Raw genomic sequence first — 41,132 nt, 5'->3', positions numbered from 1 at the left:
GAGTATCAGCAGGCGATCACCGAGAAGACGGCACAACGATGACCAACTGCCTGCGGCCGGGTTGCGGCGGCACCATTCTGGACGGTTTCTGCGACGAATGCGGGCTCGCGCCCGTGGCCGAGGCGCAGGTGCTACCGGGCACCCCGGCCCATACCGCCACCGTTCCGGGACCCAACGGACAGTCCGTATCCGCGACGTACGCTCCCACCTGGACGGGCTCGACCCGCTCCGGCCGCCAGAGCCGACGCGGCACCAGCCGCTCGTCCTCCCGGTCCACCCGGACCGCACGCTCCAGCCGCGGCCGCCTCGGCGCGGGCCTTGTGTCGATTCCCCAAGTGCCGTACCGGGATCCGTCCACGGCGGTCATGGCCGACCCGCAGGTACCGGAGAACGAACGCTTCTGCAGCAGCTGCGAGCAGCGGGTGGGCCGCGGCCGCGACGGCGTACCCGGCCGCACCGAGGGCTTCTGCCGCAATTGCGGCACCGCCTACTCCTTCACCCCCAAGCTGACCGCCGGTGATCTGGTGGCCGGGCAGTACGAGGTGCTGGGCTGCCTGGCCCACGGCGGCCTGGGCTGGATATACCTGGCCCGCGACCGCAATGTCAGTGACCGCTGGGTGGTGCTGAAAGGCCTGCTGGACACCGGTGATGCCGACGCCATGGCCGCTGCAGTGGCCGAGCGGCAGTTCCTGGCGTCGGTGGAACACCCCAATATCGTCAAGATCTTCAACTTCGTGAAGCACCCCGACCCGCGCACGCATGAGCCGGTCGGCTACATCGTCATGGAGTACGTGGGCGGCGCGTCGCTGAAAGAGCTGCGCTCCCAGCGCGATTCGTCCGGTCGGATGCAGCCGCTGCCGCTGGCGCAGGGGCTGGCCTACATTCTGGAGATCCTGCCCGCGCTCGGCTATCTGCACGGCATGAGCCTGCTGTACTGCGATTTCAAGCCCGACAATATGATCCAGACCGAGGAGCAGCTCAAGCTCATCGACCTGGGTGCGGTCCGCTATATGGACGACGAGGAGAGCGCCGGGTTCAAGACCGACGGCTACTGCGCGCCGGAGCTGGAAACCGAAGGCGCCTCGGTGGAATCGGACCTGTTCACGGTCGCGCGCACACTGGCGGTGCTGACCTTCAACTTCGACTACCGCGGCGCCTACAAGTACGCCCTGCCGCCTGCCGTGGAGGTGCCGCTGCTGGCGCAGTTCCCGTCGTTCCGGCGGCTGCTGGAACGCGCGACCGCCGCCGATCCGAACGAGCGGTTCGGGTCCGCCTCGGAGATGGCCGAGCAGGTGACCGGGGTGCTGCGCGAGGTGGTGGCCACCACCGACGGGCAGCCGCGCCCGGCGCTCTCGACCGTATTCAGCGGCGAGCGCACGACTTTCGGGGCCGACCCGGAGCAGTGGCCCGCGACCCCGGACCCCCGGGCCATCGCGGCGGCGCTGCCGGTTCCCGTGGTCGACCCGACCGATGCTGCGGCGGGGTTCCTCGCCACCACCTCCATAGGCGATCCCCGGCAGCTGGTGACCGCGCTGGAGACCGCGCCGGTGTCCTCGCCGGAGGTGACGCTGGCGCTGGCCCGCGCCCGCATCGAAAGCGGTGACGCCGATACCGCGCTCACCGAGCTGGACGCGCTCGAGGAGTCCGAGGACGCCGACTGGCGCATAACCTGGTACCGCGGGCTGGCCGCGCTGACCCGCCGCGATTTCGCCGGCGCGCAAGATCATTTCGACACCGTCTACGGCATGCTGCCCGGCGAGGCCGCCGCCAAGCTCGCGCTCGCGGCCGCCCGGGAATGCACCGGCGACCACGACGGGGCGTCGCGGCTCTACCTGCAGGTGTGGCGAACCGACAACGGATACCCCAGTGCCGCATTCGGTTTGGCGCGGACGCGGCTGCAGGAGCGGGATATCGACGGCGCCATCGCGGCCGCGGAATCGGTGCCCGTCAGCTCCAGCCATCACACCGCCGCCCAGCTCGCCGCCCTCGATGCGCAGCTCGCGGGCGGGGCAAGCCGGCACGGCTATCTGGTGGCCGCGGGCAACCGGCTCACCGGGCTGGCGCTGGATCCGGAACACAAGGCGTGGAAGAGCATTGCCGTCCTCGATGCCGCGCGGACGCTGGCGGCCGCACAGCCGATCGAACCGGGGGCGCTGGTGCTGGGCTGCCGGTTCGCCGATCGGGATCTGCGCACTGCGCTCGAATCCCAGTTCCGAGAGCTGGCGCGGCTGGCCCCGGACAGACGGGCGCGTCGCGATCTGGTGAACCGCGCCAATGCCGTTCGACCGGTGAGCTGGGTGTGAGGGGCGTGATGATGACGGCCACGACAGAGGGAACCGGCCTGTGCCCGATGTGCGGCGCGCAGTTCGCCGACGGCGACCGCTTCTGTGAGGACTGCGGCGCCGCACTGGTGCGCGTCGAACCGCCCGCGGTGCACTGTTCTTCATGTCCGGCCGGAACACTCGACGCGGACGGTTTCTGCCGGGTGTGCGGCATGCAACCGGTGGTGTCGGACCGGCGCGAGCTCGACATGGATGCGGTCGCCGCGGTCACCGATCGTGGAAAACGCCACGCGCACAACGAGGACGCCATGGCATTGCGAGTGCTCCCCGGGACAGGAACCCGGATCCTGGTGGTGTGCGACGGAGTGTCCAGCTCCGACCACGCCGACGACGCCGCCCAGCGCGCCGCCGCCACCGCGGCCGATCGGCTCGCGAACGAGCTGACCGCGGGCACCGGATCGGAGGCGGCAACCATCCTGGCCATCGGCGCGGCGGCGGATGCCGTGGCGGCGCTGGGCGACAGCGGCGATCGCACACCGTCGTGCACCATCGTCTCCGCGGTCGTCACCGCGAGCGCGGTCACCGTCGGATCGATCGGCGACAGCCGCGCCTACTGGCTGACCACCGATCCGGCCGCGACCCCGCCGCGCCGCTTGAGCACCGACGATTCGGTCGCGGCCGGGCTCGTCGAACTCGGCGTGGACGAGTCGACCGCCATGTCCATGCCCGATGCCCACACCCTCACCGCCTGGCTGGGCGCCGATGCCGACGCCATCGAACCCCACCTCCGCACCTTCGTGCCGGACGGGCCGGGTGCGGTGCTGCTGTGCAGCGACGGGCTGTGGAACTACTATCCCGCCGCCGACCGGCTCGCCGAGCTCGCTCTGCCCGCGGCCCGGACCGATCCGCGCGCCGCGGCGCATCACCTGGCCGATCTGGCGCTGGCCGCGGGCGGCGGCGACAACATCACCGTCGCCGTCGCTCCGTTTCCCGCTACCTCGAGGAATCTCCGACCATGAACCAGCCCTTGGGTTTCCAGATCGAAACCTTCCAGAACGAATACCTGCCCGCCGGAGCCACCCGCGTCAATGCGGTGGTCACTGTGACCGCCACAGGCGGCGGGATGCCAGCCGGCAACATGGCGGCCGAGGTGATCATCGTCGACTGCTCGGGCAGCATGGACCATGCCTACGGCAAGCTGGCCGCCGCCAAGAACGCCACCGCCGCGGCGATTTCCGCGGTGCGCGACGGCGTGGACTTCGCGGTGGTGGCGGGCACCGACGTGGCGCGGATGGTGTACCCGGTGACGCCGTCGCTGATCATGGCCACCCCGGCCAACAAGGCCAATGCCATTGCGGCCGTACAGCAATTGCGGGCGGGCGGCGGCACCGCCATCGGCACCTGGCTGCGGCTGGCGCGGCAGCTGTTCGGGAACCGGGACGGGCTGCGGCACGCAATCCTGCTCACCGACGGCCGCGACGAGCACGAGACACCGCAGCAGCTGGATGCCGAAATCATGGCCAGCACCGGGGTTTACGTGTGCGACTGCCGGGGCGTGGGCACCGACTGGGAGATCGCCGAGCTGCGCAAGGTCTCGAGTGCGCTGCTCGGCACCTGCGATATCGTCGCCGACCCCAAGGATCTAGCGGGCGACTTCCAGGCCATGACCACGGCCGCGATGGGCAAGTCCGTCGCCGATGTAGCGCTGCGGCTGTGGACGCCGCGCGGGGCCGCCGTGAAATTCGTCAAGCAGGTCGCTCCAGAGCTGCTCGATCTGACCGGGCGGCGCACCGAGAACGGCGCGCAGACCGGCGAATACCCGACCGGATCGTGGGGCGGGGCGGAGAGCCGCGACTACCACATCTGCATCGAGGTCGCGCCCGGCGGCCTGGGCGACGTCATGCTCGCGGGGCGGGTCAGCCTGGTGCGCGGCAGCGGCGATCAGGCCGAGGTGCTGGGGCAGGGTCTGGTCAAGGCCGTCTGGACCGATGATGTCGTCCAGTCCAGCAAGATCAGCCCGGAGGTGGCCCATTACACCGGGCAGGCCGAGCTCGCCGATGTCATCCAGGAGGGCCTGGCCGCGCGCCGCGACGGCGACTTCGACACCGCCACCAAGAAGCTCGGGCGCGCGGTGCAGATCGCGACCGCCTCCGGCAACGAGGACACCGCCAAGCTGCTCGAAGGCGTTGTCGATGTGCTCGACGCGCGCACAGGGACGGTGCGTTTGAAGTCCGCCGTGACCAAGGCCGACGAGATGACCTTGGATACAAGGTCGACCAAGACTTCACGCGTGCACAAGCGGTGAGCGAGACGACATGCTGACCTGTCCGGCCGGACACGATTCGGTCTCCACCGACTACTGCGATGTGTGCGGGCTGCTCATGGAGGCGGGCGAGAAGCCCGCGCCCGCACCGGAACCCACGGGGATGCCGTGCCCGGCGTGTGGAGAGCCGCAGACGGGGCGGTTCTGCGAGGGGTGCAGCTACGACTTCGTAGCGGGCGGGCCCGCGGCGACCATGGCGGCACCGGCGGCCACCGTGGCCGCGCCCGCACCGACCGTTGTCGCACCGGTACCGACGGTGGTCGCGCCGCTACCGACTCCTGAACCATCCAGAACCGCCTGGACGGCAACGGTTTTCGCTGACCGCGAGTACTTCGACACCATGCGCAGCGAGGACGACGACGTCGAATTCCCCGCGTACTGCCCCGAACGCGTCTTCGCGCTGCAGGGCGCGCAGGTCCGGGTGGGCCGCTACAGCGCCTCCAAGGGCATCGATCCAGAGATCGATCTCACCGGTCCCCCGCAGGATCCGGGCGTCTCGCACCTGCACGTGCTGTTCGTCGCCCAGCCCGGAAACGGCTGGGCCGTCATCGATCTCGGCTCCACCAACGGCACCCGCGTGAATGCGGCCGCCGATCCCATTCCGCGTGGGCAGGCGGTGCCGGTGCGATCCGGTGACCGTATCCACCTGGGCGCGTGGACCACTCTCACCCTGAAGCAGGACACCCCGTCATGACGACGATGCTCACCCGTCCCCAGACTCCACGCGCCGAGGCCGATCCGGCCACGGGCGCGCTCGCGCAGCTGCGCGGACTGCTGCCCGGGCGGTCGGACACCCCGGGCTGGATCCGGCTGCTGGCCATCGCCGCGGTCGTGCTCACCGCGATGACCGCGGTGGTGATGGCCGCCGACGCACGAACGACCCGGCACGGTATCGACGTCATCGGCAACCACACGGCACCGACGGTGACCGCCACCGAGGACCTGTACTTCGCGCTGGCGGACATGGATGCGCAGCTGGCGAATGTGCTGCTCGCCGGAAACGATTCGACGCTGGCGAGCGTGCGCAAGAACGCGTTGACCGGCTACGAGCAACGCCGGGTGCAGGCCGACGCCGACCTGCAGCAGGCCATGACCATCGCCACCAATGATGATGCGTCCCGCCAGATCCGGGAGCTGCTCGACAAGTTCGGGCAGTACGAGGCACTGGCCGCGGACACCTTCCAGCTCGGCGATCTCGACCGTGGCGCCGCGGGACAGCCCTCGGCGCGCACCCTGGAGGCCTACCGGGCGGCGACGGGGATGGTGCCGGATCTGCTGTCGCGCGCCCAGAAGCTGGCCGACACCAACAGCGGTGTGCTGAGCCAGGCGTACCAGGACAGCGAGCACACCACGGTCGCGGCCCGCGTACGCATCGCTGTGCTGGGCCTGCTGCTGCTCGGCGTGCTGGCGGGACTGCAGGTCGTGCTGCGGGTGATGCTGCACCGGCGGGTCAACCCGGCGCTGGCCGCGACCACCGTGCTGATGCTGGGGGTGCTGACCGGCGGCTACCTCGCGAATGCCTCGGCGGCACACCAGCTCACCGTCGCCAAGCAGGACGCCTTCGACTCGCTGCTGGCGCTGCGGCAGGCGCGGGCGCTGAGCTACGACGCCAATGCCGACGAGAGCCGGTACCTGCTCGACCCCGCACACGCGGCGACATACCAGCAGAGCTACTTCGAGAAAGCGCAGCGACTGGCCGGGGTCCAGGCGCGCGGCGTCGACGACTACGCGGGCGCGCTCGACCAGGCGATCGGCGCACACAGCGGCGATCTCGCGCAGGCCATCAGCGCCGACTCCTTCCTCGGCGAAGAACTGCGCAACATCACCTTCTCCGGCGAGCGCCAGGCCGCCGAGCAGAGCCTGCTCACCTATCAGGCCTACCAGCACGACGATCACGCGCTGCGCGGACTGGCGGGCTCGGACCTGCGGGCGGCCATCGCCCTCGACACCGGCGCCTCCAACGACCACTTCGCCGCCTACGACAAGGCCCTGGTGTCGACCATCGACATCAACCAGCACGCCTTCGACACCGCGATCACCCACGGCGAGAACGATTTGTCGGGCTGGAGCACCTGGCTCCCGTACGGCGCGGCCGTGGTCGTCGCGGCGCTGGTGCTGCTCGGTGTCCGCCCGCGCCTGGCCGAGTACCGCTGACCGGAGGTGACCGGGCACGAGACCTCGGCCAAGATGGTCTCGTGCCCGATTTCACCGCCATCAGCCCCGACGCCCTGTACGCACTCATCGCCGAGCGGGCCATGACGCTGGCGGGGTATGCGGTGATCGCGGTCGACGGCGCGGATGCCGCAGATCCGCTCACCGTCGCGAATGGGGTCGCCGAACTCCTGCGCACCCGGGGCCGTCCCGCCGCGGTGGTGTCGCTGCACGATTTCGTCCGGCCCGCCTCCGTGCGCCTGGAATACGATCGCGACAGCGAATTCACCTACCGCACCGGGTGGTTCGACTACGCCGCGCTGAATCGCGAAGTCCTCAAACCGCTTCGGGACACCGGACGCTACCTGCCGGCGCTCTGGGACGAACGCGCCGATCGCTCCGCCCGCGCTCGCATCCGCACCGCCGACGACACCACGGTGCTGTTCATCGCCGGACCCATGCTGCTCGGGCGCGGACTGGACTTCGATCTGACTGTCGGCCTGCGCATGTCGGCGGGGGCGCTGCGCCGCCGGACGGACGCCGCGAGCCTGTTCACCGTGGACGGACTGCTCGAGTTCCAGCGCGAGCACGCCGAAGAACCCGATATCCAGGTCGCCTGGGACCATCCGGACCGGCCGGCGATCCGGGTCGGCTGAACCCGCTCGACAATCCTGCTCGGCCGAGCCGCGGCACGGAACTCAGCGCGATTCCGTCTGCTTCGCCAGGGCCCCGAACGCCGCCTTGGGCTCCCAGGTCAGCGAACCGCTTTCGGGCTGAAGGACTTTCACCAGTCCCGGGCTCGCCAGGTCCAGGTCGAGCGCGGGGTCGTCGTGGCGTGGCAGATCGTAGCGGGCGAAACAGTAATAGAAGGCGGCGTCCACGCCCGCGGTATCGAGGATGCCGAGCAGGTCGGTGAGGTGGTCGGCCTGGGCGGGCTCGTCGCGCTCGTAGCGGCCATCGAGGCGCAGCGGCCTCGCGGTGTCCGGATCCCATTCGATGATGTCGAAGCCGTGCGGACCCACATCGGGCGCGCCGCGGAAGGACGGGCAGCCGAATTCGGTGATGGCCACCGGCTTTCCGAGCTGCTCACCCTGAGCGACATAGGCGCGCATGGTGTCCCGATAGCCGGGCGCCAGCTCCGCGCCGCGGTATCCGGCGTCGGTGGCGAGGATGTCGAAGAGCTCCCAGTCGACCTGCTCGAACGGCAGGCTGCAATAGGTCAGCCTGCCGCGGAACCGATCCCGGGCGATCGCGGCGGCGCGGGCCAGGAGATCGTTGACGCGAGCGGGGATTCCGGCCAGCGCGGCCTGGCCCGCCGGGGTGCGCAGGGCGGCGGCCCGCTCGGCCAGGGTTTCGCCGGGCAGATAACCGAGCACGAACATGGCGAGCTCGGACCCGACCGCCAGCACGATCTCCGCGCCGCTCGCACGCAGGCGTTCCGCGTGTTCGGCGCAGTCGGCGACGACGGCGAGAACCTCGTCCTCGGTGACGTCGTTCAGGAACGGGCACACCCAGACTTCCAATCCGGCGGCCGCGGCCTCGGAGGCCGCCAGATTCAGCCGTTCCGGGTACCCGCCGGTGATGCGGACCGCGTCGCAGTGCAGGTCCGCGCGGATGACCCGCATGTCCTCGCGGACCCGTGCGATGTCGAACGGCTCGTGGGTGCTGCTGCCCAGGTTCACGAAGCCGGTGTCGTAGCAAACGCCGATCGCTCTCATCGGCTACCTCCTCCATTTACGGTACGGTTAGTACCCTAGTTGCGACCATAGCCCGCTTCGGACCGGTCTCGCAAGGTACGCTCAGTACCGTTATGAGCGAATCGACAGAGCGCCCGACCCGCCGCCGCGGCCCGGCACTGGAACAGGCGATCCTGCGTGCGGCCGTGGACGAACTGCTCGAATCCGGATACCCCGGGATGACCATGGATGCCGTCGCCGCCCGGGCGGGCACCAACAAGAACGCCATCTACCGGCGCTGGCCCAACCGCGCCGCACTGGGCGTCGCGGCGTATCGGCAACTGACCTCGGCCGCGCTCGAACTGCCGGACACCGGCGCCCTGCGCACGGACGCGCTGGAGTTGTTGCGCCGCGCCAACTCCCATCTGTCCTCGCCGCTCGGCGAGATCCTGCGCAGCCTGCTCTCCCAGCTCGCGAACGAGCCCGAACTGCTCGCGCAATTGCGGGAGCAGTCCGGGGACGCGGGGACCCGGCCGTGGCTCACCATCCTCGAGCGGGCGGTCGACCGCGGCGAGGCCCCGCCCGCGGCGTGCGTGGCCCGGGTCGCCACCACGCCGATCGACCTACTGCGCAACGAGTTCGTGACGCGCGGCGTGCCGACGGTGCCCGACGACGTGCTGGTGGACATCGTCGACACCGTGTACCTGCCACTGATCCGCGGCTATTCGGCTGCGAGCCACCACCGGGGCGGGATCAGGCCGCCCAGGGCGAATCGAGAATGACCTCGACAAAGTCGCCGCGCCGGAATCCTGGCGAGAAGCGCTCGAGGACATCGGCTTTCACATTCCCGAAGGTGGTGTCCGGGCGATGGGCGATCCCGTCGGCGAAGGCGGCCAGGATGCGGCGCTTGAAATCCGGGCGCGGGTGGGCACGGATCACGGCGGCGCGCTGCTCCTCGGTGACATCGTCGTAGCCGATGCCGAGCACATCGAGCTCGACGCCGGCGGTGACCAGGGCGATCTCGGGTGCCATGTGGGCCGGGATCTCCGGGGTGGTGTGCAGAGCGATTGCGGTCCAGGCGATCTCGGCACGCTCGGCGGGGATGCCGTGCGCGCGCAGGAAGGCCCGGGCGTCGTCCGCGCCGTCGATCTCGAACCGCTGCCGGGAATCCTGGTGCCGGGGTGTCAGACCCAGGTCGTGGAACATGGCCGCCACGTAGAGCAGTTCGGGATCGTAGCCGAGCCCGCGGCGCGCACCCTGTAGCGCACCGAACAGGTAGACCCGGCGGGAGTGATCGAAGAGCAGTTCGCCCGCGGTGTCGCGGACCAGTTCGGTGGCCTCGCGGGCCAGAGCGCTGTCGGGGATGGCGATATCGGCAATGTGTTCCATGGCAACCACACTCGCCGAACCGGCAGGTCCGGCACCGTGTCTTTCCGGACAGGAACCCCACAGATCCGGACATGCCGGAGTGCTAGGTTCGGGTGGGTGGGCAGGAAGCGAATCGCGGTGCTGGCCTTCGACGGCGTCCGGCTGCTCGATGTCACCGCCGTACTCGAGGTGCTGAGCACCGCCGCCGGGTCGGGCGCGCGCTATGAAGTGACGCTGTGCTCGCCGGACGGCGCACCGGTCACCACCGCGGCGGGTACGCGCCTGCTCGTCGACGCGGCCGCGGCCGAGGTGGGCCGCGTGCACACGCTGATCGTGCCGGGCGACGACCGGTTTCCGCACTCCCCCGTCGACAGCGGGATTCTGGACGCTGTTCGCACCCTGTCGCCGTCCACGCGCCGCACGGCTTCGGTGTGCACGGGCGCTTTCGTCCTGGCGCAGGCCGGCTTTCTCGACGGCCGCCGCGCGACCACGCATTGGCGGCATGCCGCCCGGCTGGCCCGCGCCTACCCGTCGATCACGGTCGAACCGGATGCCATCTACATCCGCGACGGCAAATACCTCACCTCGGCCGGAGTCAGCGCGGGCCTCGACCTGACCCTGGCCCTGGTCGAGGAGGACGAGGGCGCCGACCTCGCCCGCGAGGTGGCGCGGGAACTGGTCGTCTTCCTGCGACGGCCGGGCGGGCAATCGCAGTTCTCGGTGGCGTCCCGCACCGCGGTGCCGCGCCGGGACGATGTGCGCGCCGTCGTCGACGAGGTGTTCGCCGACCCGGCCGCCGACCATTCGCTCACCGCCATGGCGGCCCGCGCCGCCGTGAGCACCCGGCAGCTCACGCGCCTGTTCCGCGACGAACTCGACACCACCCCGGCGGTATTCGTGGAATCGGCGCGCGTCGAGGCCGCACAGGCGATGCTGGAGGCCGGGGCCTCCGTCACCGCCGCCGCCCACCGATCCGGTCTGGGCAGCGAGGAATCCTTGCGCCGCATCTTCTTCCGGCGCTTCGGCATCACCCCGTCCGCCTATCGGGCCCAGTTCCGGACCGCGCGCCGGGCGTGACCGGACGGTCCCGGCGCGGTCAGGCCGTGCCGGACTCGAGCAGGGCCTTGGCGCGATCCAGGCCGGAAACCTCTGCGGTCATGGTCTTCTGGACGGGGCCGTTCATGAGCAGCTTCTTGAGGCCCGACAGTTCCGCGGCCAGCGAGAAGGTCACCGCGGTGCCCTCCGCCACCGGCGCGAAGGCGTAGGTGACCGTGGGACGCAGCGGTCCCGCGATGCCGTTCAGGACGACCTTCTCGTTCGGGATGTACTCGGTGATCTGGACATCGGCGGGGATGCCCCGGCCGCCGGGACCCGAGACCGTCTGACGGTAGATGGTGCCCACGGCTGGCGGGCCTTCGGCGGTGATCTGCTTGACGCCGGTGCGCCAGCGGGCGCTGTTGGCCGAGTCGGCGAAGAAGGCGAACACTTCGTCGATGGGGCGGGCGATGGTCACCGTACGGGACGCGGCGGGCATGGCGGTCCTTTCGCCTCGAGGGTGTTCGGCAGCGATGCTGGTTCATGACACCAGCAAGCGGGCGGCCGGGCCACCACCCGGGCGGCGTGTCCGCGCCCGGTTTCGCCGAGCCCGGTCAGCTCACCACCGGCGATGGCGAGCGTCGAAGGTTTCGGTGGGGTATTCGTCCTCGACCGGTGTTCTGATTGCGCGCCCGCACCATGCATCGCAGCGCCAGCAACGACCCGGTGACGGACATGACATAGGCCAGGACAGGGGTGAGCCACCCATAGGTGAAATGGTCGATTACCAGCATGCGGGCTCCTTGCCGGAATGGCTGTTCATGACGGTTCACCGGTGACTGAGCCGAAGACTAGCGAGGAAGTACCAGGTCGTAAATTTGCCGCAGTACAGTCCGAAATAATTAGCTGGGGTTTGCTGGGCGGTATGCACGCAGGTAGCCGCCGGTATGGGCAGGCCCGGAGCACCGCCCGCCCCACGTAAGCGGTCCTTGACACCTAGCACCCTTTCGGCAACCCAACAAGGGCCGGAGGTCACTCGTGCACAATGCAATTGCGGAACAGTGCACAATGCCACCGCGAAATCACCCGAGATGCTCGGTCTGCCGACTTCGTCAAGAATCTCCAATTCCGCCCGATACCAACGGATTCCCCGACCGATTCGACGACCTATCCCTCCCTGCCACCTGCACCACGGATCTGAGCAATATCACCGGAAGCAAGTGAACGACGATCGCCGGGTGGTTCGAAGACCACCCGGCGATGTCGAATCAGATTGTCGCGGAGCCGTTTACCGGCCGGAGCCGATTACCAGCCGCGCTCGGCGAGGCGGTGGGGCTGCGGGATCTCCTCGACATTGATGCCGACCATGGCCTCACCCAGGCCGCGCGAGACCTTGGCCAGGACGTCGGGGTCGTCGTGGAAGGTGGTGGCCTTGACGATGGCGGCGGCACGCTCGGCCGGGTTACCGGACTTGAAGATGCCCGAGCCGACGAACACGCCCTCGGCGCCGAGCTGCATCATCATGGCGGCGTCGGCGGGGGTGGCGATGCCGCCGGCGGTGAACAGCACGACGGGGAGCTTGCCGGTCTCGGCGACCTCGGCGACCAGCTCGTAGGGGGCCTGCAGTTCCTTGGCGGCGACGTAGAGCTCGTCCTTGGGCAGGGAGGTCAGGCGGCGGATCTCGTCGCGGATCTTGCGCATGTGGGTGGTGGCGTTGGAGACGTCGCCGGTGCCGGCCTCACCCTTGGAGCGGATCATGGCCGCGCCCTCGGTGATTCGGCGCAGCGCCTCGCCCAGGTTGGTCGCGCCACACACGAACGGGACGGTGAAGGCGAACTTGTCGATGTGGTTGGCGTAGTCGGCCGGGGTCAGCACCTCGGACTCGTCGATGTAGTCGACACCCAGCGACTGCAGGATCTGCGCCTCGACGAAGTGACCGATGCGGGCCTTCGCCATGACGGGGATGGAGACGGCGTTGATGATGCCGTCGATCATGTCCGGATCCGACATGCGGGACACGCCACCCTGGGCGCGAATGTCGGCGGGGACCCGCTCCAGCGCCATGACCGCGACGGCACCGGCATCCTCGGCGATCTTGGCCTGCTCGGGCGTGACGACGTCCATGATCACACCGCCCTTCAGCATCTCGGCCATGCCGCGCTTGACGCGGGCGGTACCGATGGTGGGGGTGGTGTCGGGCGTGGTCACGGCAAACTCCTGGGTCATGTGGGCCAATCGGTCGGATCGCTCGGAATCGAACAGGTCGATTCTAGGCGGCGCTTTCAGGCCACTTCATAGCCAGTCCGACACGACTGGACTGCCCGCCCCGCAAGGATGACGGGCGTCACAGCGCCAGGGTTACCGCGTCGCTACTACAGCGGTCCGACGACGAAAATCGTCGCCCAGTACTCGGCCGCGGCCGGACCCATCAACGGCTCCAGGAAGTCATAGAGCAGGTAAGACACGAAGAATTTTCCACCTTCCACACACGGTCCGCCGATTCCGTTGCACGGCAAACCTTCCCAGGGACCCTAGCGGAGATTGCGTCACAGATCACGAATGGTCCGGGAGACCGCCGGTCAGCCCAGGGTGTAGACGTACCGGCTCGTGGGCACCAGATCCAGATTCAGGTGGGCGCCGAAGCGGACGACGCTCTCCATCATGGCCGTCACGCGCCGCTGCAGTTCCGCATCGTCGCCGCCGCTGCCGTAGAAGGCATGTGCGCTGGTCATGGCCGCCATCGGGAACAGTTCCTCGACGAGGGCGTCGACCCGCTTGCCGTCGGTGATCGCCTCGGTGACGGTGTTCTGGACGTAGCCGAACGTGTCCTGGGTCTCGATGGCCACTGGCGTGTGCAGGACGTGCCACCGATGCAGCCACTCCTCGCGCGTCAGGTCCTCGGGAATCCGCAGAATCGCGATATTCGCCAGCGCGTCGGTCCGGACCCCGTCCTCGACCACCGGCGGCTCGATGGGCCGGCGCTCGTCCACGACCCACCCGTTCACGTCGTCCGCGACCGTCCGCAGCACATCGGTGACCGCCGCGTGCTCGCCCTCGGTCCACACGCTCACGATGGCGTCGATCGGCGCGTCATAGGTGGTGTGCTTCACCTGCGCGGCCTCGACATCGGCATCCCGCACATTCACCTGATAGGCCGTCACCCCCACCTCGGCCAGCCCTTTGCGCAGCTCCTCGCCCCGCAGTCGCTCCCCCAGCCCCGCGCCCCACAACACATACATCAACTTCATGCCGTAAGTCCTTGCCACAGATCACCATTGATCGCCCCACCGTAGCCCCGCCCGCCGCCCGGAATGCGAGCTTTCAGCCGCCGATCCCACCCACCGGACCGAGGCCGGCGGTTCTCAGCGGATGGAGCGGACTTCGGGGTCGATGTCGGAGTCGGCGGCCGCGATGGCCTCCGCGAGGAGTTGGTCGAGGTGGTAGGGGTAGACGGTCTCGCCGGAGTGGTCGATCTGGGCGATGTCGGTGGGGGTGCACCATTTGCTGCCGGTGATGGAGCGGCGTTCGATGTAGTCGAGGTTGGTGGGGACCGGGTCGAAGGCCTTGGCGCGCAGGGCGAAGAACAGTTCCTCGGAGCGGATGAGTTCGCCGTTGAAGGGGAACACCGCCACCCGGCGCCAGAGGGGGCCGCGCAGAGCCGAGGAGTCGGCGGCGTGGCCGGTTTCCTCGTAGAGCTCGCGGATCGCGGCCTCGCGCAGGGTTTCCCCGGGGTTGACGCCGCCGCCGATGGTGAACCAGAACGGGACGTCGGGGACCTTGGGGTCGACGCCCTGCAGCAGCAGGACGCGGTCGTTCTCGTCGACCAGGACCACGCGGGCCGAGGTGCGGACGGTGTCGACGTCGAGGCCGGTGGAGGCGGCGGGGGTGACCCGTTCGGCGATCTCGAAGTAGGTCGGCAGCGGTGCCGTACCGCCGAGGTGCAGCCAGCGGACCAGGCGGCGGGTACGCAGGGCGAGGGTGTCGCGGACCGCGTCGTTGTGGAAGCGGCGGGCGATGAGGACCCGGGCCTCGGCGTCGGCGAGTTCGGCCACCAGCTGGGGTGGCAGCAGCGCGATGTCGACCGCGGACAGGGCGGCGGCGAGCTGGTTCTCGACGGTTTCGCGGTCGCGCCAGTTGGAGCGTTCGGCGCGGTCGGCCAGGGCGGTCAGCCGGCGGGCCTGCTCGACCAGGGACGGGTCGTAGAGCCCGGCCAGGGTGGTGGCCACCGAGCGCCCCACCACCGCGCGCCGGGCCAGGGCCGCGTCCAGCGCGTGGCGGGCCTGGTCGGTGCGCACGTGCAGGCGGTCGAGTCGGTTGGCGGTGGTGTAGGCCCAGACCGCGGCGGTGACGATGAGGGCCGCGACGAGGGCGAGGACCAGGATGGTCGTCGCGGAGAAGGTGATCATCCGGCGGTCCTGACACGCACATCGCCGACGGTCACGGTCTCGTACACCCGCAGGATCTGCTCGGCGACGACCGGCCAATCGTATTCGCCGACAACCTGATTGGCGGTGCGGATGAACTCCTCACGCCGGGCGTCGTCGGTGAGCATGCCGCTGATCGCCTCACCCAGCCGCGCCGAGTCCCCGACCGGCACCAGCTGGCCCGCGGTGCCGTCGCGCAGCACCCGGCGGAAGGCGTCCAGATCGCTGGCCACCACGGCGGTCCCGGCGGCCATGGCCTCGACCAGCACGATGCCGAAGCTCTCACCGCCGAGATTGGGCGCGACATAGACATCGGCACTGCGCATGGCCGAGGCCTTCTCGGCATCCGACACCTGGCCGAGGAAACGCAGGTGTCCCGCGTTCTCCCCCGCCTCGCGGCGCAGCCGGTCCTCGTCACCGCGGCCGACGATCAGCAGCTCGAGCTCCGGATGCCGGCGCACCAGTTCGGGCAGCGCGCCGAGCAGCACCTCCATGCCCTTGCGCGGCTCGTCGAACCGGCCCAGGAACAGCACCGACTTCCCCGCGCGCGGATACCCGGCCAGCAGCGGCGCGTGTGCGAACGCGGGTACGTCGACGCCGTTGGGGATCTCGACCGCGTCCCCGCCCAGCGCCTCCACCTGCCAGCGCCGCGCCAGCTCGCTCACCGCGATCCGGCCGCTGATCTTCTCGTGGTACGGCCGCAGCACACCCTGAAAAGTGCTCAGCACCAGCGACTTCGTGGTCGAGGTGTGGAAGGTGGCCACGATCGGCCCCTCCGCGATCTTCAGCGCCAGCATGGACAGGCTGGGTGCGTTGGGTTCGTGGATGTGCAGGACGTCGAAGTCGTTCTCGGCGATCCAGCGGCGGATCCGGGTATAGGCGGTGGGCCCGAAGGACAGTCGCGCCACCGAGCCGTTGTAGGGGATGGCCACGGCCTTGCCCGCCGACACCACGAAATCGGGCAGCGGCGTGTCGTCGGCGGCGGGCGCGAGCACGCTCACCTTGTGGCCGCGCTCGATGAGCACCTGCGCCAGCTCCACGACATGGGCTTGCACCCCGCCCGGCACATCGAACGAATACGGGCAGACCATGCCGATCCTCATAGCGCCCCTGTTCCCTGCGACCCCTGCGCGTCATAGCCCAGCGCCTGTTGCGCAGCGGCGATACGTTCCAGTCTGGCCTGCGACAGGTCGCTTTCCCACAGGGGTTGCAGCATGTGCCAGTCCGCCGGATGGGCGGCGATATTCGCGGCGAACACGTCGGCCAGCGCCTGGGTGGCGGGCGCGATGCCCCCGGACAGATCCAGCGCCTCGAAGACCTGCATGCCCCAGCCCTCGCGGCCGTCGGCCTCGGTGGTGAACCAGCAGTGCACGGGCAGCAGCGCCGCACCGGTGTCGGCGGCCAGTTTGGCCGCGCCGGCGGGCAGCCAGGTGCGTTCACCGAACATGGTGACCGGCACCCCCTTGCCGGTGAGGTCGCGCTCCCCCAACAGGCAGACCACCTTGTTGTCCCGCAGCCGATCGGCCAGCTGCGGGAACGGCGGCTGCTCGCCGCCGGTCAGCGGGAACACCTCGAAGCCCAGGCTCTCCCGGTACTCGACGAACCGCTCGAACAGCGACTCCGGCTTCAAACGCTCTGCGACCGTGGAGAGCTGGCCGTAGTTCTGTACCAGCCAGACACCGGCCATATCCCAGTTGCCCGAGTGCGGCAGCACCAGCAGCACGCCCTTGCCCCGGGCCAGCGCCGCGTCCAGGTGTTCGACACCGTCCACGTGCAGCTGTCCGAGCGCGGTGTGGTCCATCGACGGCAGCCGGAACGCCTCGCGCCAGTAGCGGGCATAGGATCGCATACTCGCCGCGATCAGGCTGTCCGGCACCGCCTCCGGAGTCGTGCCCAGCACGCGGGCGAGGTTGCGGCGCAGCTGGTTCGGGTGCCCGCGGTGCGCCTTCCGGTTCGATCGCCGGGCCGCGGCGTTCGCGCCCGCGTCGAAGCCCTTGCGCGCCATGCCCGCCGGCAGGCCGCGGACAAGCCGCCACCCGGCCGCGTACGCCTTGTCGGTCATCGCGGACGTGAAATCGGTTGTCACCGCTGCGGTTCCTCCGGAGCCTTCGCCGCCGGGGCGATGATGTCGCGGGCGCCGGGGGAATTGCGCACCGCCAGCACCCGCTGGAAGACGGTGATGATGCTGAGCACGGCCAGCGCGTACATGGCCGCGTACACCGCGTACGACAGCCAGGTGATGCCGAAATAGCCGCCGATACCGGTGAATCCGGCGCCGACCAGCACGATGACCAGCCGGTCGGGCCGCTCGATCAGGCCGCCGTCGGCCGACAGCCCGCTGGCCTCCGCCCGCGCCTTCGCGTACGAGATGACCTGCGAGGTCACCAGCACCACCAGGGTCGCCACGAACAGATGCTTGGAGTTCGCGTGGTACACCGACCACCAGGCCAGCCCCGCGAAGATGGCGCCGTCGGCCACACGGTCACACGTGGCGTCCAGCACCGCACCGTATTTCGTGCCGCCGCCCCGGGCGCGGGCCATGGCCCCGTCCAGCATGTCGAACATGACGAACAGCCAGATCACCATCGTTCCCCAGAACAGGTGATCGGTCGGGAACAGGGTCACCGCCGCGACGATCGAGGCGGTGGTGCCGATGAGCGTCATCGCATCGGGCGTGAGCCCCGTGCCCACCAGCGCTTTGCCCAGGGGCGCAGTCGCTTTGGCGAACGTCTCGCGACCGAAGAAGCTCAGCACGCTATCCCGCGTCCTTCCATGCGTCGGCTTCCTTCCACGCCTGTGCCAGCAGCGCCCGGGTTTCCCGGAGCAGCTGCGGCATCACCTTCACTCCGCCGACGACGGTAATGAAGTTCGCGTCCCCACTCCAGCGCGGCACGATATGTTGATGCAGGTGATCGGCGAGTGAACCACCGGCAACGCCACCGAGATTCAGGCCGACATTGAAGCCCTCGGGCCGCGACACCTGCTTCATCACCCGGATCGCCTGCTGGGTGAACGCCATCAGCTCGGCGCTCTCCTCGGTGGTGAGGTCCTCGAGGTTGGCGACCCGGCGGTAGGGCACCACCATCATGTGGCCCGGGTTGTACGGATACAGGTTCAGCACCGCGTATACCCATTCACCACGCGCGACGATCAGGCCGTCCTCGTCCGACATCTCCGGAATGTCGGTGAAGGGGTGCCCGGTCTTCTTGGCTGCGTCGATCTTCCGATCCTCGGCCTCGCCGGTGATGTAGGACATCCGGTACGGGGTCCACAACCGCTGCAGGCGGTCCGGATCCCCGGCACCGGTATCCACGATCTGCTCGGACACGGGGGCAATCCATTCACTCATCGATCCGCCTTGCGGATCTCGAAGCCCTCCGCGGTCGGCGACTCGTTCTCGCGGCGCCCGATCCAGTCCACGATGGTGGCCACCGCGTCGGCCACGGGCACGCCGTTGACCTGGGTGCCGTCGCGGAAGCGGAAGCTGACCGCGCCGCTCTCCACATCGCGCGCGCCGGCCAGCAGCATGAACGGCACCTTCTGCGCGGTCTGGTTGAAGATCTTCTTCTGCATGCGGTCGTCGCTGCGGTCGACCTCGGCGCGAATGCCGTTGTCCCGCAGGCGTTCGATCACGCCGTCCAGGTGCTCGACGAAGGTCTCGGCGACCGGGATGCCGACCACCTGCACCGGCGCCAGCCAGGCCGGGAACGCGCCCGCGTAGTGCTCGGTGAGCACGCCGAAGAAGCGTTCGATGGAGCCGAAGAGCGCGCGGTGGATCATGACCGGCCGGTGCTTGCCGCCGTCGGAGCCGGTGTACTCCAGCTCGAAACGCTCGGGCAGGTTGAAGTCCAGCTGGATGGTGGACATCTGCCAGGTGCGGCCGAGCGCGTCCTTGGCCTGGACCGAGATCTTCGGGCCGTAGAAGGCGGCCCCGCCCGGATCCGGCACCAGCTCCAGACCGGAGTCGGTGGCCACCTTGCGCAGGGTCTCGGTGGCCTCCTCCCACAGCTCGTCGGAGCCCACGGACTTCTGCGGGTCCTTGGTGGACAGCTCCAGGTAGAAGTCGTCGAGGCCGTAGTCGCGCAGCAGCGAGAGCACGAACTGCAGGGTGCTGGTCAGCTCCGCGTGCATCTGCTCCTTGGTGCAGTAGATGTGCGCGTCGTCCTGGGTCATGCCGCGCACCCGGGTGAGGCCGTGCACGACGCCGGACTTCTCGTAGCGGTAGACCGTGCCGAATTCGAACAAGCGCAAGGGCAGTTCGCGGTAGGAGCGCCCGCGCGACCGGAAGATCAGGTTGTGCATCGGGCAGTTCATCGGCTTGACGTAGTAGTCCTGGCCGGGCTTGCGCACCGAGCCGTCCTCGTTGAGTTCGGCGTCGAGGTGCATGGCCGGGAACATGCCGTCGCGGTACCAGTCCAGGTGGCCGGAGACCTCGAAGAGATGACCCTTGGTGATGTGCGGGGTGTTGACGAACTCGTAGCCGGCGGCGATGTGGCGGCGGCGCGAGTAGTCCTCGAGCTCCTTGCGGATGATGCCGCCCTTGGGGTGGAACACCGGCAGACCGGAACCGAGCTCGTCGGGGAAGGAGAACAGGTCCAGTTCCAGGCCGAGCTTGCGGTGGTCGCGCTTCTCGGCCTCCTCGAGCAAGCGCAGATGCTCGTCCAGCGCCTCACTGGATTCCCAGGCGGTGCCGTAGATGCGCTGCAGGTCCTCGCGGGACTGGTCACCACGCCAGTAGGCGGCCGAGGAGCGGGTCAGCTTGAAGGCCGGAATGTACTTGGTGGTCGGGATGTGCGGGCCGCGGCACAGATCGCCCCACAGCTTCTCGCCGGTGCGCGGGTCCAGGTTGTCGTAGATGGTCAGCTCTTTGCCGCCGACCTCCATGACCTCCGGATCGTCGATGCCCGACTTGTCGGAGATGAGCTCGAGCTTGAACGGCTCCTTGGCCAGCTCGACTCGGGCCTCGTCGACCTCGACCACCCGGCGCGAAAACCGCTGCGCGCCTTTGATGATCTTCTTCATCCGGGACTCCAGCTTGGCCAGATCCTCGGGGGTGAAGGGGCGGTCGACCTGGAAGTCGTAGTAGAAGCCGTCCTTGATGAACGGGCCGATGCCCAGCTTCGCCTCGGGGAACTCCTGCTGCACCGCCTGGGCCAGCACGTGCGCGGCCGAGTGCCGGATCACATTGCGGCCGTCCGGGGAATCGGCGGTGACGACCTCGACCTCGGTATCGAGTTCGGGCACCCAGGCCAGGTCCTTGAGCGCGCCCTCGGCGTCACGCACCACGATGACCGCGGCCGGGCCCTTGCTCGGCAGGTCCGCCTCGCGCACCGCGGCCCCGGCCGTAGTCCCAGCCGTAACCCGGACGCGGGCGACTGGGGTCTGCTGGGGTGAGGTGGTCACGGCTGGACACTCCTTGGCGGTTCACGGCGGGTGGTCGATCCGCCGTACAGGTTGGACTGGATGACCGGGCACCCCCTTCGTGAAGGGCAGAGCCCCGGCGGCACCACTCTATCGGCACGGTTGTCACCGCGCGCCGATGGACCGGCCCCGCCGCGTCGCCCGCCACCGCGCAGGTCCCGGCCCGGGCCGACCCCGCCCCGGTGACCAGGTGAAACACCCGATCAGCACGAAGAATCGAGGATCCGGCGGCACCTGTGGAACAAGATCGGCCCGAACCGTGGAGTCCAGCGCTCCCGGGCAGGTCGACCGCATGATTCTCCGAGCGACCGCACCGGCACGGCAAGCGAATTCACCGCGGGGCCGAGGCCGCCACCCGCGTGCGGCGACCTCGGACGTATGCGCTTGTCCTGCGCCGCAGGAGGTTTCGGGCAGCCGGGGCGGTGGCTCGAGGCGTGCACAGTCGCCGACACGCTCGACCGGGCCATCAGCCCCGCGCAGCCACCTCGGCGAGCAGGGCTTCACGTTCGGGGGCGGGGCGTTTGGGGCAGCTGGTGCACATCTCGCAGCCCGGCACCTCGAAGACCAGGCAGCAGGAGATGCGGCGGACGAAGGTGCGGCCGCCGACGTCCTGGAACCGTGGCACCGGCAGCCGGCCCGCGACATCGCGGGCCAGGCGGGCACCGGCCTCCTCGGCCCCGATGTCCAGGGCGCGGTTGCCGATGGCGTCGGCCACGATCGCCCACAGCGAGGCCGCGCCCGCGCCGGACACCTCGGCCACCACCGGAATCACGCGAGACAGCGTGTGCCGCAACGCATGTCCGACGGACGCCGTCGCACAGCAGCCTCCCGACTCGGCGTCCGGGTCTTCGGCGGGCGCCACCGGTCCGGCACTCGCCGGGCCGACGGCCTCCCCGGATCGCGGCGGTGGCGCGATCGGAGACCAGGATTCGATGGGCAGCGGACCCGCACCAACGAGGTAGCCGCGCGGTTCCGGCAGCACCCGCTCCACGCCACCGTCGGGCCGCATCTCCAGGGCGATGTGCTCGAGCGCGGGATCGAAGGCGGGCCGCCCGCTCGCGATGGCCGCGACGATCGGATCCACCAGCGACGAGGCCGCCATGCACCACCACAGCGTCCCCGACACTCGCGTGTTGGCAGTCCCCCACGAGATCCCCATGTCGGCGATCCGCTCGGCCAGCCACTGTGGTCGCAGTAGGTCGGTGCCCGGCACCAGCGCCTGTGAAACGGGGGGCTGCGCAACCATTTCCATTCGACTCCGATCCGGCCGATCCACGGTGATTACTACCCACGATGTCACGTTTTCGCGCCGATGTGGGCCGCTCCCCCGCGACCCCCGGCGCACCCGTTCGACTCGCGATGCCGCGAGGCGCGCTCAGCGTATGCCGCGCGGGCTCCCCCACCGCGCCGACGCGCCCGGCGGCGAGCACCGGCCGGATCGCCACCCCGGAAAACACGATGGTGCGGGCATTCCCGAACCGGAAGCCCGCACCAGCGCAGGGTGGGCACTATCAGTGGGTGTGGGCCAACGCCGACAGCTCGGGTGCGTCGATTTCCCGGATGCCCGTGGCGGTGACCTCCAGGACTCGGGCGGTCCCGATGTCGAAGAACAGGCCGGAGACCTCGAGGCCGCGTTCCAGGATCGCCCGCCGGACCACCGGGTGGGCGCGCAGCGTGTCCAGCTGGACGGCCACATTCACGATGGACAGCTGGTCGGCCACCCCGAATCCGGCACGCGCCGCCGCGGCGGCAATCGGGTCGCCGGAGCGGAAGCGGTCCAGGCTGGCCCGGCCGTGGACCAGCCAGTTGCCCAGGCCGGGCCCGGTGGGCCCGCCCGCGACCAGTGCCTTCATCGCCCCGCACGCGGAGTGACCGCAGACCACGACGTTGTCCACGACCAGATCGTCGACGGCGAAGGCGAGTGCCGCCTCGATGGAACTGTCGCGGCCGCCGGGGACCACCAGGTTGCCGACATTGCGGATGGTGAACATGTCACCGGGCCCGCTGTTGGTGATCATGTTGGGCACGATCCGGGAATCCGCGCAGGTCAGGAAGAGCGAGTGCGGGTTCTGCCCGTCGCGTAGCTCGTCCAGGTGCGGGCGCACCAGGTGGGCGTTGCGCTGATGGAAGGCGGCCACGCCCTGGGTGATCGGGTTGCCGTCGTCCTCGCGCCAGGGGCGCAGCACATCGTCGAGCAGGGTGCGGGCGCGCCCGCGCACCGGAGGGCCGGTCAGGGCGTGCGCCATGCGGGCGGTGCCGAGTTCCACGAATTCGACTGTGCCGCCGGTGCTCTCGTGCTGGCCGGCCCAGTCGTGGATGACCTCGTAGGCGGCGTGGTCGAGGAAGTCGACGCTCATCTCGACCAGCACGTCGGTCCCGGAGGGCACCTTGGCCAGTTCCGAGGACAGTTTCGGCAATGCCAGGAACGTGCAGGTGCCGTCGATGCTGACCAGCCAGCGATCGGTGCTGGCCACCTCGCCGGCGGTCACCGAGACGCGCACGACCCGCCACAGCAGCAGGCCGAAGGCCAGCGCCAGGCCGATGATGACGCCCTCGAGCAGGTTCAGGAACACCACGCCGAACACGGTCACCAGGTACACCAGCAGGTCGCCGGTGCGCCGGGCCAGCTTGATGTGGGCGAGTTTGACCAGCTGGATGCCGACCACGATGAGCAGACCGGCCAGGGCCGATCTGGGAATCTGCTGCACCAGGCCGACCAGCGCCACCGAGAACACCAGGATCCAGAGGCCGTGCAGGAAGGCCGAGGCGCGCGAGCGGGCGCCGGCCTGCACGTTGGTGGCACTGCGCACGATGACCCCGGTGACGGGCAGGCCACCGAGGCCGCCGGAGATCACATTGGCCGCGCCCTGCCCGACCAGTTCGCGGTCGAAGTTGGTGCGCGCGCCGGTGTGCATCTTGTCCACGGCGACCGCCGACAGCAGGCTCTCCACGCTGGCGATCAGGGCGATGGTCAGTGCCGCGAGCACCACCTCACCCCACTCGCCGGAGGGCAGGTCGGGCAGGCCGATGGCGTCGAACAGCGAGCCGCTCAACACGATTCGCTCCGGATCACCGGGCAGCACCAGTGACAGCACGGTGCCCGCGACCACGGCGATCAGGGGGCCGGGCAGCACCTTCAGTTTGCCCGGCACGTACTTCCAGCTGAGCATGATGGCGATGACCACCAGGCCGACGACGAAGTCGTCGCCGTGCAGGTTGAGCAGCTGGTTCGGCAGTTCCTTCAGGTTCTCCCACGCGGAGCTCTGCGAGGTGCCGCCGAGCAGCACATGGAACTGCTGCAGCGCGATGGTGACACCGATACCGGCGAGCATGGCGTGCACCACGACCGGCGCGATGGCCAGCGCGGCGCGGGCAATGCGGCTGAGCCCGAACAGGATTTGCAGCACACCGGCCAGTAGGGTGATGAAACAGGCTGTCTTCCAGCCGAATTCGTTGATGGTGGCGGCGACCACCACGGTCAGGCCGGCCGCGGGCCCGCTGACCTGCAGCGGCGAACCGCCGAGCAGGCCGACCACGAGGCCGCCGACCACCGCGGCGATGAGTCCGGCGGCGATGGGCGCGCCGGAGGCGACCGCAATGCCGAGCGAGAGCGGCAGTGCGACGAGAAAGACGACAAGGGATGCAGGAAGATCATGACGCAGCAGGCTGTCGAGCCGGCCGTCGATTCTGCCTGGCGGTGAATCGGTGTCGCGAGACATTTCGCTCCTCAGCGAGCATGTACAGGGGGCATCGAATAAGGGCTGCGGACAGCTCTGGCCGAAGACTCACCGGACGAGCAGAGCCCAGATTAAAGGTAAAGACTTACCAAAGTCTGAGAAAGGTGGTCACCAATACGAAAGGGGTGTGAACCCTCTCGGGTCCACACCCCTTCTTCCCCGGCCGTCACGCGGGTTGGGCCACCCGCCCGACGTCATCGATCTCGGCGATCCCGTCCACGGTGACCTCCACCACGCGCGCGGTGGCGATATCGAAGAACAGGCCCGAGAGCACCACGCCGCGCTCCTGCACGCCGCGGCGAACCACCGGATGCGCGTACAGCGTTTCCAGCTGCACCGCCACATTCACCATGCCGAGCTGATCGACCGGCCCGAAACCGGCCGCCGCCGCGGCCACCGCGACCGGATGCCCGAGCCGGAAGCGCTCGAGGCTGGGCCGGGCGTGCGCGAGCCAGTCGTCGAGCTGGGACCCGGTGACCAGTTCGCTGTGCAGCGCGCCCATGGCGCCGCACCCGGAGTGCCCGCACACCACCACCGAGCGGACATCCAGCTTGTCGAGGGCGTAGATGAGCGCAGCCTCCATCGACGAGTCCTGGGCGTCACGCGGAATCAGGTTGCCCACATTGCGCACCGTGAACAGGTCGCCCGGACCGCTGTTGGTGATCACGTTCGGCACGATGCGGGAGTCGGCACACGTGACGAAAAGCGAGTCCGGCTCCTGGCCGTCGCGCAGCACCCCGAGGTGCGGGCGCACGACGTGCGCGTGGCTGCGGTGATAGGCGGCCACACCGGCGACGATCGGGTCCACGTCGGTGGCGGTGCGCCGCCAGGGTCCGAGGACCTCGTTCAGCAGGTGCCGGGAGTGCCCGCGGGCGGGCGGCCCGTCGGCGACATCGGCCATGCGCACCGCGCCGACCTCCACGAATTCGACTGTGCCGCCTGCACTCCGGTGCTGGTCCACCCAGTCCTGCACGGCGTCGTAGGCGGCGTGGTCGATGAAGTCGACGGTCATCTCGACCACCACCTCGGCGCTGCCGGGCACCTTGGCGAGTTCGGCGGCGAGCTTGGGCAGCGCCAGGAAGGTGAAGCTGCCGTCGACGGTGACCCGCCACCGCCGCGCGTCCACCTCCTCGGCCGCCACCGACACCCGCACCACCCGCCACAGCAGCAGGCCGAAGGCCAGTGCGAGCCCGACCAGCATGCCCAGCAACAGATTCCAGAACACCACCACGAAGGCGGTGGCGGCGTACACCACCAGGTCGCCGGTGCGCTGGGCCCGCCGGATGTGGGCGAGTTTGATCAGCTGGATGCCGACCACGATGAGCAGTCCGGCCAGCGCCGCCTTGGGAATCGAGCGCACCACGTCGACCAGCGCCACCGAGAAGAGCAGGATCCACAGCCCGTGCAGCATGGTCGAGGCCTTGGTGCGCGCCCCCGCTGTGACATTGGTGATGCTGCGCACGATGACCGCTGCCACCGGCAGGCCGCCGATCAGTCCGGAGACCATGTTGGCCGCGCCCTGGCCGAGCAGCTCGCGGTCCAGATCCGTTCGGCGCCTGGAGTTCTGGCGCATCCGGTCCACCGCCACGGCCGATAGGAGGGTCTCCACGCTGGCGATGAGCGCGATGGTCACCGCCATCAGCGCCACCGTGGCCCAGCTGCCGTGCGGCACCTGGGGCAGGTGCAGTTCCGCCGGCAGTGAGCCACTGAGCGTGATGCGCTCGACCCGCACCGGCAGCACCCGCGCCAGCAGGGTCGCGACCACCACCGCCACCAGTGGCGCCGGCACCCGGCGGGCCGGTCCGGGCAGCCGCCGCCAGCCGAGCAGGATGGCGATGACGACCAGTCCGATGCACAGGTCACCGGGGTGAACCGAGGCCAGCTGGTGCGGCAGCGCGACGATGGCGTCCCAGGACGAGGTCAGCGAATCGCCGCCCATGAGCACGTGCACCTGTTCGAGCGCGATGACGATGCCGATTCCGGCGAGCATGGCGTGCACCACCACCGGCGCGATGGCCAGCACCCCGCGTGCGATCCGGCTGAGCCCGAACAGAATCTGCAGGCCACCGGCCAGGATGGTGATGAAACAGGTGGCGGCCCAGCCGAATTGGGTGATGGATTCGGCGACCACCACGGTCAGCGAGGCGGTGGGCCCGCTCACCTGGAGGGTCGATCCGCCGAAGAGTCCGGCGACCACGCCGCCCACCACCGCGGCGATGAGTCCGGCGGCGACCGGCGCGCCCACGGCGACGGCGATGCCGATGGACAGCGGCAGGGAGACCAGGAAGACGACGAACGAGGCGGGTAGATCGTGGCGCACCAGGGCGGCGAAGCCGGGAAGCGACGTCCGTGGAGGCTGATCGGTGTCGGTGGACATATCTCTCCTTCGCCGGCACGGCAGCCCGCCCGGTTCTTCGGTCAACATGTACTGGCATCGAATCGAGAGGCAGCGGCGGGCGAGGCTGGAGAACCACGACGCTTGGCAGATCGCGGGTAATCGTAAAGACAGTGCAAAGGAAATGAAAAACGTTTGCGACAGTTGAGGCGAACCGCTATCAAACTGTGACACAGCTCACTGCACCACGCAGAAGGACTGCCGCGGGCCGAGATGTCACCGGATGTTCACCCGCCGCACCCTGCCGAGTCAGAGACGCTGCCTAATCTCTCGCGCCAGATTGCTGTGGAACCCGAAGTGAGACGGGGTCCTTCGGAAAGGGTTCCGCAAAATGTCGCTCCCCCGCCGCGCTGTCATCGCGGCCGTCGCCGCCGCGCTCGCGACCACCGGTTGCGGCACGCATGCCGAACCGGCATCCGTTCCCGCCGTGACCAGTTCGTGGACCCCGCCGCCCGGGCTGTCCGGACAGCTCACCCTGTACTCGGCGAATCCGCAGGACCTCACCGACGACCTGCTGGCCGGGTTCACCCGGGCGTCCGGGGTGAAGGTGAACGTCGTCAACGGTGAAACCGGCAAGATCACCGCCATACTCGACAAGGAGGGCCCGCAGCCGCGGGCCGATGTGGTGTACCTGGCGTCCTGGACGCCCGCGGCGGAGTACGACCTGCAGGGCCGCACCCTGCCCTACACCCCGCGCGGCGCGGACCGGGTGCACGACGGCTGGATCGGCAAGGATCACGGCTTCATCGGCCGGGACGGGTCGGCGCTCACGATGGTGGTCAACAGCAAGGTGAGCCCGCGCCTGCCCAACGACTGGGCCGATCTGGCCGCGCCCGAATTCCGCGGCCGGGTGATCATGCCGGACCCGCGCGAATCCGGCACCGCCCGGGACCTGCTGGCCGCCATGGTCAGCGCGTGGGGCAGGGACCGCACCTGGGCCATGTTCGACGCCCTCTTCGACAATGGCATGGTGGTGCGCGGCGGCAACGGCCCCGCCCTCGACCAGGTGACCGCCGGCGCCTACGCCGTCGTTCTCGGCGGCGTCGACTACGCGGCCTACGACGCGGCCGCCAAAGGCGTTCCGCTGCGGGTCATCTCACCGTCCTCCGGCACCGTCATCACCCCGCGCCCGGTCTTCATCCTGAACAGCACCCGCAACCCGGCGGCCGCGAAAGCCCTGGTGGACTACATGTTCACCCCCGAGGCCCAGCAGATCACCGCCGCGCACAAGATGATTCCCGCCCGCACCGACGTCCCGGTCGCACCCGGCACCCGCTCCTACGACGAGGTCAAGCAGCTGCCCTTCTCCTGGGATCAGGTGAAGGGCAACGGCACCGGCATCCTGACCGAATTCACCCAGCGCTACCTGAGCTGATCCGCCCCTGGTTCAGCCGCGGCCGTGCGCCCGCTCGTAGGCGGCCCGCGCGGCGGCGGCGCGATCGCGTTCGCGCTGGTCGGCCAGGGCCGGATCCAGGCCGTGCTTGGTGAGGCGGGCACGGCGGAACACGTACATGAGCGCGGCCGTGAAGTAGATCAGCGGCAGGTACAGCAACGCCATCATGGCCAGCCCGATCCACAGCGGGCCGGGAATGAGCAGGAACAGGCACAGCGGCGGGATGATCGGGACGAGGATGCGCAGCATGTAGCGCCGCGCCGCCCCCGGCCCGGTCAGATCGTCGATCACCCACTGCGACATGGCCGGCGGCAGCGTCCCGCCGCAGATGTAGCGCAGGCGCTGCAGCGGATTCGGGCTGGTCCGGTCGCGCACGGTCAGACTTCCTCGGCCAGGCGGAGTTTCAGGGCGGCGAGTTCGGCGCGCAGGGCATCGGGCAGGCGGTTGCCGCCGATGCCGGCGTACCACTCGTCGATCGATTCGAGCTCGCGCACCCATTCGCCGCGATCGACGGTGAGCGCGGCGTCGATCAGGCCGCGGTAGCCGTCGCCGAGTCCGTCGAGATCGAGCGCGGCGGCGGTGGGCACGAAGCCGATCGGGGTGCGCTCGGCCGGAGCGGTGCCGTCCAGCCGTTCGAGCGCCCACTTCAGCACGCGCACATTGTCGCCGAAGCCGGGCCACAGGAACTTCCCGTCGGCGCTGCGCCGGAACCAGTTGACCTGGAAGATCTTCGGCAGCCGCGCGCCCGCGCGCTCCCCCATCGCCAGCCAGTGCGCGAAGTAGTCGCCCACGTGGTAGCCCAGGAACGGCAGCATGGCCATCGGATCGCGGCGCACCACGCCGACCTTGCCGGCCGCGGCGGCCGTGGTCTCCGACGACAGCACCGAGGCGGTGAACACCCCGTGTGCCCAGTCGAAGGATTCGGCGATGAGCGGGATGGTGGTGGCGCGCCGGCCACCGAAGAAGATCGCCGAGATCGGCACGCCGCGCGGGTCGTTCCATTCGGGGGCCACCGACGGGCACTGCTCGATCGGGGTGCAGTAGCGCGAATTCGGGTGCGCGGCAGGGGTTTCCGAGCCGGGTGTCCAGTCCTTGCCGTGCCAGTCGAGGAGGTGGGCCGGGGCCTGCTCGGTCAGGCCCTCCCACCACACGTCGCCGTTGTCGGTGCGGGCGGTATTGGTGAAGATGGAATTGCCCGCGTCGATGGTGGCGATGGCGTTCGGATTGGTCCGCATGCTGGTTCCCGGTGCGACGCCGAAGAATCCGGCCTCCGGGTTCACCGCGTAGAGCCGCCCGTCGGCCCCGAACCGCATCCAGGCGATGTCGTCGCCGACGGTCTCGGCCTGCCACCCGGGCAGGGTGGGCTCGAGCATGGCGAGGTTGGTCTTGCCGCACGAGGACGGGAAGGCCGCGGCGATGTAGTGCGTCTTCCCTTGCGGCGAGGTCAGTTTCAGGATGAGCATGTGCTCGGCCAGCCAGCCCTCGTCGCGGCCGAGGACCGAGGCGATGCGCAGCGCGAAGCACTTCTTGCCCAGCAGCGCGTTGCCGCCGTAGCCGGAGCCGTAGCTCCAGATGGTGCGGGTCTCGGGGAAGTGCGCGATGTATTTGGTCTTGTCGCACGGCCACGGCACATCGGGCTGTCCCGGGCCGAGCGGCGCGCCCACCGAGTGCAGGCACTGCACGTATTCCGTGTCGCCGGTGAGCTTTTCCCAGACCGGTGCGCCGGAGCGGGTCATGATCTGCATCGACACCGCGACGTAGGCCGAATCGGTGATCTCCACACCGTATTTCGGCTCGGCGGCATCCAGCGGGCCCATGCAGAAGGCGATCACGTACATGGTGCGCCCGGCCATCGCCCCGCGGTAGTGCTCGGTCATGACGGTGCGCATGTCGACCGGATCCACCCAGTTGTTGGTCGGCCCGGCGTCGCTCTCGCGCTCCGAGCAGATGAAGGTCCGGTCCTCCACCCGTGCCACGTCGCCGGGGTCCGAGACGCACCAGAACGAGTTGGGTTTGGCCGACAGCGGGACGAAGGTCCCCTTGGCCACCAGCTCGGCGGTGAGCCGATCCCATTCGTCGCGAGAGCCGTCGCAGTAGACGATGCGCTCGGGCGTGGTCAACTCGGCGATCTCCGCGACCCAGGCCAGGATGCCGGGATGGTCGGTCGGCGTGGTGGCGACGGCGGCGAGGGGACGTTCAAGCACGGCGAGCCTCTCTGAAGGAAACAACTAGGTTTTTAGTTTAGAAAACACGCAAGCAGAAAGGCGGGCGGGGCCGCCGGACGGGTGCCGGGACACCCGCTACGCGGGCTGTTCGAGCGCCTCGGCCTGGCCGGAGACCACGCCGGTGAGAATCGCGCGGGCCACCGCGAGCAGTTCGGCGACCTGCGGCGAGGTCAGCGCGTAGGTGACCGAGAGTCCCTCCCGGCGGGCGGTGACCAGACCGGCCCGCCGCAGAATGGACAGCTGCTGGGACAGATTCGCGGCCTCCACCCCGATTTCGGTGAGCATCTCCGAGACCGCGTGCTCCCGCTGACTGAGCAGTTCGAGCACTCGGATGCGCACGGGATGGCCCAGCGTTTTGAAGAAGTCCGCCTTCATCTGATAGAGCGGCCGTTGCATTCCTGGCACCTGCGAGCCACTCCTTCCACTGGCGGCGGATCATCCCTGCACACGACCCACCCGGCAATTGCAGAGTTTAGCAACCAGGCCAATCAAGGCCCATGCGCCCCGGCGTGGCACGGGCGTGCGGCAGCCGCGCGTGTCAGCCAGGGATGAACCGTTTTGCCAAGGGATGAGATTCCGCGTGCATGGTACGTTCGGTCGTTCGCCGGACCGCCTACCAGAAAGACCAACCGTGCCCCTCGCCACCCTGAACGGCATCCGACTCAACTACGACGTCACCGGCAGCGGGCCGCTGGTCGTGCTGGTCATGGGCACCGGCAGCCCGGGCCGGGTGTGGCGCACGTATCAGGTTCCGGCACTGGTGAAGTCGGGTTTCCGGGTCGCCACCTTCGACAATCGCGGCATCGCGCCCTCGGAGGAGAGCGCGCACGGCATGCGCATCGAGGATCTGGTCGCCGACACCGCGGCCCTCATCGAACACCTCGGCGGCCCAGCACATGTGGTGGGCACGTCCCTGGGTGCGCGCGTGACGCAGGAGCTCGCGCTGGCGCGGCCGGAGCTGGTGCGCAAGGCGGTCATGCTGGCCACCGCCGGGCGGCCGCATCCGCTGACGAGCACGTTGAGCCGCGGCGAGCAGGCCCTGCACGAGCAGGGCGTGAAACTGCCGCCGGAATACGCGGCGGCCATCAAGGCGATGCTGAACCTCTCCCCGCACACGCTCGAGGCCGACGACCAGGCCCAGCAGTGGCTCGACATCTTCGAGTACTCGGCGAGCGCGACGGAGCCCGCGCCGGGGGTGCTGGCCCAGATGCGCATGGACCGCTCGGGCAATCGGCTCGCCGAATATGCCCGGATCACCATCCCCAGCCTGGTCGTCGGATTCGCCGACGATCGCATGCTGCCACCGGTCTTCGGCCGGGAGGTGGCCGCGGCGATTCCGGGCGCGCGCTTCGTCGAGATCGAGAAGTGCGGCCACTACGGGTATCTGGAACGCCCCGAGGAGGTCAACCGCACCATCATCGACTTCCTCACCGACGGGCACGCCTGAGCCCCAGCAGATTCCGGCCCCACCCCGGAGAAGGAACCGGACAGCGCTAGCCCGCACCGAGCTCGGCGGCAATCGCGCCGGCCAGCAGGGTGCGGGCCCGGTCGAGGGTGAGCGAGCCGCTGTGCCAGCGCTCGCTCAGACCCTCGACCAGGGCGGTGAGGCGTTCCGCGACGGCCGCGGCGTCGAGATCCAGTGGGATGGAACCGGTTTCCTGACCGTGCAGGATGAGCGTCTCCACATCGGAGTTCCAGGATTCGGTGCTGGCCCGGAGCGGTTCGCGCAGTGTGGGATCGAAGGCCGCGCTGGCGCGCAGTTCACCCCAGGCGACGCTGTTCTCGCGGACCTCGTCGGTGTCCTGCAGTTCCAGCAGCAGCATGCGCTCGACCTGCGCGCGCGGGTCCACGAGGTCGGCGAAGGCCTGGTCGGTGTAGGACTCCGCCCGGTGATTGATGTGCTCGAGGGCGGCGCGCAGGATGCCGGCGCGGTCCTTGAAGTGGTAGTAGATCAGCGCGGTGGACACGCCCGCGGCGGCGGCCAGTTTCTCGACCCGCAGTCCGCGGACTCCGTCCTGCGCGATGACTCGAACGGCGGCTTCCAGGATCTGGCTCTGACGGTCCGACACGATTCCTCACTCTAGAACGATTGCGCGGCCGGTCCGGAACGGGCGGCGTCCCCGAACCGGCCGCGCCCCGGCGAATTACAGGCTGCACCGGGAGCTCGGATGCCTCAGTCGACGGGTTCCTGCTGAGTGGTGCAGTGGATGCCACCACCACCGGCGGCGATGGCGTCGATATTGATCTGCACCACGGTCCGATCCGGGAACAGGCGCTGCAGGGTGGACTGCGCCGCCGAATCGGCCTCGGGGTCACCGAATTCGGGGGCGATGACGCCGCCGTTGCAGACATAGAAGTTGATATAGCCCGCGGCGAAGTCGTCGCCCGCGCCCCGGTAGCGCAATTCCGAAGGCGCTTCGAGGGTTTCGATCTCGAGCGGCCGGCCCTGCGCGTCGGTGGCATGGTGCAGGATGTCGAGGTGACGGCGGGTCACGTCGTAGTCGAAGGACTCCTCGTTGTTGTCGAGTCCCGCGACCACGACGCCGGGGCGGGCGAAGCGGGCATAGAAATCGGTGTGGCCGTCGGTGATGTCGTGCCCGGCGATGCCCGGCAACCAGATCACCTTCTCGAGGCCGAGCAATCGGTGGAGCTCGGCCTCGACGTCGGACTTCTTCCAGCCCGGATTCCGATTGTTGTTCAGCACACAGGATTCGGTGATGAGCGCGGTGCCCTCGCCGTCGACCTCGAGGCCGCCGCCCTCGAGCACCAGATCGGTGTGCACGGTCTCCACCCCGGCGCGGCCGTCGACCACGGTGGCGATCTTGGCGTCGCGGCGGTGCTGCTGTTTGCCGCCCCAGCCGTTGAAGTTGAAGTCGACGCCGGCCTTGGTGCCGTTGCCCCGCACGAACACCGGGCCGGTGTCGCGCATCCAGAGGTCGTCGAGGTCGGCGACGATGAGTTCGACATTCTTGCCGCCCAGCAGGTTTCGCGCCATGTCGAGTTCGTCCTGGCGCACCAGCATGGACACCGGTTCGAAGCGGGAGATGGTGGCGGCGATGGTGGCCAGGTTCTGGCGGACCTGCGGCAGCAGCTGCCTACCCCAGATGGCTTCGCTCGCGCCGAAGGCCATCCAGGTGCGCTTGTGGGGCGCGCCCTCGTCGGGCATCACCCAGGAGCGGCCGTCGCTGGGCGTGGAGGACGAGGTGTCGCCGCTGAACCACGACGAGATCGGCCCGTCGCAGCCCGCGAGCAGCAGCCCGCCCATGGTCAAGATCCCGGATCGCATGAACCGGCGTCGTTGCATCTCGCAATCTCCTTGTGTGAGGGGCACGGCGCGGCGTTTCCCTCTCCGGCGCGCTGAATCCGCTGAACCCGCTGGTAGAACGGCCGTCCGCACACGACGACCCCGAGCCGGGCACCAAGGACTGTATTCCTGACTGAATTTTCAGTCAAGGAACGCGACGCAGGTCACCCGGCACGGGCGGGCCCGGCGCGCGGGCACGGGATCGGCGGGGCCGTTTGACGAGAGCCGTATATCTTTGCGCGCCAGCATCATCCGCCACCGAACCCGCCCTAGGGTGGCCCTGACGACGATCGACGACAGGAAGGACGCAGGTAATGGCAGGCAAGGGCGCGGGCTGGCTGGAACCGATCGAGGAGTCCACGCAGCGGTTCCTCGCGACGGTCGACACGCTCACCGACGACCGGATCGGCGGCGCCTCGCTGATCCCGCCGTGGACGCGGGGCCATGTCATCGCGCACGTCTGCCGGGCCGGGGACAGCCTGGTGCGCCTGCTGACCTGGGCGCGCACCGGCGTGGAGACCCCGCAGTACGCGAGCATGGCGGCCCGGGCCGCCGAGATCGAGGCGGGCGCGGCGCGACCGGTGGCCGAACAGCTGGCCGATGCGGCCGCCGGCGCGCAGCGATTCGCCGACGCGGTGCGGCTGTTGCCGGCCGAGGCGTGGGAGCGGACCGTCCGGCCGCGCACCGGGGAACTGCGGACGCCGGAGACGCTGGTGCCGATGCGGTTGCGGGAATTGGAGATTCACCACGCCGACCTGAATGCCGGATATTCGTTCTCCGACATTCCCGAATCCGCAGCGCGCTGGATTCTCGACGATATCGCCGACGCGCTCTCCGGCCGGACACCCGACGGCCCGGCCCTGCGGCTGCGAGCCACCGACAGCGACTTCCGCCGGGAGCTGCAGGGGGACGGGCACGCGTCGCCGATCGGCATCACGGGCACGCAGGCCGACCTGCTCGGGTGGCTCAGCGGCCGGATCCCGCCGGCCGCGACCGGCCTCACCGCCGCGGGCGCCGACACCGTACCGCCGGCCCCGACCTGGATCTGACCACCCCGAATTCGGTCATCCCGCTCCCGCCCGGCCCCGGCGCCGGTCAGACTCGAAAACTATGACCGCCCTTCGCATTACCGCCACCTTGGCCGCCGTCCTCGTGATCACCGGCGCCGGGGCTGTCGCGACAGGTCCGGCCGCGGCGCCCGCGCGGGCGTACGGACCGGCGTCGTGCGTTCCGGGGAACCCCACCCAGCCCACCTCCGAGCTGTTCGCCACCACCAACACCGCCACCATCACCGACCCGGCCGATCCCCGGCTGAGCGACCGGTTGTCGCAGTTCGAGCTGGAGGTGAACGCGACCGCGCTCACCGAACTCGCGCTGCCCGTCGGCTCGGAACTGCTGGACGGGGTGTTCTGGTCCTCGGACACCGGGGCGGTCACCTACGAACGGTCCCGCCAATTCCAGCTGGCCTGTACCGATTTCAAGAATCTGTGCTGGGTCGCCGACGACCTGCGGGTGCGCTACAACCAGGAATCGGTGCTGACCTTCGAGTACCTGCCCGGCGACGACGTCCGCGCCGATGCCTTCACCGTCACCGTCCCGGGCATCGACCGCACCCGCTTCCACGATGCCCTGGTCGCGGATCCGCAGGTGCGTGACCGGCTCGGTGGCGGATCGGTCACCGAATCGGGCGATCTGGTGCTGGTGGCCGACCGCGCCGATCAGGATCTGGTGCGGAATTTCGTGACCGGACTCGGCGGCGCATGGAACGACGGCCAACTGCGTTACGGCGATCGCGAATTCGTGCACGGCACCGGCACCGCCGCTCTGGCGTGCCAGCTGTGACCGCCTGCGGGCATCGCTGTCATCTGCATGGTCCTATGGTGAGACCAGTATCCTCGGGGGATGAAGCGTACGTCGTTCGCGCGGTGGCCCTGCTCGGTCGCCCGGACCATGGATCTACTCGGGGACTGGTGGACGCCGCTGGTGCTGCGTGAAGCCTTCTACGGAGTGCGGCGATTCGACGAGTTCCAGCAGGAATTGGGAATCGCCCGCAATACGCTCAGCGATCGGCTCAAGCGGCTGGTCGAGGAGGGGCTGCTCGAAAAGCGGCCGTACCACACCGAACCCACCTGGTACGAGTACGTGCTGACCGAGAAGGGCCGCGACTTCTGGGATGTGCTGCTGGTGATGTCGCGGTGGGGCGACCGCTGGCTGGCCGACGCGGACGGGCCGCCGGTGATCCTGAACCACACGGCGTGCGGGCACGACACCCAGCTCAAGGTGGTGTGCGAGCACTGCGATCAACCGGTGCCGATCGAGGAGTCGCGGCTGCGCATGGGGCCCGGCTATCCCGAGCGGCTGCGCGAGCGGCCCGATATCCAGGCGCGGTTCGCCCGGCAGGAGACCAAGTAGCTGTCCCGGATTCCGGGTGACATCCCGGAATCATGCGTTGACCTGCATCGTCTATTTATGCAACCATCGAGCAGTAGCAGCTCTCACAGCGAGGTGACGCATGGAGTGGACCGGCGCGAAGTATGCCGATGGACCGACGGCGCAGGCCGAGATCTGGATCGACGCGACGCCCGAGGCGGTGTGGGCGCTCGTCTCGGATATCGGGCTGATGCCGGAGATGAGCGCGGAACTGCAATCGGCGCACTGGGTGCGGCCGGACACCCCGCCCGGCGTGGGCAGCACCTTCGTGGGCACCAGCCGGCACGAGGCGCTGGGCGAGTGGTCGACGACTTCCCATGTCGTGGAATGGGATCCGCCGCGCGTCTTCGCCTGGGCGGTCAGCGATCCCGAGAACCCCTCGGCCACATGGCGTTTCACCGTCGAGTCCGCGGACGGCGGCACGACTCTGCGGCAGTGGGTCCGCATGGGCCCCGGCCGGTCCGGGCTGAGCATCGCCATCGAGGCCATGCCCGAGAAAGAGGAGAAGATCGTGTTCGTGCGCATGCGGGAATTCGAGGCCGCGATGCAGGCCGTGGTCGCCGAGATCAAGCGCCGCGCCGAGGAGGGGACCCGCTGATGCGTACCGCCACCACCGTCGAACTCTCCCGCGACTCCCGGCAGGTCATCGAGTTCGTCCGCGAGGCCGAGACCATGGGCCTGGACATCTGCTGGGTGGCCGAGGCCTGGGGCTCCGACGCCCCCTCGGTGCTCGGTTACCTCGCCGCCCGCACCGATCGAATCCTGCTGGGCTCCGGCATCATCCAGGTCGGCACCCGGTCACCGGTGGCCATCGCCCAGGCCGCGCTCACCCTGGCCGAACTCTCCCAGGGCCGCTTCCTGCTCGGCCTGGGCACCTCCGGCCCGCAGGTCATGGAAGGGCTGCACGGCGTCCCGTTCGCCCGCGCCCTCACCCGCATGCGCGAGACCATCGACGTCATCAAGCAGGCCACGGCCGGTGAGAAGGTCTCCTACCAGGGCGACACGATCCGAATCCCCTTGGACGGCAACAGCAGACCGATGCGGCTGTCGATCCCCGCCAACACCGGCATCCCGATCTACATCGCCAGCATGTCGCCCAGGATGCTCGAGCTCACCGGCCGGGTGGCCGACGGCTGGCTGGGCACCAGTTTCGTCCCCGAGGGCTCTCACGCCTACTTCGACCACCTCGACGCCGGCCTCGCCGCCGCCGGCCGCACCCGCGCCGACATCGATGTCTGCCAGGGCGCGGAGGTCGCATTCTTCGACGACGAGGAAGCCGTCACCCGCCACGTCGCCGGCCGAAAACTGGAGCTGGCCTTCAGCATCGGCGGCATGGGCAGCGAGAAAACCAACTTCTACAACGCCGCCTACGCCCGCCAGGGCTGGTCCGACGTCACCGGGGAGATCCGGCAGCGCTGGCAGGACGGCGACCGCGCGGGAGCAACCGCGCTGGTCACCGACGACATGATCCTCGCCACCACCTTGATCGGCACCCCGGACATGGTGCGACGCCGGCTCCGGACGTGGAGCGACGTGGGCGTCGACACCGTCCGCCTCTACCCCGCGGGCGACACCCTCGACACCAAGCTGTCCAACCTCGCCCAGGCCCTGGACCTCATCGCCGACCTCGACCACACCCGAATCAGCTCACCGTCGCCCGCCGACTGACCTCGGCCGCCCGGCCCGGTTTCGGCCAGGGCACAGCCCTTTCCGCGATCGCCGCGCGGGCCAGCACATCCGCCAGCTCGGTGGCGATCTCGCGGATCACCGGCAGGATCGAGCCGGGTTGCGCGGCCAGGACTAGGTCCAGCAAGCGGTCATCGGTCGCAGCGATCTCGGACTAGGTCTGGCGGACGGGGGTGTAGGCGTCCGCGTCGAGGGCGAAGGTCCAGGCGACACCCTCCTTGGCGGTGCGGGTGGCCGGTGGGACGCGGAGCCAGTAGGTGCGATGGGTGCCGTCGGGTTCGGGGGTGGAGTTGACCACCTCGACCATGACGACGTCCTCGTCGTCGGGGAGTTGGATGCGCCAGAGGATGCCGGTCTCGTCCCGGTGGACCGGCTGGGCGCCGGATTCGGCGAGATAGCGGTCGTAGCCGAAGAATTCGAGCATGACGCGGCGGAGTTCGGCATTCTCCTCGGTACGGATGCGGGCGGCGGTGAGGGTGGTCAGGTCGTCGAAAAGGGAAGCGGGGACCGGCATTCCGCGCCAGGTGTGCAGGGCGAAACCGTCGGGGTAGACCAGGGCGGGGCCGTCCTGGGCGTGCAGGCGGCCCGCCTCGTCGCGTTCCAGGCGGTCGGGGCGCTCGCAGAAGACGATGACGTGCTCGAAGGGCCACCACCAGCCCGCAGCGCGGGCGACACCCGCCAGGCCGGCGAGGCGTTCGCTGTCGGGGAAGGCGGACAGCCAGGCGGCGTCGTGCTGGCCGAGGACGGCATCGAGGAAGATGGCCTGGATGTCGCGCTCGGCCTTGGCACGGGCCTTCCGGTCGGCGGGATCGACGGCGACGGCGGCGTCCACGACGCCGAGGCGGATGCGGTCGGTGAGGGTGCGGGTGGCGTCCCACAGGCGAGCGCCGGTCGCGTTCCACAGTTCCGACCAGCCGGCGGGGCCGAGCTGGTCGTGCACACGGCCGCGTTCAGCCGCCCAGGGCCGGGTGCGCACCTCGTCGCGGACGCTGCGGCCCGGGTCGTCCAGTGCGCGGATGGCGGCGACGGCCGCCAAAGGTGAAGCCACCCAGACATATCGGGTCGGGGTGGGCAGACCGGCGCTGGCATAGGCACGCCGGGCGGCCTCCTCGGCGGCGGCACGATCGGCGGGTCCGGTGGCGGCTGCGACCGCGCGCCACTCATCGAGAAGCTGCATGTGAGATTCCTTGGCTATCAGGCGGATCGGCACCACGATGACCAATTCGGTCGGTGACCCCGCAAGTTCGGTCGTCTACGGCGTGAGTGCGGACGGCGACGGCATCAATTCAGACGGCGACCGCGTGAGTTCAGTCGGCGACGATGCGGACTGCGCCGGGGAAGTACTCCCGCTGGCGGATGACGCGGAACCAGCCCTTGGGCAAGGGAATCGGCGCGTGTTCCTCGTGCACCACACGCCCACCCTCGGGCAGGTGCATCAGTAGGTGGGCGCCGGAGCGCAGTAGCTGCCCAGGTGCCGCCACCGCGTGCGCATGCCCGGTCACCTCCCCCAGCGCGAGCACCATGCGCCCGCGCGCATCCCGCGGTTCAGGCGGCGTCTCGGTCGCGTGCGCCGGCACCTCCGACTCGGCGATCGGCATGATCAGCACATCTCCCTGACGGAACATGAGGTCCTCCCCGGTGGGTGCCGGCGCCCCGTGCGTCCGGCCCACTCGAAACTAGCGGTGGGGTACGACAATTCGCGGCCACCACCCGATGCCGTACGCCATCGCTATACCGCTGTCGCCGAATGGTCGGCGCGCCGAGGGCGCTCGGCCGCGCCCCGCGCCGGTGACCTGTCGGGCGGTCTTGGTAGAACTGGCGGGCACGGACAGATCACAGCCCTGGCGTACGGAGCCCGTCATATGACCATTTCCACCCATCTGCAGGAATTCCACGGCCTTCCCATTGTCGAGTTCCCCGGGGACGCGGCGGAAGTCGCGCTGCCCGCGGCGGACGCGGCCGCATGGCGAATCGCCGCCGATCCGTACGGCGACTCCCCGGAGGAGTGGCCGGCGGCCTTCGCGCGTTTCCTCACGGCGGTGGACACCACCCGGGTGCCGGCGCTGGTGATCGGGCAGTGGGGTGAGGTCTACGACCACAACTCCGATCTGGTGATCCACGAGCTCATCCGGGTGCGGGAGCGGTTCCCGGCGCTGCGCGCGGTCTTCCTCGGCGAGATCACCTACGAGGAGGCGGAGATCTCCTGGATCCAGCAGTCGGATGTCACGCCGCTGCTGGCCAATTTCCCGGCGCTGGAGGAACTTCGGATCCGCGGCGGCGAGCACCTGGCGTTCCCGCCGACCCAGCACGCGGCGCTCCGCACGCTGGTCGTGGAGACCGGCGGTCTGGGCGGGGATGTGGTGCGCGGGATCGGCGCGAGTTCGCTGCCCGCGCTCGAGCACCTCGAATTGTGGCTGGGCGTATCCAATTACGGCGGTGACGCCACCGTCGCCGATCTCGCCCCGCTGCTGTCCGGGGACCGGTTGCCGAAGCTGACCTCACTGGGCCTGCGCAACAGCGAGATTCAGGACGAGGTCACCGCCGCGGTGGCCGGGGCGCCCGTGGTGGCGCGCCTGCAGACCCTGGACCTGTCGCTGGGCACACTCGGCGACGAGGGCGCGACGGCACTCCTGCACGGACAGCCGCTCACCCATCTGCGCACCCTCGATCTGCACCACCACTTCATCAGTGCCTCCCTGCGGGCGCGGCTGACCGCGGCGCTGCCGGGTGTCACGGTGGATCTGTCGGAGGCCGAGGTCGAGAACGACGAAGAGAATCCGGCCGATCGCCGCTACACGGCCGTGGCGGAATGACCGGTGCGGGGGCGACGCGCCTTGCCGTGGTGGGCAATCCGGGCAACCGGCGCGTGACCATGTTCCAGGAGTCGGTGCGGCGCGCCGGGATGGCCGAGGCGCGGGTGGTGCCGTGGCTGGATGTGCTGTGCGGGCGTGCGGAATTCGGGTCGGGCGAGCTGGTGCGGCTGGACTCGCCGGGTGAGGATCCCGAGGTCGAGCGGCGGCTGCGGGATGTCGAGGATGCGACGCGGGTCGAGGGCACGGCCGTCTGGTACGAACGATTCATCGCGGCCGCGCGGACGGCCGGTGCGCGGGTGCGAGCCTGCGGCGCACGGCTGCTCGACGACCCGGACGCGCTGGCCGTGCTCTTCGACAAACGCCGCTGCCATGCCGTACTGCGGGAAGCCGGTGTGCCCGTGCCGTTCTCACCGATCTCGGGGACGGGGACCTGGGTGCGCGGCTGGGACGATGTCCGGGAACTCATGAC

The 41,132-nt window shown here is 69.5% G+C and carries 39 protein-coding genes and 1 pseudogene; 17 read left to right on the top strand and 23 right to left on the bottom strand.

Annotation, left to right across the window (positions count from 1 at the left end):
- The 6 genes from ACFXN1_RS38795 to ACFXN1_RS38770 form a co-directional block, all read left to right on the top strand.
- The coding region (locus ACFXN1_RS38795; RefSeq protein ID WP_379463838.1) for a tetratricopeptide repeat protein at positions 1-2,303 on the top strand (2,303 nt) is incomplete at its 5' end.
- Between the two features lie 11 nt (positions 2,304-2,314).
- Entirely contained in the window at positions 2,315-3,301 is a 987-nt protein-coding gene (locus ACFXN1_RS38790; protein WP_379440456.1) for a PP2C family serine/threonine-protein phosphatase, read from the top strand.
- On the top strand, positions 3,298-4,587 hold the full coding sequence (locus ACFXN1_RS38785) for a VWA domain-containing protein (protein WP_379440457.1): 1,290 nt from the start codon (positions 3,298-3,300) through the stop codon (positions 4,585-4,587). The genes ACFXN1_RS38790 and ACFXN1_RS38785 overlap by 4 nt, the downstream gene beginning before the upstream one ends.
- A 10-nt stretch (positions 4,588-4,597) precedes the next feature.
- Positions 4,598-5,299 carry an FHA domain-containing protein gene (locus ACFXN1_RS38780; RefSeq protein WP_379440459.1) on the top strand — a complete coding sequence of 234 codons (702 nt, stop codon included), beginning with the start codon at positions 4,598-4,600 and terminating at the stop codon, positions 5,297-5,299.
- Complete coding sequence (locus tag ACFXN1_RS38775; protein ID WP_379440460.1) at positions 5,296-6,759, top strand: hypothetical protein; 1,464 nt, start codon at positions 5,296-5,298, stop codon at positions 6,757-6,759. The genes ACFXN1_RS38780 and ACFXN1_RS38775 overlap by 4 nt, the downstream gene beginning before the upstream one ends.
- Before the next feature lie 41 nt (positions 6,760-6,800).
- The gene (locus tag ACFXN1_RS38770) at positions 6,801-7,412 is read left to right on the top strand and encodes a hypothetical protein (RefSeq protein WP_379395158.1); all 612 of its coding nucleotides are present in this window, start codon (positions 6,801-6,803) and stop codon (positions 7,410-7,412) included.
- 42 nt (positions 7,413-7,454) lie between these two features.
- On the opposite strand, the gene ACFXN1_RS38765 is transcribed toward ACFXN1_RS38770, so the two are convergent.
- Positions 7,455-8,474, bottom strand: coding sequence for a hypothetical protein (locus ACFXN1_RS38765; protein WP_379440462.1), 1,020 nt, complete (start codon positions 8,472-8,474; stop codon positions 7,455-7,457).
- A gap of 92 nt (positions 8,475-8,566) precedes the next feature.
- Between ACFXN1_RS38765 and ACFXN1_RS38760 the strand changes: the two genes are divergently transcribed.
- Complete coding sequence (locus ACFXN1_RS38760) at positions 8,567-9,214, top strand: TetR/AcrR family transcriptional regulator (RefSeq protein ID WP_379440463.1); 648 nt, start codon at positions 8,567-8,569, stop codon at positions 9,212-9,214.
- Here ACFXN1_RS38760 and ACFXN1_RS38755 read toward each other — a convergent pair.
- Positions 9,186-9,821 (bottom strand): HD domain-containing protein, encoded by a 636-nt coding sequence (locus ACFXN1_RS38755; protein ID WP_379440465.1) that lies wholly within the window; start codon positions 9,819-9,821, stop codon positions 9,186-9,188. The genes ACFXN1_RS38760 and ACFXN1_RS38755 overlap by 29 nt on opposite strands.
- A gap of 96 nt (positions 9,822-9,917) precedes the next feature.
- On the opposite strand from ACFXN1_RS38755, the gene ACFXN1_RS38750 reads away from it, so the two are divergent.
- The gene (locus tag ACFXN1_RS38750; RefSeq protein WP_379440466.1) at positions 9,918-10,877 is read left to right on the top strand and encodes a GlxA family transcriptional regulator; all 960 of its coding nucleotides are present in this window, start codon (positions 9,918-9,920) and stop codon (positions 10,875-10,877) included.
- A 19-nt stretch (positions 10,878-10,896) separates the two neighbouring features.
- Here the strand turns inward: ACFXN1_RS38750 and ACFXN1_RS38745 are convergent, their stop codons facing one another.
- From ACFXN1_RS38745 to ACFXN1_RS38685, 13 genes are all read right to left on the bottom strand, one after another.
- A complete protein-coding gene (locus ACFXN1_RS38745; RefSeq protein WP_379395166.1) occupies positions 10,897-11,334 on the bottom strand; it encodes an SRPBCC family protein in 438 nt (145 codons plus the stop codon).
- A gap of 115 nt (positions 11,335-11,449) precedes the next feature.
- Positions 11,450-11,629, bottom strand: a complete 180-nt coding sequence (locus ACFXN1_RS38740) for a hypothetical protein (RefSeq protein ID WP_379440468.1) — start codon at positions 11,627-11,629, stop codon at positions 11,450-11,452.
- Between the two features lie 511 nt (positions 11,630-12,140).
- Positions 12,141-13,061 (bottom strand): pyridoxal 5'-phosphate synthase lyase subunit PdxS, encoded by a 921-nt coding sequence (gene pdxS / locus ACFXN1_RS38735; protein ID WP_354837128.1) that lies wholly within the window; start codon positions 13,059-13,061, stop codon positions 12,141-12,143.
- A gap of 353 nt (positions 13,062-13,414) precedes the next feature.
- Positions 13,415-14,083 carry a hypothetical protein gene (locus tag ACFXN1_RS38730; RefSeq protein ID WP_379440469.1) on the bottom strand — a complete coding sequence of 223 codons (669 nt, stop codon included), beginning with the start codon at positions 14,081-14,083 and terminating at the stop codon, positions 13,415-13,417.
- Positions 14,084-14,197: 114 nt separating this feature from the next.
- Positions 14,198-15,238, bottom strand: a complete 1,041-nt coding sequence (locus ACFXN1_RS38725) for an NUDIX domain-containing protein (protein WP_379440519.1) — start codon at positions 15,236-15,238, stop codon at positions 14,198-14,200.
- Positions 15,238-16,362, bottom strand: a complete 1,125-nt coding sequence (locus ACFXN1_RS38720; RefSeq protein WP_379395170.1) for a glycosyltransferase family 4 protein — start codon at positions 16,360-16,362, stop codon at positions 15,238-15,240. The genes ACFXN1_RS38725 and ACFXN1_RS38720 overlap by 1 nt, the downstream gene beginning before the upstream one ends.
- Positions 16,359-17,321, bottom strand: a complete 963-nt coding sequence (locus ACFXN1_RS38715; protein ID WP_379440521.1) for a phosphatidylinositol mannoside acyltransferase — start codon at positions 17,319-17,321, stop codon at positions 16,359-16,361. Before ACFXN1_RS38715 ends, ACFXN1_RS38720 begins: the two co-directional genes overlap by 4 nt.
- Before the next feature lie 20 nt (positions 17,322-17,341).
- Entirely contained in the window at positions 17,342-18,013 is a 672-nt protein-coding gene (pgsA, locus tag ACFXN1_RS38710) for a phosphatidylinositol phosphate synthase (protein WP_379440471.1), read from the bottom strand.
- A gap of 1 nt (position 18,014) precedes the next feature.
- Entirely contained in the window at positions 18,015-18,608 is a 594-nt protein-coding gene (locus ACFXN1_RS38705; RefSeq protein WP_379440473.1) for an HIT family protein, read from the bottom strand.
- A complete protein-coding gene (gene thrS / locus ACFXN1_RS38700) occupies positions 18,605-20,662 on the bottom strand; it encodes a threonine--tRNA ligase (protein ID WP_379440474.1) in 2,058 nt (685 codons plus the stop codon). Before thrS ends, ACFXN1_RS38705 begins: the two co-directional genes overlap by 4 nt.
- A 484-nt stretch (positions 20,663-21,146) precedes the next feature.
- A complete protein-coding gene (locus tag ACFXN1_RS38695; protein WP_379440476.1) occupies positions 21,147-21,926 on the bottom strand; it encodes a (2Fe-2S)-binding protein in 780 nt (259 codons plus the stop codon).
- 265 nt (positions 21,927-22,191) lie between these two features.
- Positions 22,192-24,399 (bottom strand): SulP family inorganic anion transporter, encoded by a 2,208-nt coding sequence (locus ACFXN1_RS38690; RefSeq protein ID WP_379440478.1) that lies wholly within the window; start codon positions 24,397-24,399, stop codon positions 22,192-22,194.
- A gap of 184 nt (positions 24,400-24,583) precedes the next feature.
- Positions 24,584-26,794: a SulP family inorganic anion transporter gene (locus tag ACFXN1_RS38685; RefSeq protein WP_379440479.1), complete on the bottom strand. Its 2,211-nt coding sequence runs from the start codon at positions 26,792-26,794 to the stop codon at positions 24,584-24,586.
- A 349-nt stretch (positions 26,795-27,143) separates the two neighbouring features.
- Between ACFXN1_RS38685 and ACFXN1_RS38680 the strand changes: the two genes are divergently transcribed.
- Positions 27,144-28,187, top strand: a complete 1,044-nt coding sequence (locus ACFXN1_RS38680) for an extracellular solute-binding protein (RefSeq protein ID WP_379440481.1) — start codon at positions 27,144-27,146, stop codon at positions 28,185-28,187.
- A 12-nt stretch (positions 28,188-28,199) separates the two neighbouring features.
- Here ACFXN1_RS38680 and ACFXN1_RS38675 read toward each other — a convergent pair whose 3' ends face one another.
- The 3 genes from ACFXN1_RS38675 to ACFXN1_RS38665 all read right to left on the bottom strand — a co-directional run bounded on the left by ACFXN1_RS38675 (position 28,200) and on the right by ACFXN1_RS38665 (position 30,826).
- Complete coding sequence (locus ACFXN1_RS38675) at positions 28,200-28,580, bottom strand: DUF5313 family protein (RefSeq protein WP_379440482.1); 381 nt, start codon at positions 28,578-28,580, stop codon at positions 28,200-28,202.
- Positions 28,581-28,582: 2 nt separating this feature from the next.
- Positions 28,583-30,409 carry a phosphoenolpyruvate carboxykinase (GTP) gene (locus ACFXN1_RS38670; protein ID WP_379440484.1) on the bottom strand — a complete coding sequence of 609 codons (1,827 nt, stop codon included), beginning with the start codon at positions 30,407-30,409 and terminating at the stop codon, positions 28,583-28,585.
- Between the two features lie 96 nt (positions 30,410-30,505).
- Positions 30,506-30,826, bottom strand: a complete 321-nt coding sequence (locus tag ACFXN1_RS38665) for a metalloregulator ArsR/SmtB family transcription factor (RefSeq protein WP_364624478.1) — start codon at positions 30,824-30,826, stop codon at positions 30,506-30,508.
- Positions 30,827-31,061: 235 nt separating this feature from the next.
- Here ACFXN1_RS38665 and ACFXN1_RS38660 point away from each other — a divergent pair, with 235 nt between their 5' ends.
- Positions 31,062-31,877 (top strand): alpha/beta fold hydrolase, encoded by an 816-nt coding sequence (locus tag ACFXN1_RS38660; protein WP_379440485.1) that lies wholly within the window; start codon positions 31,062-31,064, stop codon positions 31,875-31,877.
- 46 nt (positions 31,878-31,923) lie between these two features.
- Here ACFXN1_RS38660 and ACFXN1_RS38655 read toward each other — a convergent pair whose 3' ends face one another.
- A complete protein-coding gene (locus tag ACFXN1_RS38655; protein WP_379385470.1) occupies positions 31,924-32,499 on the bottom strand; it encodes a TetR/AcrR family transcriptional regulator in 576 nt (191 codons plus the stop codon).
- Positions 32,500-32,603: 104 nt separating this feature from the next.
- Positions 32,604-33,734, bottom strand: coding sequence for an agmatine/peptidylarginine deiminase (locus ACFXN1_RS38650; RefSeq protein WP_379440487.1), 1,131 nt, complete (start codon positions 33,732-33,734; stop codon positions 32,604-32,606).
- Between the two features lie 314 nt (positions 33,735-34,048).
- On the opposite strand from ACFXN1_RS38650, the gene ACFXN1_RS38645 reads away from it, so the two are divergent.
- From ACFXN1_RS38645 to ACFXN1_RS38625, 5 genes are all read left to right on the top strand, one after another.
- Entirely contained in the window at positions 34,049-34,783 is a 735-nt protein-coding gene (locus tag ACFXN1_RS38645) for a maleylpyruvate isomerase family mycothiol-dependent enzyme (RefSeq protein ID WP_379440488.1), read from the top strand.
- 61 nt (positions 34,784-34,844) lie between these two features.
- Positions 34,845-35,576: a hypothetical protein gene (locus tag ACFXN1_RS38640; protein WP_379440490.1), complete on the top strand. Its 732-nt coding sequence runs from the start codon at positions 34,845-34,847 to the stop codon at positions 35,574-35,576.
- A 60-nt stretch (positions 35,577-35,636) separates the two neighbouring features.
- Positions 35,637-36,146: a winged helix-turn-helix transcriptional regulator gene (locus tag ACFXN1_RS38635; protein WP_379395200.1), complete on the top strand. Its 510-nt coding sequence runs from the start codon at positions 35,637-35,639 to the stop codon at positions 36,144-36,146.
- Between the two features lie 100 nt (positions 36,147-36,246).
- Positions 36,247-36,762, top strand: a complete 516-nt coding sequence (locus tag ACFXN1_RS38630; protein WP_379440491.1) for an SRPBCC family protein — start codon at positions 36,247-36,249, stop codon at positions 36,760-36,762.
- Positions 36,762-37,832 (top strand): LLM class flavin-dependent oxidoreductase, encoded by a 1,071-nt coding sequence (locus tag ACFXN1_RS38625; protein ID WP_379440493.1) that lies wholly within the window; start codon positions 36,762-36,764, stop codon positions 37,830-37,832. Before ACFXN1_RS38630 ends, ACFXN1_RS38625 begins: the two co-directional genes overlap by 1 nt.
- Here ACFXN1_RS38625 and ACFXN1_RS38620 read toward each other — a convergent pair.
- The 3 genes from ACFXN1_RS38620 to ACFXN1_RS38610 all read right to left on the bottom strand — a co-directional run bounded on the left by ACFXN1_RS38620 (position 37,807) and on the right by ACFXN1_RS38610 (position 39,475).
- Positions 37,807-37,977, bottom strand: coding sequence for a hypothetical protein (locus ACFXN1_RS38620; protein ID WP_379440495.1), 171 nt, complete (start codon positions 37,975-37,977; stop codon positions 37,807-37,809). The genes ACFXN1_RS38625 and ACFXN1_RS38620 overlap by 26 nt on opposite strands.
- 27 nt (positions 37,978-38,004) lie before the next feature.
- Positions 38,005-39,027, bottom strand: coding sequence for a DUF6745 domain-containing protein (locus ACFXN1_RS38615; protein WP_379440496.1), 1,023 nt, complete (start codon positions 39,025-39,027; stop codon positions 38,005-38,007).
- A 130-nt stretch (positions 39,028-39,157) separates the two neighbouring features.
- On the bottom strand, positions 39,158-39,475 hold the full coding sequence (locus ACFXN1_RS38610) for a hypothetical protein (protein WP_379440498.1): 318 nt from the start codon (positions 39,473-39,475) through the stop codon (positions 39,158-39,160).
- Between the two features lie 237 nt (positions 39,476-39,712).
- On the opposite strand from ACFXN1_RS38610, the gene ACFXN1_RS38605 reads away from it, so the two are divergent.
- Together ACFXN1_RS38605 and ACFXN1_RS38600 are read left to right on the top strand one after the other, a co-directional pair.
- Positions 39,713-40,663, top strand: a complete 951-nt coding sequence (locus ACFXN1_RS38605) for an STM4015 family protein (RefSeq protein WP_379440499.1) — start codon at positions 39,713-39,715, stop codon at positions 40,661-40,663.
- Positions 40,660-41,132, top strand: a pseudogene (locus ACFXN1_RS38600) (hypothetical protein); the annotation flags it as partial. The gene ACFXN1_RS38605 and the pseudogene ACFXN1_RS38600, both read left to right, overlap by 4 nt.

Source organism: Nocardia sp. NPDC059154, assembly GCF_042755705.1.
Taxonomy (GTDB): domain Bacteria; phylum Actinomycetota; class Actinomycetes; order Mycobacteriales; family Mycobacteriaceae; genus Nocardia.
Note: the sequence above shows the minus strand (reverse complement) of the source record. Positions and strands in the feature narration are given on the sequence as shown.

Bases quoted from the DNA above. Each gene is read 5' to 3' on its own strand.
- ACFXN1_RS38780 (WP_379440459.1), top strand. From the start codon at position 4,598: ATGCTGACCTGTCCGGCCGGACACGATTCGGTCTCCACCGACTACTGC.
- ACFXN1_RS38610 (WP_379440498.1), bottom strand. From the start codon at position 39,475: ATGTTCCGTCAGGGAGATGTGCTGATCATGCCGATCGCCGAGTCGGAG.
- ACFXN1_RS38640 (WP_379440490.1), top strand. From the start codon at position 34,845: ATGACCGCCCTTCGCATTACCGCCACCTTGGCCGCCGTCCTCGTGATC.
- ACFXN1_RS38685 (WP_379440479.1), bottom strand. From the start codon at position 26,794: ATGTCCACCGACACCGATCAGCCTCCACGGACGTCGCTTCCCGGCTTC.
- ACFXN1_RS38650 (WP_379440487.1), bottom strand. From the start codon at position 33,734: ATGCAACGACGCCGGTTCATGCGATCCGGGATCTTGACCATGGGCGGG.
- ACFXN1_RS38615 (WP_379440496.1), bottom strand. From the start codon at position 39,027: ATGCAGCTTCTCGATGAGTGGCGCGCGGTCGCAGCCGCCACCGGACCC.
- ACFXN1_RS38705 (WP_379440473.1), bottom strand. From the start codon at position 18,608: ATGAGTGAATGGATTGCCCCCGTGTCCGAGCAGATCGTGGATACCGGT.
- ACFXN1_RS38605 (WP_379440499.1), top strand. From the start codon at position 39,713: ATGACCATTTCCACCCATCTGCAGGAATTCCACGGCCTTCCCATTGTC.
- ACFXN1_RS38695 (WP_379440476.1), bottom strand. From the start codon at position 21,926: ATGGTTGCGCAGCCCCCCGTTTCACAGGCGCTGGTGCCGGGCACCGAC.
- ACFXN1_RS38730 (WP_379440469.1), bottom strand. From the start codon at position 14,083: ATGAAGTTGATGTATGTGTTGTGGGGCGCGGGGCTGGGGGAGCGACTG.
- ACFXN1_RS38720 (WP_379395170.1), bottom strand. From the start codon at position 16,362: ATGAGGATCGGCATGGTCTGCCCGTATTCGTTCGATGTGCCGGGCGGG.
- ACFXN1_RS38665 (WP_364624478.1), bottom strand. From the start codon at position 30,826: ATGCAACGGCCGCTCTATCAGATGAAGGCGGACTTCTTCAAAACGCTG.
- ACFXN1_RS38765 (WP_379440462.1), bottom strand. From the start codon at position 8,474: ATGAGAGCGATCGGCGTTTGCTACGACACCGGCTTCGTGAACCTGGGC.
- ACFXN1_RS38645 (WP_379440488.1), top strand. From the start codon at position 34,049: ATGGCAGGCAAGGGCGCGGGCTGGCTGGAACCGATCGAGGAGTCCACG.
- ACFXN1_RS38715 (WP_379440521.1), bottom strand. From the start codon at position 17,321: ATGACCGACAAGGCGTACGCGGCCGGGTGGCGGCTTGTCCGCGGCCTG.
- ACFXN1_RS38690 (WP_379440478.1), bottom strand. From the start codon at position 24,399: ATGTCTCGCGACACCGATTCACCGCCAGGCAGAATCGACGGCCGGCTC.
- ACFXN1_RS38630 (WP_379440491.1), top strand. From the start codon at position 36,247: ATGGAGTGGACCGGCGCGAAGTATGCCGATGGACCGACGGCGCAGGCC.
- pdxS (WP_354837128.1), bottom strand. From the start codon at position 13,061: ATGACCCAGGAGTTTGCCGTGACCACGCCCGACACCACCCCCACCATC.
- ACFXN1_RS38740 (WP_379440468.1), bottom strand. From the start codon at position 11,629: ATGCTGGTAATCGACCATTTCACCTATGGGTGGCTCACCCCTGTCCTG.
- ACFXN1_RS38745 (WP_379395166.1), bottom strand. From the start codon at position 11,334: ATGCCCGCCGCGTCCCGTACGGTGACCATCGCCCGCCCCATCGACGAA.
- ACFXN1_RS38775 (WP_379440460.1), top strand. From the start codon at position 5,296: ATGACGACGATGCTCACCCGTCCCCAGACTCCACGCGCCGAGGCCGAT.
- ACFXN1_RS38755 (WP_379440465.1), bottom strand. From the start codon at position 9,821: ATGGAACACATTGCCGATATCGCCATCCCCGACAGCGCTCTGGCCCGC.
- ACFXN1_RS38790 (WP_379440456.1), top strand. From the start codon at position 2,315: ATGACGGCCACGACAGAGGGAACCGGCCTGTGCCCGATGTGCGGCGCG.
- ACFXN1_RS38785 (WP_379440457.1), top strand. From the start codon at position 3,298: ATGAACCAGCCCTTGGGTTTCCAGATCGAAACCTTCCAGAACGAATAC.
- ACFXN1_RS38760 (WP_379440463.1), top strand. From the start codon at position 8,567: ATGAGCGAATCGACAGAGCGCCCGACCCGCCGCCGCGGCCCGGCACTG.
- ACFXN1_RS38635 (WP_379395200.1), top strand. From the start codon at position 35,637: ATGAAGCGTACGTCGTTCGCGCGGTGGCCCTGCTCGGTCGCCCGGACC.
- ACFXN1_RS38625 (WP_379440493.1), top strand. From the start codon at position 36,762: ATGCGTACCGCCACCACCGTCGAACTCTCCCGCGACTCCCGGCAGGTC.
- ACFXN1_RS38680 (WP_379440481.1), top strand. From the start codon at position 27,144: ATGTCGCTCCCCCGCCGCGCTGTCATCGCGGCCGTCGCCGCCGCGCTC.